The following is a 57,671-nucleotide window of genomic DNA, read 5'->3' as shown; positions in this document are numbered from 1 at the left end:
CCGCGATACCCTGGCGGCCTGCCAGAAAGAATACCCCGAACTGGCGGATATGAAGATGTCGGCGCTGTGGGCCGGGGCGATCGATACCACGCCGGATCTGATCCCGGTCATCTCGCCGGTCGACGCCCTGCCGGGCTTCATCATCGCCTCGGGCTTTTCCGGGCACGGGTTCGGTATCGGGCCGGGCGCCGGGCGTCTGATCGCCGATATGGCCGCCGGCGACGAGCCGTTGCTGGAGGCCTCACCCTACCGGCTCGATCGATTCTACGACGGCACGAAGCTCAAGCAGCCCGAGCTGATGTGACGCCTCGGCGACCCGGTCAGGCGCGCTGGAAAGCGTAGATCGGGCCCAGCCCGAGCAGGCTGGTGAGTTCATCCAGGGCGGTGCGGTTTTCGTCGAGCAGGGCGGGGTCGGCGAGGTCGTCCGGGGCCAGCCGGTCGCGATAGTGGCGCTCGACCCATTCGGTCAGCTGTGTGTGGCGCGTCGCATCGAGCATGACCGCGGGCGCCATCGCCGCCCGCTCGGCCGCCGACAACACCACCCGCAGGCGCAGGCAGGCCGGGCCGCCGCCGTTGTCCATGCTCTGCTTGACGTCGTAGGCGCGGTATTCGGCGATCGGGTTGGCCTCATCCGCCACGATGCGATCCAGCTCGGCGGCCACCGCCCGGTTGCGTTGGCATTCGGCCGGCACGATCACGACCATCGCGCCGTCGGCGCGGGTCAGTAGTTGGGAATTGAACAAATAGGTCGCCACCGCATCGGCAAGCGACACGGCCTGCCGGCTGACGCGCACCGGGCAGAGCGTCGCGCCGAGTCGGCCCATCTTCTCGCGCAGTTCGGCCAGCACGCCGGCTTCATCGGCGAAGGCGGTTTCGTGGTAGAGCAGCACGGGCCCGTTGCCGACCGCGATCACGTCGTTATGGAACACGCCGGCATCAATCGCCTCGGCACTTTGCCGGGCGAATACGCACTGCCCAGCACCCAGCCCGTGCTGGCGCGCCACGGCCTGGCTGGCTTCCCACGTCTGGCGCGCCGTGAAGCGCTTCGCGCCAGGCTGAGTGGTCTCGCCGCGATCCAGCCCGTCGCGGCCATAGACGAACAGATGCACGCCGGGCGCGTCGTAGGTGGTGCACAGGCGGCTGTGGTTGGCCGCGCCTTCGTCGGCAAAGGCCGGCGTGGCGGGCAAGGCCGGGTGATGGGCGAAGTGCGAGTTGTCGGCGAAGATGGCGGCCAGTGCTGCGGCGGTGGTCGGCGCCTCGATCGCGCGATGAAAGCTGGATTGCAGATTGGCGGCGGTGAAATGCACGCGGCCATCCGGCGCATCGAACGACGGCGTAATCGTGGCCGCATTGGCGGTCCACATCGCCGCCGCCGAGGAAATCGCGCGCACAATGGCCGGATCGGCCGCCTGAGCCGCGGCCAGCATTTGCGACGGGCTGCCGGTGAAACCGAGCCGCGCCAGCATGTCGATCGCCGGGCGCGGCTGCGGCGGCAGCACACCCTGGGCAAAGCCCGCATCGTGCAGCGCTTTCATCTTGGCCAGGCCCTGCAGCGCGGCCTCGCGCGGGTTGGACACCAGCCCGCGGTGGCTGGCCGAGGCGATATTGCCGTGGGCCAGGCCGCTGTAGTTGTGGGTGGGGCCAACCAGGCCGTCGAAATTGACTTCGCGGGTCGCGTCCGGGGCGAATGTGTTCATTGCGGCGTGTCCATCAATATGGATTGAGTGCCTGCAGCGCCGTCTCGACGGCCTGTCGATCGGCGCCGCTCAGGCTCTGGAGCGGAAGCGGCAGGCTGTCTGGTGCAACGCGACCGAGCACTTCCGCAGCGGTGGCGATCACACGCAGGCTGCCGCCATGGCGCGCGTACAGTGTCCACAGCGGGGCGAGTGCCTCGGAGAGACGGCTTGCCTCGGCCGCGTTGCCGTCCAGGGCCGCGCGCGTAATCGCTTGTGCGGTGGCCGGGAACAGGCCGCCGATGACCGAATACCAGGCATCGCAGCCGCCGTTCAGACCGGCGGCGGCCGAGGCGTCGCCGCTTATTCCGAGGGTCACATCGGGCGGCAGAGCGGAGCGCAGATTCGCGATTCGAGCCCGCACCTGCTCGGCGCGGCCCGGCACGGCCGGAATCTTGATCGAGCGGACCCGCGGCAGCTCGGCGATCCGCGCGTAAAGCCGATCGCTGAACTCGAAACGCGTCGTGGTCGGGTTGTCGTAGACACACAGCGGTATCGATATCGATGCCGCGACCGTTCGGTAAAGATCGAACACCTCCGACTCGCGCAGCGGCTGATACGACATCGGCGGCAACAGCAGACCGTGCGCGCCGGCGGTCTGTGCGTCCTCGGCGCAAGCGAGTACGTCGGCGGTTCGCAGGGCGCCGATGCCGATGATCACGGGAACATCGCCGCTGTGTTCGCAGGCCAGCCGTGCGATCCGCGCGCGCTGGCTGCGCGTCAGGTAGGCATAGTTGCCGGTCGACCCCAGGGCGCCGATGGAGTCGACGCCGGCCTGCGCCAGCCGCTTGACCAAGCCGACAAAGGCGCGTTCGTCCAGTTGCTCCGCGCGCATCGGCGTCAGCGGAAAAGCGCTCAGACCGGTGAACATGCAAGCCTCCTTCGGGAATGGATGGGCGAATCTCCGCTCTGAGAGTGGCGCTCAACGCGGCGCCAAGCGCCGCCCGCGCGTGGCCGATAGCCGAGTCCTCGTGGCGGCAAGGGGGCCATATCGGCTATTGCGCGGCGATACGCGACAGGTTCACGCCGTTCGGCAGCTTCTCCGGCAGCGCGACGGTCTCGGATTCCATCGAGGCCATCGGCCAGGCGCAGTAGTCGGCGGCGTAGTAGGCGCTCGGGCGATGGTTGCCGGAGTCGCCGATGCCGCCGAAGGGCGCATCGGAGGCCGCGCCGGTGGTCTGGCGGTTCCAGTTGACGATGCCGGCACGGATGCGCAGACGGAAATCCTCCCACAGTGCCGCGTCGCCGCCGATCAGGCCGGCGGCCAGGCCATAGGCCGTGTGGTTGGCCTCGGCCACGGCGTCGTCCCAATCTTTGGTGCGGCGAATCGTCAACAGCGGGCCGAAGTGTTCGACGTCGGCGGTCTCGACGCCGGTGACATCGATCAGTCCGGGCGACAGCAGGCTGGTGCCGGGCTTGAGGATCTTCGTACGCGCCCGCACGACGGCGCCGCGCGCTTCGAGAGCGTCCTGGGTGGCCACCAGTTTCTCGGCCGCGGCCGGGGTCGCGAGCCCGCCGTAGAAGGGCGGATGGGTCTCGTCCATCGGGTCGCCCACGTGCAGATCGCCGAGTGCGGTCGTGAGGGCTTCGATCAGCGCATCGCCGGCCTGGCCCTCGGGCACGAGCAGGCGGCGCGCGCAGGTGCAGCGCTGGCCGCCGGAAATATAGGCCGACTGGATGATGGTCAGCACGGCCGCAGGAATGTCGTAGCCATCCTCGGCTACCACCAGTGGATTGTTGCCACCCAGCTCCAGCGCCAGGATCTTGTCCACCCGGCCGCCGAACTGCTTGTGCAGCGATTGGCCGGTGGCCGCCGAGCCGGTGAACAACAGGCCGTCGATGCCGTCATGCCCCGCAAGCGCCTGGCCCACGGCCTTCTCGCCCTGGACCAGATTGATCACGCCTTGCGGCAGGCCGGCGGCCTCCCAGCACTGCAGCGTGAGATCGGCGGTGGCCGGGGTGAGTTCGCTCGGTTTGAACACGACCGTATTGCCGGCCAGCAGCGCCGGCACGATGTGGCCGTTGGGCAGGTGGCCCGGGAAGTTGTAGGGCCCGAATACGGCCAGCACACCGTGCGGACGATGGCGCAGCACCGCCCGGCCGCCCGGGATCGTCTTGGCGCGTTCGCCGGTGCGTTCGTGATACGCGGTCTGCGAGATGCCGATCTTGCCGATCATGGCGCCGACTTCGGTGCGGGCCTCCCACAGCGGCTTGCCGGTTTCGCGGGCGATGGAGGCCGCCAGGTCTTCCTTGTGGGCTTCGAGCTGTCGGCCGAAGGCTTCGACGACGGCCACGCGTTCCTCGAACGGACGGCGCGCCCAGGCCGGAAAGGCGCCACGCGCGGCGGCGATGGCCGCGCCGACCTGATCGGCGTCGGCGGCGTTGGCCTGCCAGAGCGTGGCGTGCGCGATCGGGTCGGTCTTGTTCAGGGGCATGCCGTTGCCGGGCTGCCAGGCGCCGTTGATGAATAGTTGTTGTTTGGCTTGGAGTGGCATGGTGGCTCCGGTCGGGTCAGAAGATCATTCGGGTGTACGGCACGACGAGCATTCCGAGTCGGGCGTATTGTGTCGAGCCACGGGGGTGGCACGGCTTGAGTTTCGCACTGCAGTGCGAGTTCCTTCTTTTGCGTGCCCAAAAGAAGGAACCAAGAAAAGGGCACCCGACACGGCGCCGGCTTGCGCCGGTGCACGCCGATGCTCGCGGCGACGGGATGCGGCCAGAACTCGGGCCGCTTTGGCGGCCCTCAGACAGGCTGGCCGCACCGGCGCAGTGCGCCGGACACCCGTCGCCGCTGCGCGCCTGCGTCGCCGTGTAACGGGACGGAATACAGGCAAACCCACCCGAAACCGGGAGTAACGGGTTTGTATTCCGCCCTTGGGCGCAGCGCCGAGCAGTGGAGGCCGAAAGCGAAAAAGACCGCCGGATGTTTGAGTCGCGCGCAGCGCGGCGAGTTTCCGGCGGTCCGCTTTCGGCCGGAGCCGCGCAGGGGACCGATGCGAAGCATCGGCGCAAGACAGGGTGTCCTTTCCTTTGGTCACTTTCGTTTGGACAAGCAAACGAAAGTGACTCGCGCATCAGCGCGAAACCCCAGCGCGATCGAAGAGCAGCAGGTTCAAGGTTTGTTGCTTTGGCTATTGGCTGGCCGCGCATGCCCGACAATGCGATCAATCGCCCAACACACGCAACCGCGCGCCCTCATCAACGCAAAGCCGGGCCGCTTCCTCGGGATGCACGGCGATGCCGTCTTCTTCCGGCGGCCGGCCGATCCAGCCGGCCCGGAAATCCGCGCAGGCGCCGGTGGTGGCGGCCAGCGTAACCGGCGAGCCCGGCGTGCCGGCCCGGGCATCGATGCGCACCTCGACTTCGCGCGAATGCCGTACCGCACGCACGTCGTCGAGATAGGCCTCGACCGTCGGCCCGGCATCGAAGATGTCGATATAGCCCTCGAAGCGCAGCCCTTGCGCATTGAGCATCGCCAGCGCCGGTTTGGTGTGTTCGTGGACCGCGCCGATGCAGTCGCGGGCGGCTTCGGGCAGCATGGCGGTACAGATCGGGTAGCGCGGCATCAGCTCGCCGATGAACGATTTCTGGCCGAGACCGGTCAGCCGGTCGGCGTCGCGGAAATTGATCGGGAAGAAATGCTGACCGAGCGCCTGCCAGAATGGGTTGACGTCGGCATCGTCGAAGCGCCCGCGCATTTCGGCCAGAACGCGCTCCGGAAAACGCGCGCGATAGGCGGCCATGAACAACCAGCGCACGCGGGACAATAACGTGCCGTTGCGCTGGCCCTTGGTGCGCCAGGCCGGGCGCAGATAGAGCGAGCAGACCTCGGCGTCGCCGGTGTGATCGGACGACAGGAACAGCGTATCGATCACGCGGTTCAGATCGAGTTGCCTGGAGGCCTGGGCCAGCCGGCCGACACGATAGTTGTAGAACGGTGCGTCCAGTCCGACGCGGGCCTCGATCGCGCAGCAGCCGGCGATCCGGTCGGCGACCGGCGTATCGCCAAGGCTGTCGTCTTCGAGGACGAAAAAATACAGATCGGGGTCCGTGGCCAGGCTGGGATCGTCGGCCGGTTTGTCGAAGGCGGCGCGGGTTTCCGCGATGTGCCGGGCCAGAAAATCGCGATTGTCGGGCAGGGAGGTGAAGCCGGCGCCGGTTTCGATGGCGATGGCATGCAGGGCGTCGAGATCGCCGGTTTCGATCGGGCGAATCAACATGAGCCGGCCTCCGCGTCCAGCGTGGGCAGGGTGACGGCGAGCACGGCGCGCCCGGTGTCGAGGTGCAGCCGGTCGGCGCGCTCGGGCGCGAGCCGCAGCTGGCCGGTGGCGGTCAATGCGCGCGGGGCGGCGATACAGCGGAACGCCGATGTTTCCTGATTCGCCAGCAGTGCCACGCCGTGCTCGCCGCACTCCACACGGTTGTCGACCAGGATCGGATGCCAGCGGTTGCCGCGCACCGAATGCAGGCGTTCGAAGGGGGCTTCGAACAACAGGCCGCCATCGAACAGGTCGATATGGCGCGACGGCGTGAAGCCTTCGTCGCGCAGATCGACCGCCGCCGGACCATGCGCGGCATGGATCGACCCGATGGCGGCGCGCCCGGTTTCGGTCAGCAGCGGTTCGTAGAGCGGAAACGGCGGCATGACCTCGGCGATGAAGCTCTTGGAATGAATGCCGGCGATTTCGTTGATTTCGCCGAAATCGCGCACGAAGAAATGCCGGCCGACCGATTCCCAGAACGGCGAGGCGCCGTTGGCGTCGAGGTGCCCGGGCATGGCCACGGCCAGATTGACCATGAACCGCTCCGGGTGCTGGGCCACGAACAACAGCCGTGCGCGTCGCAACAGGCGCTCGCCCGGCCCGCCGCGATAGGCCGGGTCGATCGAAAAGGCGCAGAGCAGGCTGGATTCCGACAGTTCGTGCGAGAGCGACAGAATCGAGACCTCGCGGCGCACGTCGAGCTGCTGCGAGGCGTGAATCAGCGTCTCGCGACGCCAGGTGTAATAAGCCTCGCGCGCGCCGGCGCGGGCCCGGATGCTGGCCGTGCCGACCACGCGCGGCGACTCGCCGGCGTGGTCTTCCAGCACGAAGGTGTAAACCTCGCTGCCCGGCGAGGCGATCGATTCCTCGAGGGCATGGCGCGAGGCCGCGAGCCGTTCGCCCAGCCGTTCGCGATGGGCCGGAAAGTTGGTGAGCGCGGGCACGGCGTTGGCGGCCAGCGCCATCAACGCTTCGAGATCATCCGGGTGGCCGGGACGAACAATGAGCATGGCCGCCTACGAGATCGCCTCGAGCGTGCCGATGGCCCTGTCCAGCTTGGCCATGCCTTCGCGGATGTCGGCCTCGGGAATGATCAGCGAAGGCGCGAAACGCAGCACGTTCGGCCCGGCGACCAGAAGCATCAGGCCCTCCTTGATCGCGGCGGCCAGCGTCGCCCGACCCTGCTCATGATAGCGCGCGTTGAATTCGGCACCGATCAACAGTCCCTTGCCGCGAATGTCGGCGAAGCAGTCGTATTTCGCGTTGATGCGGTCGAGTTCTTCGCGAAAGATCGCCGCGCGATCCTCGACGCCGGCCAGCACGTCCGGCCGGCCGATGGTTTCGACCGCCGCCAGCGCCACCGCGCAGGCCAGCGGATTGCCGCCGTAGGTGGAGCCATGCGTGCCGACCACGAACACCTCGGCCACCTTGTCGATGGTGAGCATGGCGCCGATCGGGAAACCGCCGCCCAACGCCTTGGCGCTGGTGAGGATGTCGGGCGTCACGCCGTAACCCATGTAGGCGTACAGCTGCCCGGTACGGCCGACGCCGCACTGGACTTCGTCGAAGATCAGCAGGGCGTCGTGCTCGTCAGCCAGCTGGCGCAGCCCGGCCAGGAAATCCGGATCGCCTGGCGTCACGCCGCCTTCGCCCTGCACCGGTTCGACCATGATCGCGCAGGTGTTGTCGTCGACCAGCTCGCGCGCCGATTCCAGGTTGTTGTACTCGCCGTGGACGATGCCGCCCGGCACCGGGCCGAAGCCCTGGGTGTATTTCTCCTGGCCGCCCACCGAGACCGTGAACCAGGTTCGGCCGTGGAACGAACTGCGAAACGAAACGATCTTGTCCTTGTGTTCGCCCGTTGTGTCGTGGGCATAGCGGCGCGCCAGCTTGAGCGCGGCCTCGTTGGCCTCGCCGCCGGAGTTGGCAAAGAACACCTTGTCGGCAAAGGTGGCCTCGACCAGCGTCTTCGCCAGCCGCAACGCCGGCTCATTGGTATAGACATTGGACAGATGCCAGAGCTGCTGGCCCTGCATGGTCAGCGCCTCGACCAGCGCGGGATGGCAATGGCCGAGCCCGTTGACCGCGATGCCACCGGCGAAATCGATGTATTCATCGCCGTTCTGGTCCCACAGCCGGCTGCCTTCGCCGCGCACCGGAATAACGGCCTGCGGATTGTAGTTGGGCAGCATGTAGCGGTCGAAGTCTTCGCGGGAGGGCGTCCAGTCCATGGCTTGATGTCCGGGTGTTCGGGCCAGTGCGTAAGCGCCGTATTGTCGCGCTTTGTCGGTTCCGGGTCACGTCGGTGGTACGAGTTGTCGTATCCCGGGCGTGGTTGCGCGTCGACCGGGCTGTTTGTTTGTCACGTGTTGCGGCCGCAGTCGCCTGAAGTGCGTGCATCATGGGCACGCGGTTTGGGCGCGCAGCCAGCCGTGGCTTCGGCAGGCTGCGCGGTGGTGCGGCCGGCGTCATGCTGGGTCAGCGCTCGCCGACGATTGGCCCGTTGGGGTCGGCCCGTCGACCAGACGTTTCAGCCAGGGCACGAAGCAGGAGACGACGAGCGCGGCGACCAGGGCGGCGATGCCGAGTTTTACGAACAGATGGATATACAGTGGCAGGGATTGCACGGGATCGGTCACACCCTCGGGCACGGAGGCGATACCGGCGACCACGCCGCCCAGATACTGGGCCACGGCCGTGGCCAGGAAATAGGCCCCCATCATGAAACCGCGCAGGCGCTTGGGCACCAGGCGCGCCACCATCGCCAGCCCGAGACCGCTGATGATCAGTTCGGCCAGAGACTGCAGGCCATAGCCGGCAACCATCCACCATGCCGATACCGTGCCGTGGGCGGCATTCAGCCCGCTGGCGGCGAACACGAAGAACGCGCCGCTGGACAGGAACAGGCCGAATGCATACTTCGTCGCGATATTGAAATCGCCCCGGTTCTTGCCCATATGGTTGTAGAACCAGGCCACCAGTGGGCTGAGGATCACGATCCATATCGGGTTGAGGTCCTGGAACTGGGCGGGCAGTACCGGGATGCCCAGCAAGTGATGGGCCACGTTGCGTTTAGCGAACAGGGTCAGCGACGTGCTCATCTGCTGGTAGTAGACGAAGAACACGATGACCACCGCGAACAGAACCAGGCAGGCCGCCAGATGATTGCGTTCCTCGGGCACGCGGATCATCAGATAAGCGAACACGCCGAGCGCGGCTACGCCGAACACGGCCATTATCGCCTGCGCGAGCGCCGTGTACTGAACCACCAGCGATAGCAGGTAGGCGATGACGATCGTGCCGGCGATCACCAGCGCCAGCCGCCCGAACCTGAGCTTCTCGAAGTCTGGTGCCGAACCGTAAGGCTGGAGCTTGCGGCGCATGAATGCGTAGTTGATCAGTCCCGCCGCCAGGCCGATCGCGCTGATGCCGAAGGCCAGATGCCAGCCGTACACATGCGCCACGAGCGGTGTGATCGCGATAGAGATCATCGAGCCGATGTTGATCGACATGTAATAGGTGGTAAACGCTGAATCGAGTTTCGCCTCGTCGCCCTCGTACAGCCTAGAGAGGAGGTTGTTGGGATTGACCTTGAACAGACCGTTGCCGATGGCGATGACCCCCATCGAGATATAGAAGGTCCGGGTCGACGGGATGGCCAGCAGGATGTATCCGAGCATCAGTACGATGGCGCCGTAGGTCATGGTGCGCCGCGTGCCCAGTATCTGGTCGCCGACATAGCCGCCGATCATCGGCATGGCGTAGATCATGGCGACGAACGCGCCCCAGATCAGCTCGGCGCGCTGGTCCGCGAAACCGAGTTGCGTGGTCATGAACAGCACCATCAAGGCGCCCATGCCGTAATAGCCGAAGCGTTCCCACATCTCGATCAGGAACAATACGGCGAATGCCTGTTTCGGGCTGCCTGCGGCTGGCTTCGGCTCATTCGACTGCATGGGGTTCGGTCTCCTTTGGGCGTGAGGGATAGCGGGCTTTGGGCGCGCGATGCGTTGGGCGGGCATAGGAGTCAGCCGCATACGCGTGCCTCATCGGCCAGTGGGTCAGAAGTTGTATCGGGCGAGTACCGACGTGTTGTTGTGCCCCACGGCATGGCCGTCGACGTTTTTTGAGTCATCGAAGTCCTGCTCCACCGCGAGGATCAGGTTCTCGTTAAAGAGTAGCCAGGCCGCGCCAGCGATGTAGCTGACGTTGCGGGCGTCGCTGTTCGCGTCGTCCAGTCGATTCAATCCGCCGTACAGCTGAATCGTGCCAGGCGCCAGATGCTTGAAGTTGTACTGCGCAATGCATTCGTAGCCGCGCGCCTTTTTGGCGGGGCCGGCGCCGCTGTAGCCGGCGAACTCGCTCTTGCTAACCAGGTTGCGGTATTCGCCGGCATCCGCGCCGAAGTACCAGTTGCCGGGCTGCCAGCTCACGCCGACAAGACCGGCGTTGATGTTGGCATCGTGGGCGGTGTTGTTCCGGTAGCGCTCGATGTTGCTGTGGCTGTAGACGGCGCCGAACGTCAGGTCATCGCTGGCATGCCACTGGATGCCGCCCTGGATCGTGTTCTTTCGCCATGCGCCAAATGTCTCGTGGTCGAAGCCGGTTACCACGCGCTGACCGTCGACCGTGCCGTAATGCAGGATGCGCGTCTGATAACGCTGGTCGCGGCTGGTCTGATACAGCAGGCCGATCGACCAGTTGCCGAGGCGGTCGCGGTAGGACACCGAGCGCGCCGGCCGCCCAGTGCCATCGAAACTGCTGTCGCCTTCGCCGTTGAAACTGCCCTGGGCGGCCGTGCCGTTGATCCAGAAGTAATCGGTGAAGATACCGACCATGGAATAGAACAGCGAATATTGTTTGCCGAGCAATAGCGTGCCGTAACGGTCGTTGGTCAGTCCGACATATTGCTGGCGCTTGAAATGATGGTCGTCGCCATCCTTGAAGAAAGGGTCGAAGCCCCAGCTGCTCATGCCGACGGCAGTCCAGCCGTCTACGAGATTGTGTTCCACAATCACGCGAGCGCGGCTGCCGGCATTGTGCGGTATGTGGTCGTCGTGATCCGTGTCTTTGCCGAAACGACTGTAGGCGCTCAGCCGGCCGCTGAAGATCAGCCGGTTTTCCGGCGAGCTGTAGAGTGTGAACGCACTTGCCGACTGTGCCAGCAGTATTAAATTAAAAGTGCTAAGGAAAGTAAACTTTACGATAATCTTCATTATTGTCATATCCCCCATGTTACTCGGGGCCTCCGAGCCCGTTGCCACCGGTCTCTCGTGTGACCGGATACCGGGCTTACGGACCCGGCGATACCGAAGCCGCTGACTCGCTTTTAGGCGAATTGGGCCGGCCCGCTTCTTTCCCGTTACCATATGTTTTTGAAGACTTAGACTGCGATTTGCGTGCCTGTGTAAATCCTCCGGGGCCGAACAGCGGTGAGGTCTGCTTGCCGATCTCCAGATAGAGAGGCGGATTGACCGGCGGCGCCGTCACGGCATCGTATTTTTCACAACCAAAAAAAGTAATCGGTATACAGAAAAAAATGGCGATTGTAAGAATTTTTAGTATCTTTTTTTGCATGAAATATACCCCAAAGTCATCGTGGAATATGGATTATACAATCGGATTGAGATAGGCAATATTTTTATCTACTGCTTTAGTAGAAATAAGTGATATCTATCTGGTCATATTTGAAAAATGCATAATGCATGGATGTGGGCGTGATGCGAATCCGAGCCGCGTCGGGGCGGTTGGCTGGCTTGCTGCGTGGAGGAATGCATTGAGATCGGCGATGCCGCGGCGTCTGTAGCGATCACATACGGGCCCGCGCCGACCGTTGGTCCGGGGCAAGACAGCGTTTGTCTATTCGGGCCGCGGCAAACCCGCCCATGCGACAACAGGCCCTGGCGGGCCCGTCGATTGGCGCTGCATGGCGTCTATCGGCTTGTCTTTCCGGCGTCCTCTACAATCCAGAATAAGACCAATTGGTATTTTACTGGTATTCGATAGGGCTTATATTGGTGTGTAACCGTTGCCTGGAATACGCGCCATGGATCCTCGCCTTTCCCGAATCATGCTCGATGCCGGTATCGCGACGCCGCTGTATCACCAGCTCGCGCGGCAACTCGGCGACGCGATCGAGGCGGGCCGCTGGCAGGCGGGCGAGGCGCTGCCATCCGAGCGGGCGCTGGCCGATGTGCTCCATATTTCGCGCATCACCGCGCGCAAGGCGCTCGAACAGTTGGCGCAGCGCGGCTTGATCCGACGCACGCACGGCTCGGGCACATTCATCGCCCCGCGGTTCAACGAGCCGCTGACCCGGCTCGCCAGTTTCACGGAACTGCTGACCCAGCGCGGCTTCACGCCGAGCTCGCGCTGGTTGTCGCGGCGGATCGATTCGCCGACCAGCGAAGAAGCGTTTCGCCTGGGATTGCACAGCAACGCGCGTGTCGCGCGGCTGAAACGTCTCCGCCTGGCTGACGATGTGGTCATGGCGGTGGAGGAAAGTTGTCTGCCCGAGGCGGTTTTGCCCGAACCGGAAGCGGTCGAGACGTCGCTGTACAAGACGCTCGAGGATCTGGGCCGGCCGATCATGCGGGCGTTGCAGCACATCACGGCGGTCAACGCCGACGCCGAAACCGCGGCACTGGTGTCGGTGCCCGAAGGCGAGGCGCTGCTTGAGGTCACCCGGTCGAGCTATCTGGCCGATGGCTCGCCGGCCGAACTGAGCGTGAGCTACTGCCGTACCCATTACTACGACTTCATGGTCGAGCTGCATCGGCGCCCGGCATCCGGTTGAACGGACGGACGCACTCGCGGCGGGCGGCGGATTGTCATCGGCGTCGGGCGTTGCGGCCCGGCGGCTGCGAACACCGCGTCACAACAGAACGCGGACACCAACCGAAGCGGCGACGCTTCGTTCTCGGAGGAGAGCCACATGACGGTAACGACACAGGAATCATTCTCGCCGGCACGCCTGCCGGCCATGGCCTGGCTGGCGATCGCCATCGCCGCGCTCGGCGGCATTTTGTACGGCTACGACATCGGCATCATCGCCGGCGCGCTGGTGTTCATGAAGGGCGCGCTGTCGCTGTCGGGCTCGGAAATGTCATTGATCGTGGCGGCGGTGCTCGGCGGCGGTTCGCTGGCCACCCTCATCGGCGGGCCGATCGCCGACGCGATCGGGCGCAAGGCCACGCTGCTGATCTCGGGCGTGGTATTCGCGATCGGCGTGATCGTGACCGCCATGGCGGCCGGCTATGCCGGCGCGCTCGGCGGCCGGTTGATCCAGGGCATCGGCGTGGGTCTGGTAACCATCGTGGTGCCGCTGTATCTGGTCGAGGTCATGCCGCCGGCGGTGCGCGGGCGCAGCGTGACGCTGTTCCAGCTGTTTCTGACCTTCGGCATTCTGGCCGGTTATCTGGTCGGTTATTTCTTCAATGCCAGTGGCGACTGGCGGGCCATGTTCATCACCGCGCTGGCGCCGGCCGTGGCCTTCGTGTTGCTCGGCCTCGCGCTGCCGAAATCGCCGCGCTGGCTGATCAAGAAAGGCCGGCCGAGCGAAGCGCGCGCCGCGCTCGCCCGCACGCACAGTGCCGACGAGACCGAATCCACATTCAACGAACTGGCCGCGCAGACCGATGAAGAAGGCGTGGCCGCGCGCTGGTCCCTGTTGTTGGCGCCGGGCTATCGTCGCGCTTTCTTTCTGGCCCTGGCGATCGGTCTGCTCAACCAGCTCACGGGTATCAACACCCTGCTGCAGTTCAATACCGTGATCCTCGATCAGTCGGGCCTGTCCGGCGGCGCGACCGCGGTGCTCGGCAGCGTGACGGTCGGGCTGACCAATTTCGTGGTCACCATCATCGGCCTGATGCTGATCGATCGTGTCGGCCGGCGCCCGCTGCTCATCCTGGGCACGGCCGGGGCGACCGTGGCGCTGGCGTTCATGGCGCTCATCCATTTGCTGACTACGGCCTCCGCGTTCCAGGGCTATGCCACACTGGCCGGGCTGATCGGTTTCGTCATCTTCTTTGCCATCGGCCCGGGTATCGTGGTTTGGCTGGCGATTTCCGAAGTGCTGCCGCTGGCGATCCGCGCCAAGGGCATGGCGGTGGCGCTGTTCGCCAATTCGCTGATGTCGGCGATCCTGGCCGCGGTGTTCATGGATATCGTCTCGGTGGCCGGCTATGCCGGGGCCTTCGGACTGCTCGCAATCGCGGTATTCGTCTACATGCTGGTGGCGATCTTCCCCTTGCCGGAGACCAAGGGGCGCAAACTGGAAGAGATCGAAACCCATTTCCTGGGAGAAGCGCATGGCTGATCGCGAGCTGCGCGTGTTCATCGGCGTCGACGGTGGCGCGAGCAAGACGCGGGTCGTCGCGCTCGACGCCGCGGGGCAGGTACTGGGCACCGCCAACGGCGCCGCTGCCACCCTCAACGGGCGCGCCGATACGAGCTGGGCGACCATTGTCGAGACGATCCGCGCCATCGATGCGCTGGCCGGCCTCGATCTGCTTGCGGCGAGCGTGGTCGTCGGCATCGCCGGCACCGAGATCGCGCCGGCGTATCGCGCCTTCGTGGCCGCAGCACCCGCCTGCGGCGCACTCGAGGTGGTCTCGGATGCGCATATCGCCTGTGCCGGCGCGCACGACGGTGGCAACGGCGCGATCGTGTCGGTCGGTACCGGGGTGGTCGGTTTCTGTCGCGACGGCGAGGCCACGGCGCGCGCCGGGGGCTGGGGATTTCCGCACGACGATCGTGGTTCCGGCGCCTGGCTTGGCATGGAGGCGGTCGGCCATGCGCTGGCCGCCGCCGACAAGCGTCGCCCACGCGACGCGTTGGCCGATCGGCTGCTGGCCGATTTTGACCACGATCCCGGCGCGCTCGCCGGCTGGGCATGTAGCGCGCAGGCAGGCGATTTCGCCGGCTACGCACGCGCCGTGGTGGAGCTGGCGGACCGGGGCGAGGCCAGCGCGGAGGCATTGCTCGAGGCGGCCGGGCGGCATGTGTCGGCGGTGGCGCGCGCGCTCATCGGTGAGCGTCGCGATCTCCTGCTGGCACTCACCGGCGGCCTGGCCGCGATCATCGCGCCGCGGCTCGATGCCGATCTGCAGGCGCGATCCACGCGGCCCGTTCACGACGGCGCGCACGGGGCCGCGCTGATGGCCCGTCATGCTTTCACCCCTTCACCGGAGACCGGTTCATGAGCTCGACCACTCTCATGCGGCGCGAGATGCGCGAAACCCCCGAGCGTCTGGCCGATCAATGGGCCGCCAATCGCGACGCGATCATGGCGATCGCCGCCGATCTGGCCGCGCGCCCGAATGCGCCCTGGTGGGTCACGGCCCGCGGCAGTTCTTCGCACGCCGGGGCGTTCTTCGCCGCGGCCGCCGGGCTGGGTGCCGGCCGCGTGGTCGGCGAGATCACGCCCAGCCTGTTCACCGTCTACGGCCGGAAACCCATGCTGGCCGGCGCGGTGGTAATGGCGATCTCGCAGTCCGGCGCGGGCTCGGACATCAACGCCGTGATGGATGCCGCCAACACGACCGGCGCGCTCACGCTCGCGCTGACCAACGACCCGGAATCCCGGCTTGCCGCCACGGCGGCCCATACCCTCGATCTGGCCATGGGGCCCGAGAAGGCCGTGGCCGCGACCAAGACCTATCTCGGCACACTGGCCGCCGCCGCGCGGCTGGTGGCCACGGTCGCCGACGATCAGGAACTGGAGGCCGCGCTCGAGCGCCTGCCGGCCACACTCGCCCACCGGCGCGACAAGCAGGCCCCGCTGGATGCATCGGCGCTCGCCGCCTTCGATTCGGCCGGCTTCGTGCTCGGGCGCGGGGTGAGCCTCGGCATCGCGCGCGAGGTCGCGCTCAAGTTCAAGGAAGTGTGCGTGACGCCGGCCGAGGCGTTTTCGGCCGCCGAGTTCATTCACGGCCCGCTGACGCTGGTCGGGCGCAGCACGCCGGTGCTCATCATCTGCCTGGACGACGCCACGCGACCCGGGCTGATCGACACCGCGCATCGGCTGGCCGAGCTGGCGGCCAACGTCACGCTGGTCGGCCCGGATCTGGATGGCGTGCCCGCGGCCGAGCATCTGTCGGTCGTGAGCCGTCCGGCCACCGGTAATGTGTATACCGATGCCATCGCGATGGCGTTCGACTGCTACGGCGCGTTGGAGGCCCGGGCGGTGGCGCTCGGTTACGACCCCGATCAGCCGCCCAATGTCCGCAAGGTCACGAGTACGTATTGATGCGTTCATCCGATAACGAGGATCAGCGCGTGTGGCAGTTGCGCGGGGCTCGGGTCCATGGCGGGGCAACGGAGCCGCAGGCGATCACCATCGCCGGCACGCGCATCTCTGCGCCTGACTCGGACGCGCCCGCGATCGATCTGCCGGCCGACTGGCATGTCGTGCCCGGCTTTATCGACGCCCATATCCACGGCGCGATGGGTGCCGATGTGATGGACGGCGATGCCGACGGGCTGGCCCGTATCGCGGACTATCTGCCGGCCGAGGGCACGACCGCGTTTCTGGCCACCACCATGACCGGGCCGGCGGCCGCGATCGAAGCCGCACTTGGCGTGACGGCGCATTTCGAAGCAGCGCCCGGCGCCGCCGAGATGCTCGGCGTGCATCTGGAAGGCCCGTTCGTGGATCGCAACAAGGCCGGTGCCCAGCCGGTCGATCACATTATCGCCCCGGATATCAGCCTGTTCGATCGTTGGCAGGCGGCCGCGGGCGGGTGTATCCGCGTGGTCACGCTGGCGCCGGAACAACCTGGCGGCGAAGCGCTCGTCGCGCATCTGGGCCGCCACGGCGTGCGCGCCTCGATCGGCCATTCCAGTTGCAGCGCGGCGCAGGCCGAGGCCGCGATCGCGGCCGGGGCGAACCGCGGCACGCATTTGTTCAATGCGATGAACGGGTTGCACCACCGCGAACCGGGTGCGGCGTGCGCACTGCTGACGGATCCGGCCGCGCGCAGCGAGATCATCGCCGACGGGCTGCATGTGACGCCGGCCATGGTGAAGCTCGCCTATCGCGCCGCCGGCCGCGACCGGCTCATGGCGATCACCGATGCCATGCGCGCCAAGGGCCTCGGCGACGGCGAATATGAGCTGGGCGGGCAGGCAGTGACGGTCGCCAATGGCCAGGCGCGGCTCGCGAATGGAACACTGGCCGGCAGCGTGCTCACCTTTGATGCCGCGTTCCGCAATCTGCTCGATTTCACCGGTTGCGAGCTGGCCGACGCCATCGCGATGAGCAGTACGAACGCCGCCCACGATCTGGATGTTGCCGATCGCAAGGGATCACTGGCCGAAGGCTTCGATGCCGATCTGGTGGTGCTGGATGCCGAGCTTCGTGTCCGGCTGACCGTATGCCGGGGTCAGGTGGCGCATGATCCGGAGCGGCGCATCATCGGATAGCCGCAGGGCGGCTTTCGGCTGCCGGAATCTTGGACGATCAGGCATGGATGAGATCGAATCGAGCGGCCATCAATCGCGTGATGGCTGCATACTGAAGTGATCGCTGTGCCATTTCTCTCAAGAGGTTCGCAATGCGTTACAACAAACTGGGCAACACCGGCCTGTTCGTCTCCGAGCTTTGTCTCGGCACCATGACCTTCGGCGGCCAGGGCGAGCTGTGGAGCCAGATCGGCGATCTGCAGCAGTCGGATGCCGAAAAACTGGTCGGCCGGGCGCTGGATGCCGGCATCAACTTCATCGATACCGCCGATGTTTATTCCGAGGGCCAGTCGGAGATCATCACCGGCCAGGCGCTGAAGAATCTCGGCGTGCAGCGTGACGAGGTGGTGGTCGCCACCAAGGTGTTCGGCCCGACCCAGAGCAGCGGGCGGGCCGCCAGCCGGGCCAATACGCAGGGGGCATCGCGCTATCACATCATGGAAGGCGTCAAGGCCAGCCTGAAGCGGCTGCAGCTCGATCATATCGATCTGTATCAGATCCATGGTTTCGATCCGGCCACGCCGATCGAGGAAACCGTGCGCGCGCTGCATACGCTGGTCGAGCAAGGCCATGTGCGCTATGTCGGCGTATCCAACTGGGCCGCCTGGCAGATCGTCAAGGCACTCGGCATCGCCGAACGCCAGGGCTGGAACCGCTTCGAATCGCTGCAGGCGTACTACACGCTGGCCGGGCGCGATCTGGAGCGCGAGCTGGCGCCGATGCTGGAAAGCGAGAATCTGGGGCTGATGGTGTGGAGCCCGCTGGCCGGCGGTCTGCTCAGCGGCAAGTACGATCGCGAGTCCGACGGCGAAGCCGGCAGCCGCCGCACGACCTTCGATTTTCCGCCGGTCGATCGCGAGCGCGGCTTCGATTGCATCGATGTCATGCGCGACATCGCCGACGCCAAGGGTGTCTCGGTGGCCCGCATCGCGCTGGCCTGGTTGCTGCATCAGCCGGTGGTGAGCAGCGTGATCATCGGCGCCAAGCGGCCCGACCAGCTCGACGACAATATCGGCGCCACGGAAGTCGAGTTGTCCGATGCCGAACTCGCGCGCCTGGACGAAGTCAGTGCGCTGCCGGCCGAATATCCGGGCTGGATGCTCGAGCGTCAGGGCACGATACGCCGCCAGCAACGGGCCGAGTCGAACAACCGCTGATCGACTCGCCCGGAGCCGCGCCTTGTTCGTGGTCTGCGGCCCGGCTAATGTTGGCTAAAGTCCGCTGGACGTCGACTATGGCTTTCATTCCGGAACTCATCACACTTGGCACCGTCCTGCTCCTGGGCTGCATCAGCCCGGGGCCGGATTTCGTGGCGGTCACGTCGCATTCTCTGGCCGATCGGCGTTCCGGGCTGCGCATCGCCTGCGGGATCGCGGCGGCGATTACGTTATGGGCCGCGTTGAGCGTGGCCGGGCTGGCCTTTGTGTTGTCGCGCGTTGCCGTGCTGTACGAGGGCGTGCGGCTGGCCGGTGCGGCATTCCTGGTGTATCTGGGTATCCGCATCCTGGTTTCGACCTGGCGCGGTGGGCCGGCAGCGACGGCGCCGATGCGTGTCGCCACCAAGTACGGGTCGTTCAAGCGCGGTTTTCTGATCGGTATTACCAATCCGAAGTCGGCGGTTTTCTTCAGTAGTTTGTTCGCCACCATTCTGCCGGCTCACGCACCGGACTGGGTGTACGGCGCCACCATCGCGCTGGCGGCCGGCACGGCCTTCGGTTGGTTCATCGTGCTTGCATTGGCATTTTCTATGGGGCGTATACAGCGGCTCTACGTCAAGGCCCGGCGCGGCATCGATACGGTCATGGGCGCGTTGCTCACGGCGCTGGGTCTGCGGTTGGCGCTGGTGCGCTAGCGAGACCTCCTCGTGCGGGGCCGCGCCAAGCGCTGTTTTGCGTAGAGCGACCACGCCACGTTCGCCGCGCCCCCGGCCCGGCCTGGCCTATCAGGCCATCACCTGTGCTACTTTGCAGCGGCTCCGGGACAGGTCCATGGTGCGATGCATCGGGATCTATGCGTCATGGTCTGAGCCGCCGGGGTTCGCGCCGGCTCCGGCTACAAGGCGCGGCCTGTCGGCGAGCGCACGAGCGGCGCGATAAGCGATGGTGTCCGTGTTCTCGCCTGGGCGGCGCCCGGATTCGGCGCCGTCTGCTGGCGTCGCGCTGATGCGGCGATCCGGCCCGGTCAGGCGCCCTGGGTCGTGTCGGCACCGGCGATCACATCCCGCTCCACCAGGTCGGTCAGTGTCGCGTCGTCCAGTGCCAGGCGTTCGCGCAGGATCGTGAAGGTGTCCTGGCCGAGGATCGGCGGCGCACGGTCGGCGTTGAGTCGCTGATCATCGAACCGGATCGGATTACCGACCAGCGACACGTCGCGACCGCTGGCATGGCGCCGCTGGATCTGCATCTCCCGGGCTTGAGTCTGCGGGTCGTCAAAGACCTGCGCGAGCGTGTTGATCGGCCCTGACGGCACGCCCGCGGTTTCCAGTCGCTTCAGCCATTCGCCGCGTGGCGCGGTGCGCAAGTGCCCGGACAGAATCGGCACGAGTGTATCGCGACAGGCCACGCGCTCGGCGTTGGTTGCAAAGCGCGGGTCTTCTGCCAGTTCCTCCGCGCCGAGCACAGCGCACAGGCGCGCGAACTGATCATCGTTGCCCACCGCAATCACCATCGGTTCGTCGGCGGTGGGAAAGACCTGGTACGGCACGATGCTGGGGTGGGCATTGCCGAGCCGCGGCGGGTTTGCCCCCGTGGTGAGATAGGCCAGCGCCTGATTGGCCATGACGCCGATCTGGACATCAAACAGCGCCATATCGATATGCGTGCCCGTGCCCGTCGTGCGTCGCTGGTGCAGGGCCGCGAGAATGGCGTTGGCACTGTACAGGCCGGTGAAGACGTCGGCGAAGGCCACGCCGGCCTTCATGGGCTCGCCATCGGGTTCGCCGGTCACACTCATCAGCCCGCCCATCGCCTGGATCAGGAAGTCGTAGCCGGCACGCGATGCGTACGGTCCGGTCTGGCCGAAGCCGGAAACCGAGCAGTAGATCAACGACGGATTGATCTCGCGCAATGATTGATAATCGAGCCCATATCCGGCCAGCCTGCCGACCTTGAAATTCTCGACCAGTACGTCGCTATCGGCGGCCAGCCGGCGCACCAGATCCCGGCCTTCGGGCCGCGAGAAATCCACGCAGACGGAATGCTTGCCCCGGTTGGCCGACAGGAAATAAGACGATTCATCGGTGCCGTACAGCCAGGGTGGCGCCCAGTGGCGGGTGTCGTCGCCGCGGCCCGGGCGTTCGATCTTGACCACGTCGGCGCCCATGTCGGCCAGTTGCTGCGTGCACCAGGGCCCGGCCAGCACGCGCGATAGATCGAGCACGCGAATCCCTGCGAGCGGGCGGTGGGATGATTGATCGGTCATGGTTTAGTGGACTGCCTGGATGTCGGTCTGGGCCCGGCCGAGAATCAGCGCATGCACGTCGTGGGTGCCGTGATGAGTGTTCCGCTTTCGGGATTGTGCATAGGATGCATCATGATGCCGTACTCGATCAGGGTACCGTTTCCGCCGTGCATGCCGCGGGCGCTGCGGGCGATATCCAACGCCTTTGCGCAATCACCGCGCGGCCGGCCATACCGTCGGGGTTGGAGCCGGCCTCGGGCTCGGCCAACCCGAAACCACCGACGAACTCGCCGCGGGCGCGCCTGGGCAGAGAGCGCTGTTTCCGCGCTTCGCTGCCAAAGACCCTGATCGGAGACAGCGCCAACAATGCCCTCATGCACGCTATAGCGCGGCGCTTTAAGAACACGAAATCCGCGGGTGTTTGCCCGGCCCAGCGCGCGAAGGTCTCGGGTTTCGGGGGCGGCAGAAAGTGCCCTTGATCTCGATCGCGCGCAAGCGGCGAGCGGCATGGGCGAGTTCGTTTTCCTGTGTCGGTTCGTTTGGATAAACGGCGCCGCGCCGAGGGTTATAGGTCCGGCCGCCGATGCCGCGGCGGATACGGTCGCATCGCGTTGCGATCGGGGATCGAGATGAGAACGGCGGATCGGCGAACGGGCATCGGATATTAGCCGTTCGGATCGAGGCGGCGTTTGTCCCGAAACGTTCCCAGCCGCGTGAAACCCGTCCGGCACGCTGTTCGCGCCTTGACCGCGGGCCCCGCCACGCCAAGCGGCGCCTGTCGCTGGCACGTCACGACCGGCGGCGCGCGCCTTGTCTCAACGGATTTGCGGTCTCCAACGCGGCACATGTACGAAACGGCAATCGCCCCTAAAGACCGGCCGCAAGTCGCCGTTAATCCGATCGCTGTCCGACGCTTTCACCGAGGTTCTGATGCGACATTCTCTACGCGCCCGTATTCTGGCGATCTGCATCGCGATCATTGTGTTGTCGCTGGTCGTGATCGGCGCGGCCACCTGGCGCGTGATGAACGCCTACAACAACCAGAGCATTGCCGCTAATCTCAAGTCGATCGCCACCGGCCACGTCATGGCGATTGCGCAATGGAGTGCGACCGAGAAGCGGCTGGTGTCATCGATCGGCCAGCGCGCGCTCCAGCCGGACGCGGCCTCGTCGATGGCTCTGATCGAAAAAGCCAGCCAGTTCTCCATGGTGTACGCGGGATATCCGGACGAGCGGTTCGTCTCGGGCAGCAACTGGACCCCGCCGCCGGGTTTTCAGCCCACGCAGCGGATCTGGTACGAACAGGCGGCCAAGGCCGGGCATACCGTGGCGACCAAGCCGTACATGGATGCGGCCACCCATAAACTGGCCGTGCCATTCGCCACGCCGGTAATGAAAGATGGGCAGCTGGCGGCGGTGGTGGCGGGTGATATGCCGCTCGATCGGGTGGTCGCCAACGTCAAGGCGATCAAGCCGACGCAGCATAGCTATGCCTTCCTGGTCGATGGCCACGGCACCGTGATCGCTCACCCCGATACTGCGCTCGCGTTGAAGCCCGCGACCAAGATCGATCCCAGACTGACCCCGCAGTGGCTCCATCAGGCGGCGTCCAGCGGGCAAGTGCGCCGGGTCAGTCTCGACGGTGTGAAGGAGCGGGTGCTCGCAGAGGCCATCCCGAATACGGACTGGACGCTGGTGATCGCGATGAATCAGCGCGAGGCGCTGGCTGGCTTGCACAGCGCGGGCCAGACGATGCTGATCGCGCTGCTGATCACGGCCGTGCTGGCCGCCGCCATTCTCTGGCTGGCTCTAAAGCCGAGCTTCCGGCGGCTGGCGGGTGTCCGCGACGCGCTCGACGACATCGCCTCCGGAGAGGGCGATCTGTCGCGCCGCCTGCCGGTGCGGGGCCGCGATGAGATCGCCGGTATTGCCGGCGCATTCAACGCCTTCGTCGAACGCATCAACGATGTCCTGCTGCATGTCCGCGGCACCAGCGAATCGGTGCGTACGGCCTCGGATGAAATAAGCCAGGGCAGCCAGGATCTGTCGCAGCGAACCGAAGAAACCGCCGCCCAGCTGGAACAGTCGGCCGCGGCGGTCGAGCAGCTCACGGGGACGGTGGAACATTCCGCCGCCTCGTCGCGCCAGGCCAGCGAGGTCGCCAGCGAAGCCGCCGAAACGGCACGCCAGGGCGGGCAGCGCATGCAGGCGGTCAACGGCGCGATGCAGCGCATGCAGGATTCGAGCAAGAAGATCGAGGGCATTCTGGAGATGATCGACACGATCGCCTTCCAGACCAACCTGCTTGCCCTGAATGCCTCGGTCGAGGCCGCCCGCGCCGGCGAACATGGCCGTGGATTCGCCGTGGTCGCCGAAGAAGTGCGTGGTCTGGCGAACCGCAGCACGGAAGCCGCCAGCGAGATCAAGACGCTGATCGCCGACGCCAGCCAGCAGACCGACATCGGGGTGGTCGAGGTGGAGGCCGCCGATAGCGCCATGCAGGGCATCGTGCAACGAATCGAGCAGGTCAGCACCATGCTCGTCGAGCTCACGAGCGCTGCCGCCGAGCAGGCAACCGGCATCGGGCAGGTGAGCCAGTCGGTTTCGCAGCTCGAGGGCATGACGCAGCAGAACGCCGCCCTGGTGGAACAGTCGGCGGCCGCGAGTGAGGCGCTGCACCAGCAGGCCAGGGAGCTGGCGGATACGGTCGCAGCCTTCCGCCTGCGCGAAGCCGACGCCGGGCACGCGAGGTTGGACGCCGGTGCCCTGCCGGCGCGCGGCGAGGTCTCGGGGTGGGGTGAATCCGAGGCCGCGGTGTCGTCATAGCCGGGCGGCCCTCCGGGGCCGTGACGATGCGATCGAAGTGGCCGCCAGGCGCTGCAGGCATGCGTTGCGGGCGCATCCGGCGCGGCCTGGCCGGTTGCGCGTCGGCCGGGCGCCGTCTGCCGCCATTGCGCAACCGCTCGCCTTGGCGGCGCGCGTGCTGCAGGCTGGGGGCCCAGTTCCCCGGAGAAGACCGATCATGGATATTCAGCGCAATGGTTCAAAGCCGTCGGCGGCCGGCCCTGCCGATTATTTCACCGGCCGCGTGCGTATCGACGCGCCGTTTTCCGGCCGCGAGCCGGCTCGCGTGAGCGGGGCGATCGTGACCTTCGAGCCCGGGGCGCGAACCGCCTGGCATACCCATCCGCTGGGCCAGACGCTGCTGGTCACCGGGGGCCAGGGCCGGGTCCAGCGCGACGGCGGCCGGATCGAGAAGATCCATCCGGGGGACGTGATCTGGTTCGAGCCGGACGAAAAACACTGGCATGGCGCGGCGCCGGATGTCGCCATGACCCATGTGGCGATCGCCGAGGCCGAGGACGGTCGGGTGGTTGACTGGATGGAAAAGGTCACGGACGCCCAGTACCGCGGCGAGGTGTGATCTTTTCAGTTCGCGTCCTGCGCGCCGTGGCTTGGCGGTGCCGGCTGGCTGATCATGGGCCGCCGGGCGAGACCGCGCGGCGGGCGAGCGGTCGCTGGGGCGTTATGGCGTCATCCGCCATGCGCCGGTCAGTAACGCGATCCAGCCGACGATGAGCAGTACGCCGCCGATCGGCGTGATCGCGCCCAGAATCTTCACGCCGGAGCCGGCCAGTAGATAGAGGCTGCCGGAGAAGATCAGCGTGCCCGCGATGAAGCACCAGGCCGCGATGGTGATCGCGGCGCCCGTCAGCCCGGTGCGCATCAGCAGGGCGAGCGCCAGCAGGGCGAGGGCGTGATAGAACTGGTATTGCTCGGCGGTATGCCAGACGGCCTGCATGCGCTCGGACAGATGCGAAGACAGGGCGTGCGCGCCGAACGCGCCGAGGCAGACGGCGAGCCCGCCGTAAAGCGCGGCGAAAACAAGCGTGAGCCGAATCATGAGTGGCCGTCCTCGGGCAGGTATGTGGTGCCGGAACAGAATGTCACCGCCTGGCCGCCGACATGCACGCGATCGCCGTCGACGCGACACAGCAATTCGCCGCCGCGAGCCGAGATCTGGCGTGCCGCCAGTTCCGTCCGGCCCAGGCGTTGGGCCCAGTAAGGCGCCAGCGTGCAGTGGGCCGAGCCGGTGACGGGATCTTCGTCGACGCCGTGGCCCGGCGCGAAAAAGCGCGAAACGAAATCGTGCACGCCATCGTCGGCCGCGGCGGTGGCGATGAAGCCGAGATGGGTCCGGGCCGAATGCCGGGCCAGGGCGCGCATGTCCGGGGCCAGTGCCGCGACTTCGGCGGCGGTTTCGAACACCGCCAGGTAGTTGGTGGCCGCCTGCCATTCGATCGGCCGGCCGCCGAGCGCGGTCGCGACGTCGGCGATGTCGCGCTCGACCGGGGTTGCGATGCGGGCCGGCAGATCCAGCCACAGCCGGCCGTCGCGGGCGTCGACGCCGAGTTCGCCCGCGAAGCGGGTGACGAACGTCAGCGGCGCGTCGTGGCCGGTCCGTTCGTTGAGCAGCACGTGGGCGCTGGCGAGCGTGGCATGGCCGCAGAGCTCGACTTCCACCGTGGGCGTGAACCAGCGCAGCTCGTGGCGCGCGTGCGCCCCGGGAACCACGAAAGCCGTCTCCGATAGATTGTGCTCGGCGGCCAGTGCGGCGAGTGTTGCGTCGTCCGGCCAGGCATCGAGCACGTAGACCGCCGCCGGGTTGCCGGCGAATACGCGATCAGTGAAGGCATCCACCTGATGAAAAGCCAGGGGTTGTCGTCCGATTGTCATAGAGGTGTCATGTAATGTGGCGTGTGTGGTGGCTCGGGCCACTGTATCGATTCCAGCTGCCGTGTCCGTTCCAGGAGAGTTTCGCATGACCCAACCCGCCGATGCTTCCACCGTACCCACGCCGGACGCGTTCGCCGCCCCCGAGTTGTTCATCAACCGGGAGCTGTCGTTGCTCGAATTCAACGACCGCGTGCTGGCGCAGGCGCAGGATGAGTCGGTGCCGCTGCTGGAGCGGCTGAAGTTTCTGTGTATCTCGTCCACCAATCTGGACGAGTTCTTCGAAGTCCGGGTGGCGGGTCTCAAGCAGAAGGCGGAACTGCTGGATACGCCCAGCGAGGCCGACAACCGCACGCCCAGCGAGGTGTTACGCGCGATCAGTGAACGGGCCCATACGCTGGTGGACAAGCAGTACGCCACGCTCAACGACGAGATCATTCCGGCGCTGGAAGCCGAGGGTATTCGATTCCTGCGACGGTCGGAGTGGAATGCCGACCAACGCGCCTGGCTGGCGGAATATTTCGAGGAGGAGCTGTTGCCCGTGATCAGTCCGATCGGGCTCGATCCGGCGCATCCGTTTCCGCGGATTCTCAACAAATCCCTGAATTTCATCGTGGCGCTCGACGGCACCGATGCGTTCGGCCGCAAGATCCGCCATGCCGTGGTCCAGGCGCCGCGCGCGCTGCCGCGCATCATCGCGCTGCCGCCGGAGGCTACCGGCAGCGGGACCCACGATTTCGTATTCCTGTCGTCGATCATCCACGAGCACGTCGGCGATCTGTTCCCCAGCATGCGCGCCGATGGCTGCTACCAGTTCCGCGTGACCCGTAACTCCGATCTGTATGTGGATGAGGAAGAGGTCGACGATCTGCTGCGCGCGGTGGAGGGCGAGTTGCCGGGGCGGCGCTACGGCGACTGCGTGCGCCTGGAAGTGGCGCACAACTGCCCGCAGGAACTGTCGGATTATCTGCTCGCACGGTTCCTGCTCACGCGCGAGGATTTGTATCAGGTCAATGGCCCGGTCAACGTCAATCGCCTGCTGTCGTTGCAGGGCACGGTCGACCGGCCCGACCTGAAGTATCCCGCCTTCACGCCGCGGCTGCCCAACGCGCTCGCGCCGTCGGGCGATCTGTTCGCCGAGATCCGGGCGGGCGATGTGCTGCTGCACCACCCGTTCGACTCCTTCCTGCCGGTGATCGATTTCGTGCGCCGGGCCGGCTCCGACCCCAAGGTGCTGGCGATCAAGCAGACGCTGTATCGCACCGGGCCGGACTCGGCGGTGGTGGATGCGCTGGTCGAGGCCGCGCGGGCGGGCAAGGAAGTCACCGTCGTGGTTGAGCTCAGGGCCCGCTTCGACGAGGCCGACAATATCGAGCTCGCCAACCGGCTGCAGGCGGCCGGCGCGCATGTCGTGTATGGCGTGGTCGGTTACAAGACCCACGCCAAGATGACGCTGATCGTGCGCCGGGAGCCCGATGGCCTGCACAACTACGTGCACGTGGGCACCGGCAACTACCATCCCAAGACCGCGCGGTTGTACACCGACTACGGTCTGATGTCCTGCGATCATGCGCTCGGTAACGACGTACACGAGATCTTTCTGCAGCTCACCAGCCTGGGCAAGGTCAGCGGGCTGGAGCGGCTCGTCGACGCGCCCTTCCGCATGCACGATGCCATCGTCGCCAAGATCGGTCGCGAAGCCGAGGCCGCGGCGGCCGGCCGGCCCGCCTGGATCGTGGCCAAGATGAATTCGCTGGTCGAGCCGGCGGTGATCCGGGCGCTGTATGCGGCATCGGTGGCCGGCGTGCAGATCGATCTGATCGTGCGCGGCATCTGCTGCCTGCGTCCGGGCGTCGAGGGGGTGTCGGACAACATCCGCGTGCGCTCGATCGTGGGGCGGTTCCTGGAGCACACGCGTGTGTTCCATTTCGCCGGCGACGGCGATCCCGAGTTGTACATGTCCAGCGCCGACTGGATGGATCGCAATTTCTTTCGTCGGGTCGAGATCTGCTTTCCCGTGACCTCGCGCCCGTTATATGATCGTGTCGTGCGCGAGTTGGGGCTTTACCTCGCCGATAACAGCGGTGCTTGGCAGCTGGGCGAGAACGGACGCTATACACCGGTGCGGCCAGCGGCCGACGAGCCCGTGGTGTCCGTGCAGAAGCGTCTCATGGAGGGACCGGGGTAGCGGACCATCGCCCGGCAGGTCATGAACCCTTGTCGTCGGCCGTGGTCCCAGGCAATAGACTGTGGTACGGCGCAACCGGCCACCCGATCCAGCGAACCGCACGGCGGTTCGCGCCTTACAAGGGAATGACCCACATGAAACGATGGATGACCGTACTGGCCAGCCTGATGCTCATTATCGTCGGTGGTCTGACGACCAGCAGCGCGGCGATCGCCAGCAGCAAGCAGGCCCAGAAGATGGACGACGCGACCAGCGTGCTCCAGCAGTTCGTCAACATCCCGGAGAACAAGATCCCGTCGGCGCTGCTGCGTCAGGCCTACGGCATCGCCGTGATCCCGAGTGTGCTCAAGATCGGCTTCATCGGCGCCGGTGAACACGGCGATGGCGTGCTTTCGGTGCGCACCGCGGACGGCAAGTGGTCCGATCCGACCTTCATCAGCCTGTCCGGCGGCTCGGTCGGTTTTCAGGCCGGCGTGTCCTCGACCGACATCATCCTGGTGTTCAAGACGCAGCGCAGCATCAGCCGGCTCGCCGATGGCCAGTTCAGCCTCGGCGCGGATGCCTCGGTGGCCGCCGGCCCGGTCGGTCGCAAGGTAGGCGCAGCCACCAACGGCGATTTCAACGCCGAAGTGTATTCCTACTCGCGTTCGCGCGGCCTGTTCGGCGGCGTATCGCTCAGCGGCGCACACATCGGCATCAAGAAGGACTGGAACTGGTTGTACTACAACCAGAGCGGCATCTCCGCCCGCACGCTGCTCACGCGCGATAGCGGCAATCTTCCGAAGTCCGGTCGGCGCTTCGTTTATACGCTCAACCAGTACATGCCGCCGTCGAACGACCACTTTCACTACGACGCCCATGTCGGCGGCGCCAACAACAGCAACAACCAGGGCGGCGGCGATACCGGCGATAATGGCGCGGCAAGCAACCATGCGGCCGGCGCCCAGTCGAATCAGGGCACGCAGGGCTACGGCCAGACCCAACCGTACAATGGCGGCTCGAACAGCGGCGTCACCGTGCAGCAGAATGGCAGCGGCGGTAACAATGCCGACGGCACATCGGATTACAGCAGCGGCACCTACGGTGGCTCCGGCAATAACGGTAGTGCGGCCAACAACAACGGCCAGCAGACTGGCGGTGCGGGCAGCCAGGGCTATTGAGGTTTCTGCTTAAACGCCCGTTTCGCGATATCGCGATCATCGTCGTCGTCGTCGCGCTGGCGCCGGCGGCGGTGCTGCTGGTGTTCCGGGTGATCCATCCGCCTGCGAGTGCCTTCATGACGCGCAAGGCGGCCGGGCTTCACGACCGCCACCCCGGCCGGACGATCAGGCACCAGTGGGTCGGTCTCGATCGGATCGCGGCCTGCATGCCGCTGGCCGCGGTGGCCGGCGAGGACCAGACCTTTCCCACGAATCACGGGTTCGTCTGGTCGTCGATTGCGCGTGCCCTCAAGCACAACGCCAACGGCGGTGTGGTGCGCGGCGCCAGCACGATCACCCAGCAGACGGCCAAGAATCTGTTCCTGTGGCCGGCCAAGAGCTATATCCGCAAGGCCATCGAAGCCTATATCACCGTCTGGATGGATCTGCTCTGGTCCAAGCGTCGCGTGCTGGCCGTCTATCTGAACATCGCCCAGTTCAGCGATACGGCCTTCGGCGTGCAGGCGGCCGCCCAACAACTGTTTCACATCCCGGCAGCAAAGCTGTCGCATGGTGAATGCGCGGCGTTGGCGGCCGTGCTCCCGGCGCCGGACAAGTACGATGCGGCCCACCCCGGGCGCTACCTGACCCGGCGAAAGGCATGGATTCTGCGTCAGATGCGGCATTTGGGGCCGCATTATCTGGACTCGGCCCTGCAGCGCAATTAAGTGTAAAATGCACCATATTGTCGGGTCGCACTGCGCGATGACACCGTGGTGCGGGCCGCCGTAACCGGCGGGCCCCGTTTTCGTTTCAATACCGGCCGGCACCGACCGGCCCAGTGCTCATGCTGACAACGAGTGAGTTCAAACCGGCGTTCTGGCTGCGCAATCCCCACGCGCAGACGCTGTTCGCCTCGCAGATTCGGGCCCGGCCGCCGGTGACGGTGGTGCCCGAACGACTCGAGCTGGAGGACGGCGACTTCATCGATCTGTCCTGGCTGCCCGAGACCGATCTGGCCGCGGATGCGCCGCTGGTCGTGGTGTTGCACGGGCTGAATGGGTCGATCGAATCCAAATATGCCCGTGGCCTGCTGCGCCAGGTAGCGGCGCACGGCGCGCGGGGTGTGCTCATGCATTTTCGCGGCGCGGCGCAGCCCAACCGGTTGTCGCGTTCCTATCATTCGGGCGAAACCGGGGATCTGACCACCGTACTGGCGCGGCTGCGCGAACGCTACCCGCGTGCCCCGTTGGGCGCGGCGGGGTATTCCCTCGGTGGCAACGTATTACTGAAGTATCTGGGCGAGCAGGGAGGCGATGCGCCGTTGTCGTGCGCGGTCGCGGTATCGGTGCCCTACGATCTCGAAATCTGTGCCCACGCGGTACAGCACGGGTTCTCCCGACTGTATCAGGCGCATCTGATCAACGGCATGCGCGAAATCGTGGAAGCCAAGGTACGGGCCGGCATCATCGATCGGCCGTTGCCGCATCTGCGCGAGCTGCGCGATTTTCCGAGTTTCGATAACGCCATCACCGCGCCGTTGAACGGCTTCGCCGACGCGCAGGATTACTATGCGCGTGCCAGTAGCCGGGGGTTTCTCAAACGCATTCGCACGCCGACCCTGGTGCTGCATGCGCGCGACGACCCTTTCATGACGCCCGACGTCGTACCGCGGGCCGACGAGCTGTCCGACGCGATCCGGCTCGAACTCTCGGCACACGGCGGGCATGTCGGCTTTGTCTCGGGTGGCCGTCTCGGCGCGCCGGTCTACTGGCTCGAGGAACGGATTCCGAGCTATTTTCGCGGCCGCTTGCCCGGCTTCGAGCCGGTCGCCGAGGATAGCCCGGTCGGCGAAACCGGGTGACAGGGGCGGCGCGGGGCGAGCCTGTCTTCATCCGGCTCGAGACCACGCCCGTCGCCGGTTATGCGCCGGGGCGCGCCATGCCGGCCGCGCGCCCGGCACAGCAGTCCGTCAACTCACCGCGCCGCAAGGCGACCGCGTGAAGCGGCGGCACCGGGCCTAAATCGCGTCGCTGTCGGTTTCGCCGGTACGGATGCGCACGACCTGATCGAGATCGTGCACGAAGATCTTGCCGTCGCCGATCTGGCCGGTCTTGGCCGCACCGATGATGGCATCGACCACCGCGTCGAGCCGGTCTTCGTCGACTGCGACCTCGAGCTTGACCTTGGGCAGGAAGTCGACCGCATATTCCGCGCCGCGATACAACTCGGTATGGCCTTTCTGCCGGCCGAAGCCGCGCACTTCGCTCATCGTCGTACCGTGAACGCCGACTTCGGCGAGCGCCTCACGGACGTCGTCCATGCGAAACGGCTTGATGACCGCGGTGACCATTTTCATCTCGTGTTCTCCTCAATGTCTTGTGAGCGAGTCTACATGCCGCTGCTCTGCAGATCATAGCCGCGTTCTTCATGTTCGATGATATCCAGGCCGATATCCTCCTCGTCGTGCCCGATACGCAGGCCAACCATTCTGTCGACCAGCTTGAGCAGCCCCCAGGTCAGTGCGGCGGTGTAAATCAATACCGTCACCACGCCGAGCAACTGCACGCCGAACTGGGCGGCGATGCCCGGCATGCCGTCGGCCAGCCCGTAGCCGGACAACGGCCCGAGGCCGGTCGCGGCGAACACGCCGGCCGCGAGTGTGCCGAGCATGCCGCCAACGCCGTGGACCGGAAACACGTCCAGCGAATCATCGATATGCAGCACGCGTTCGACGAACATCGTGGCGGCGAAGCAGACGATGCCGCCGGCCAGGCCGATCAGGATCGCCGCGGCCGGGCCGACGTAACCGGCGGCCGGGGTGATCGTGCCGAGCCCGGCCACCATGCCGGTGACGATGCCGAGTACGCTCGGCTTGCCGAAACGAATCCATTCCGCGGAAATCCACGCGATGCAGCCGGCGGCGGCCGCCAGGTGAGTGGCCAGCATGGCGCTGACCGCCTGGCCATCCACTGCAAGCGCGCTGCCGCCGTTGAAGCCGAACCAGCCGACCCACAGCATGCCGGCGCCGGAGACGGTCATGGTGAGGTTGTGCGGCGCCATGGGGCGCTTCTGGAAACCATTGCGCGGGCCGAGTACGAGCGCGGCCATGAGCGCGGCCACGCCGGCCGTGATATGCACCACGGTACCGCCGGCGAAATCGAGCATGCCGAGCCGGCCGAGCCAGCCCCCGCCCCAGATCCAGTGCACCACCGGGACATAGACCAGCAGCAACCACAGACCCGAAAACCAGAGCAGCGCCGAAAACCGCAGCCGTTCCGCGAAACCGCCGATGATGAGCGCCGGGGTGATCACCGCGAACGTCATCTGATAGAGCACGAACAGCAGGCTCGGAATCGTGCCGGTCACGTCGTTCGGTGTGATGCCGGCCAGGCCGATCCGGTCCAGGTTGCCGATGAACAGGCCATGGCCCGAAAACGCCAGGCTATAGCCGACAAAGAACCAGAGCAGGGACGCCAGGGCACAGATCGCGAAGCACTGCATGAGCACGGACAGCACGTTGCGCACCCGCACCAGCCCACCATAGAACAGCGCCAGCCCGGGCAGCGTCATGAACAGCACCAGCGCCGTGGCCATCATCATCCAGGCGGTGTCGGCCTTGTCGAACGTGGCGGACGCAGGCGCCGCCCAGACGGCAGGGCTGGCGATCAGCCCGGCGCACAATAAAAGGGCCGAGGCACGGCGACGTATCGAAATGGCGCTCATCTTCGGTGCGATTGCAGGCGGTGCACCGGAGTATAGCCGTGCCCGGCCGCCGTCCTCCAATCGTCGGCACGAAAAAAGGGCGCCCGAAGGCGCCCCGGATCGACGGCGGCGGTGCACGCTACAGGTCGTAGGCCCGTTCGTCGTGCAGCGACAGATCCAGACCCGCTTCTTCGGACTCGGCGTCCACCCGCAGGCCGATGACCGCCTTGATCACCGTCAGGATGATCGCGGTCATGATGGCGCAGTAGATGATGGTCACCGACACGCCGGCCGCCTGGATGCCGAACTGGGTTAGGATGCTGCCGCCGGCGTTGGCCGACAGGCCGGCGCCGCCCAGGCTCTTGGCCGAGAAGATACCGGTGAGCAGGGCGCCGACCATGCCGGCCACGCCGTGTACGCCGAAGGCGTCGAGCGAATCGTCGTAGCCGAGCTTGCCCTTGAGCAGGGTCACGGCGTAGAAGGCGAAGAAGCCGCCACCCACACCGACCGCGATCGAGCCCATCGGGCCGACGAAGCCCGAGGCCGGGGTGATCGCCACCAGGCCGGCGACCGCGCCCGAGCAAATGCCCAGAACGCTCGGCTTGCCGTGGCTGCCCCACTCCAGGAACATCCAGGTGAGCGCCGCGACCGCGGTCGCCAGTTGGGTCACGAACATCGCCATGCCGGCGGTGCCGTCAGCGGCCAGCTCACTGCCGGCGTTGAAGCCGAACCAGCCGACCCACAGCATGGAGGCGCCCATCAGCGTGTAACCCAGGTTATGCGGGCGCATCATGGTCTTGGGGTAGCCGCTGCGCTTGCCCAGCATCAGGGCCGCGACCAGGCCGGCTACGCCGGCGTTGATGTGCACCACGGTGCCGCCGGCGAAGTCCTGCACGCCGAGACCGCCCAGAAAGCCGCCGCCCCAGACCCAGTGGGCGATCGGGGTATAGACCAGGGTCACCCACAGGCCGATGAACCACAGCATCGCCGAGAATTTCATGCGCTCGACGAAGGCGCCGACGATCAGGGCCGGCGTGATGATGGCGAAGGTCAACTGAAAGGTGGAGAACACCGTCTCGGGAATCGTGCCGGAGAGACTGCTCACGCCGACGCCCGACATGAAGGCCTTGGACAGACCGCCCCAGATCGTGCCGCTGCCGCCGAAGGCGATGCTGTAGCCCCACAATGCCCAGATCAGGGTGACCAGGCAGCAGATGGCGAAGCACTGCATGAGCACGGACAGCGAATTCTTGGCGCGCACCATGCCGCCATAGAACAGCGCCAGCCCCGGAATGGTCATGAACAGCACCAGCGCCGTGGCCGTGAGCATCCAGGCGGTGTCGCCCGCGTTGAGGGTGGGCGTGCTCGCCTGAGCCATGGCCGCGCCCGGCAGCGCGAGCGCGGCGAGACCGAAACCGGTGGATTTCAATAAGAGACGTGTTGACATGAGGCTACCTTTTTGACGTCTGCGCATGGGCGGTGAACGACGAGGCAAAACGGTTGGTCGTCCGATCGTGCCCCCTGTGGCCATCGGCCTGGCGATGGCCGTTGCACGGTTTGGGTTCAAGCACGGTTTGTGCCAGATGCCGTGACGGGCCGTGCCCGTTCGCGCGGTGTGATGTATGAAAAGCCCCCGTAAACGGAAGCCCTCCCCGGATGAGTCGAATAATCCCGAATGCACGGTGACCCCGGTGGCCCGCCCATGACGCCCGGTCTCGGCCGGTCGCATTGCCGGTTCGCGATCGGTGTCGTGCAGGCGGCGCATGCCCCGACCCGCGTCGGTGGGAGCGCTTCGAAGGCACGCGGGCTTGAAGATCGCCGCCTGCCCCAGGCATTCCCCGGCCGGTGTCAGCCGCTGCGTTCGCTTGTCTAGAGCGCATCCTGGCCGGTTTCGCCGGTACGGATACGGATCGCCTGTTCCAGTGCGGAGACGAAGATCTTGCCGTCGCCGATCTTGCCGGTGTGGGCCGCCCTGGAGATCGCCTCGACGGCGGCATCCAGATTCGGCTCCTCGATTGCCACCTCGATCTTTACCTTGGGCAGGAAATCGACGACGTACTCGGCGCCGCGGTACAGCTCCGTATGCCCCTTCTGACGGCCGAAGCCCTTGACCTCGGTGACCGTGATGCCCTGTACGCCCACTTCGGACAGCGCTTCACGGACCTCGTCGAGCTTGAATGGTTTGATGATGGCGGTGATCAATTTCATAACTGGCTCCTGTCGCGCATGAACACACAATCCGGCAGGCTTTTATCGACGTATGACCCGGGCCCCGGACGATTGCCGGATATGTCTAGCACTCACCGTGCCAAGCTTCACCGCGCAGGCGCGCCGGAGCGTCATCGCGCCCGAATCCCGGCCTGAAATCCGGCGAGTGCTTTGCGCCCGTGCGCGCACCGATGCATCCTTGCGCGTATTCATCTCCACGGAATCGGATATGCGTTCGATCGAAGATATGGCCGCCCGTCTGGCCAATGCGTTACCGCCCCAGGTCGCACCGCTGCGCGAGGAATTGAAGGCCAATTTCCGGGCCGTGCTGCAGAGCCAGCTCGCCGAGCTGGATCTGGTTGCGCGCGAGGAGTTCGAGGCCACGCGCGAAATGCTCGTGCAGGCCCGCAAGCGTCTGGGGGAGCTGGAACAACGCGTGGCGCAACTGGAATCGCATGACGGCGACAGTTAGGGCGCGCCGCGCGCGCTGGAATCACGGGCGGCGCCGGGCGATCTGACCCATGGCGCTGGCGACTGTCCACAGCCGGGCCCAGACCGGCCTGCACGCGCCGCCGGTGGCGGTCGAGGTGGATCTGGCCGGGGGCCTGCCGGCGCTGGCCATCGTCGGTCTGCCGGAAACCGAGGTAAAGGAGAGCAAGGATCGCGTGCGTGCCGCGATCAGCAACAGTGGCTACCAGTTTCCCACGCGGCGAATCACGGTCAATCTGGCGCCGGCCGATCTACCCAAAGAGGGCGGGCGTTTCGATCTGGCGATCGCGCTGGGCATTCTCGCGGCGTCCGGCCAGATTCCGTCCGACGCGTTGAACGGGCACGAGTTTCTGGGTGAACTGTCGCTCTCGGGGGCCTTGCGCGGCGTACGTGGTGCTCTGCCGGCCACGCTGGCGGCCGCCGGGGTGCAGCGCCGGCTGGTCCTGCCGGCGGACAATGGCGGCGAGGCGGCACTGGCCGGCGATGACGCCGCCCGTACCGCCACGCATCTGGCCGATGTCGCCACCACCCTGGCTGGCGGCGAGACGCTTTGGGCGAGGCCGGTGGCCGAGCCGGGGGATGGCGAACAGCAGGCTGTGCCCGACCTGGCCGACGTGCGTGGCCAGGCCCAGGCCAAGCGCGCGCTGGAAATCGCCGCGGCCGGCGGCCATTCCCTGTTGATGATCGGCCCGCCGGGCGCGGGCAAGACCATGCTGGCCTCGCGCCTGGTGGGGTTGCTGCCGCCGCTGGAGCGCGAGCAGGCGCTGGAAGTGGCTGCGATCGCCTCGATATCGGGCGGGGGGTTCGACCCCGCGCTATGGGGGCGGCGCCCGTTCCGCGCGCCGCATCACACCGCTTCGGGCGTGGCCCTGGTCGGCGGCGGTTCCACGCCGCGCCCGGGCGAGATCACGCTCGCCCACCGCGGCGTGTTGTTTCTCGACGAGTTGCCCGAGTTCGATCGGCGGGTGCTGGAAGTCCTGCGCGAGCCGCTGGAATCCGGCCATATCGTGATCTCCCGCGCGGCGCGGCAATCGGAGTTTCCCGCCGCGTTCCAGCTGGTCGCCGCGATGAATCCCTGCCCCTGCGGCTATCAGGGCGACGCATCGGGCCGTTGTCACTGCACGCCCGAGCGGATCGAGCGCTATCGCGCCCGAATTTCCGGCCCGCTGCTCGATCGCATCGACATGCATCTTAATGTGGCGCCGATCACCAAAAAAGTGCTGACGGCCGAAGCGCCGGAGGTCGAGTGCTCCGCGATGGTGCAGGCGCGCGTTCATGGTGCAAGACAGCGCGCGCAGGCACGCAGTGGTGCACCCAACGCCGCCCTGACCCCGCGCCAGGTCGATGCGCACTGCGCGCCAAGCGCCGAGGCCGCCCGCTTGATCGACCAGGCCATCGACCGGCTGGGCTTGTCGGCCCGGGGCTATCATCGGATTCTGCGCGTGGCGCGCACGATCGCCGATCTGGCGGGTCATGAGCAGATACAGGCCCCCGATATCGCCGAAGCGATCGGCTATCGCCAGCTGGATCGGGATTGACGCCGGCCGGCCCATCCGGGCCGGACCGGCGCCGGATGAATGCCACATGGCACACGCCGGCGCGGTATCGACTGGTAGAATCGCGCGATCATGGCGCTACCCAAGCTCAACCCCCAACAGGATGCCGCGATGCGGTATCTCGACGGTCCGCTGCTCGTTCTGGCCGGTGCCGGCTCGGGCAAGACGGGTGTCATCACGCGCAAGATCGCGCATCTGATCGCGCGCGGCTACGACGCCCGTCGCGTGGTCGCGCTGACCTTCACCAACAAGGCCGCGCGCGAGATGAAACAGCGCGCCGCCAAGCTCATCTCGGCCGACGATGCGCGCGGTCTGACGGTCAGCACGTTCCATAGCCTCGGCCTGCAGATGATCCGCGAAGAGCATGCCGCGCTGGGCTACAAGCCGCGCTTTTCCATCTTCGATTCCGAGGATGCCGACAAGGTGCTGGCCGATCTGGTCGGCCGCGACGGCGACCAGCGCAAGGCGACCAAGGCGGCCATCAGCAATTGGAAATCCGCGCTGGTCGACCCCGAAACCGCCCAGGCCCAGGCCTCGGGCAGCGACGTGCCGCTGGCTCGCGCCTACAGCGAATACCAGCGTCGGCTGAAAGCTTATAACGCGGTCGATTTCGATGACCTGCTGGCGTTGCCCGTGCATCTGCTCGCGACCGATCACGAAGCGCGCGAGCGCTGGCAGAACCGGTTCCGCTATCTGCTGGTGGACGAATATCAGGACACCAACGCCGCCCAGTACGAAATGATGCGGCTGCTGGCCGGGGCGCGCGCGGCCTTCACCGTGGTCGGCGACGACGACCAGTCGATCTATGCCTGGCGCGGTGCGCGCCCCGGCAATATCGCCGATCTGTCGCGCGATTTCCCGCATCTGAAGGTGATCAAGCTCGAACAGAATTACCGTTCGGTGGGCAACGTGCTGTCGGCGGCCAACCGCCTGATCGGCGCCTCGAACCAGCGCGCCTATGAAAAGACGTTATGGAGCGCGATGGGGCCGGGCGATCGCGTGCGCGTGCTGGCCGCCGCCGACGAAGCCGGCGAGGCCGAGCGCGTGGCCAGCGAGATTTCCTCGCACAAGCTGCGTCTCGGCACGGCCTACGGCGACTACGCCGTGCTGTATCGCGGCAATTTCCAGTCGCGCGCCTTCGAAAAAGCCCTGCGTGAGCGCGATATCCCGTATCGCGTCTCCGGTGGGCGCTCGTTCTTCGAGCGCAGCGAGATCCGTGACCTGGTCACCTATCTCAAACTGATGGTCAATCCGGACGACGACGCCGCCTTCCTGCGCATCGTCAACCTCCCGCGCCGCGAGATCGGCCCGGCCACGCTGGAAGCGCTGGGCCGCTATGCCGGCTCGCGCCATATCAGCCTGTTCGATGCCGCCCGGGGTATCGGCCTGGCCGGCGGCGTGGGCGAGCGCTCCGGCCGACGGCTGGCCGATTTCGTCGACTGGCTGCGCAACCTGACCCAGGACAGCGAAGGCATGACGCCGAAAGAGCTGGTGAGCCAGCTCATCGTCGACATCGATTATCGCAACTGGCTGCGCGACACCTCCGCCAATACCAAGGCGGCGCGCAAGCGCATCGAGAATCTGGATGAATTCATCGCCTGGCTCGGCCGCATGAGCGATCCCGAGGACGGCAAGCCGGCGACGCTCGAGGACGTGGTCCGGCGCCTGTCGCTGATGGATTTCGCCAACCAGTCGGAAAAGGACGTCGAAAACCAGGTGCATCTGCTCACGTTGCACGCCGCCAAGGGCCTGGAATTCGATCATGTGTTCCTCGCGGGCCTGGAAGAAGGCATGCTGCCGCACCACGCCTGCCTCGAGGACGACAAGATCGAGGAAGAACGCCGCCTGCTCTATGTCGGCATCACCCGGGCGCGCAAGACCCTGGCGCTGACCTACGCCCGCAAGCGCCGGCGCGGCGGCGAGGAAACCGACAGCGTGCCCAGCCGTTTCTTCGACGAACTGCCGGCCGACGAACTCGAATGGCCGAGCGCGACCGGCACACGCAGCAAGGCGACCAACGCCGAGCAGGGCCGTGACCAGGTCGCGGCCCTGCGGGCGATGCTCGGCGCGTCGGCCGACAGTTGACGCACGGGGCCCCGCTACCGCAGCCGCGACGCCCCGGAATAAACCCGCCGGCCATGAATTCGTGTCGCGCGGCGATGGACGATGCCCGGCGTACCGCGTATCCTCCCCAACTTGCAAGCGCCCGTAGCTCAGCTGGATAGAGTGTCGGCCTCCGAAGCCGAAGGTCGCAGGTTCGAATCCTGCCGGGCGCACCATTTTTCGCAGCGCTCTTGCGCTCTTAATCGTCCCAAAAAACGACCTGTAAACAAGACGTTACAGGTTGTCACGCTTGCCGTATACCCATCTTTCGTTAAGATATTGCGTCGCCTGTAGCCATCGGCCAAGTTGGTCTGTGACGTATATGTGACGTATGTGTGACGCGCTTTTCGGCGGCCCCGTCCGGTTTGACAGGCGGGCATCATATGTCACAAGCGCCTCGATGAATCGCCCTGAGTCTTCTGGAGGCTCTGGGGTTTGAGTCATGCCGGCACGGCTCACTCGTTTGTTTCATGCATATTTTCGGCGTCGGCCGCTGAAAATGGTTCTGGCCGGAGTTAATGAGAAGTGGCGCTGCGCGTTGCTTGTCAGCCGACTGCGATTTCCGGTAGCGTCACCGCTAACGGGGGTGGCGCAATGGAAGATCTCGCGCCGAGCGATCTAAAGACGATACTGCATTCGAAGCGCGCCAACCTTTATTACCTCCAGCACTGTCGGATCCTGGTGAAGGGCGGGCGTGTCGAGTACGTGACCGACGAGGGCCGCGAATCGAAGTATTGGAACATTCCGATCGCCAATACCACGTCGATCCTGCTCGGGACCGGCACCTCCATCACCCAGGCGGCGATGCGCGAATTGGCCAAAGCCGGTGTGCTGGTCGGATTCTGTGGTGGCGGCGGCACGCCACTGTTTTCGGCGACCGAAGTCGATGTCGATGTCGCCTGGCTGACACCGCAAAGCGAATACCGCCCCACCGAATATCTACAGCAGTGGGTCCGCTTCTGGTTCGACGACGATCTGCGACTGGCAGCGGCCAAGGCATTCCAGCAGTCCCGCCTGCAGACAATCGAAACCCTTTGGCAGGACGAACGCGGTCTTCGCGATGCTAGCTTTCGATGCGACGCGCGACGACTTGTCGATGCCATAAGCCGACACGCCGAAGCGATCGAAACCGCCCAGAACACCACCGAGCTCCTCACCCTCGAGGCTCGGCTGACGCGCATGCTGTTCAAGCTGGCCAGCACTGCGACTGACTACGGCGCCTTCACGCGGGCCAAGCGTGGCAGTGGCACCGACCCGGCGAATCGTTTTCTCGATCACGGCAACTATCTGGCCTACGGTCTGGCCGCCACGGCCTGCTGGGTTCTGGGCTTGCCGCACGGCTTGGCGGTGTTGCACGGCAAGACGCGCCGTGGCGGCCTGGTATTCGATGTAGCCGATCTGATCAAGGACGGCGTTATTCTTCCGCAGGCGTTTATATCGGCCACGCGCGGCGACGAGGAACAGGAGTTCCGCCAGGCTTGTATCGAGCGACTGACGCAAGTGGAAGCGCTCGACGGCATGATCGATACCGTCAAGCGCGTGGCGGACGAGCTTGCTCGAAAAGCCGCCGCATGAACATATTGCTGGTTTCCCAGTGCCGGAAGAACGCACTCAAGGAAACCCGGCGCGTTCTTGATCAATTCGCCGAGCGGCGCGGAGAGCGTACCTGGCAAACACCCATCACCAAGGCCGGCCTCGACACCTTGCGGCGCATGCTACGCAAGACGGCGCGCAAGAATACGGCCGTGGCCTGCCATTGGATACGGGGGCGCGACCACAGTGAACTGCTGTGGGTTGTCGGCGATGGCTCGCGTTTCAACTTCCGGGGTGCCGTCCCCACGAACACGACCCGACGAGATATTCTGCGTCGTGCTGACGAGAACGATTGGCACACCCTCACCGATATTCACCTGCTCGCTTCGCTGGCCGCGCTCTTTCACGACTTCGGCAAGGCCTGCCAGGCGTTTCAGGACAAGCTAGCCGGCCGGAATGCCGAACGCAATCGCTATCGCCACGAATGGATCTCGTTGCGGCTTTTGCAGGCTTTCGTCGGCGACAACGATGACGCCAGCTGGCTGGCGCGGCTTCAAGACGTCGATTCGATCGATGAAGCGGCCTGGCTGGAGGCATTGCGCCGCGACGGCCTCGACGAACGCGACCCGTTACCGCTGGCCGCGCTGCCGCCGCTGGCCCGAGCGGTCGGCTGGTTAATCATTTCGCACCATCGCCTGCCTGTGCACCCAGCGTATCGCGATGGCGGGCAGCGACCTGTCGGCGCCAAGGCCGGCGTCAATGCGGCCACTCTGCCGACGCTGCCGGATCGAATCGATGCGGCATGGAACGAGATCGTGCCAACGGCCGATGCCAAGCTCGATAAACCGTTCTGGCGCTTTCCCGAAGGCCTACCGCTGCGCAGCAAGGCGTGGCGACGACGTGCCCAGCGCACCGCTCGTCAGGCGCTCGACCGGTGGCCGGATGCGCATCAGAACTGGATGAGCGAAACCTACGTCATGCACATGGCGAGATTTTGTCTGATGCTGGCTGATCATCATTATTCCAGCCTCAGCGATCGCGCAGCGTCCATGCCTACGCTGGGTGACAAGGGGTGTGCGCTCTACGCCAACACCGACATGCACGGCAAGCTGGCGCAGGCGCTCGACGATCATCTATTGGGCGTAACGCGTGCGGCCGGCGAGATCACGCATCGACTGTCCGACATGGTCGCCGCTCTGCCACGCATCGCGCGTCACAAGGGCTTTCGCCGCCGCAGCAAGAATAGTCGTTTCCGCTGGCAAGATCGTGCCTTCGATCTCGCCGCCTCACTTCGGGAGCGCAGCGCGCCGCAGGGGTTTTTTGGCGTCAACATGGCTTCGACCGGCTGCGGCAAGACGCTGGCCAACGGCCGCATCCTTTATGCCCTGGCCGATCCGGATCGCGGTGCCCGCTTTACGGTGGCGTTAGGACTTCGCACGCTGACACTGCAGACCGGCGACGCCTACGCACAGCACATGAGCCTCGGCGCGGACGATCTGGCGGTATGCGTCGGAGGCGCGGCTAGCCGCGAGCTGCACAACGAACGACAGGCCGCACTGGACGCCGCCGGCTCGGCCTCGGTCGCCAACCTCCTCGACGACGACAGCTATGTCCGCTTCGAGGGCGCTATCGACGAGCATCCGCTGCTGTCGAAAGTCGTGGTCAATCCGCAGGCACGCAAGCTCATCGCCGCGCCGGTGGTCGTCTGCACCATCGATCACCTCATGCCCGCCACGGAAAGCCTGCGCGGTGGTAGCCAGATCGCGCCGATGCTGCGACTCATGGGTGCAGATCTGGTACTCGACGAGCCCGACGACTTTGACATGGCTGACCTGCCGGCGCTCGCGCGTCTGGTCTACTGGGCCGGAATGCTCGGCTCCCGGGTGTTGCTGTCCTCGGCCACGCTTGCCCCGGCGCTGCTGGAAGGGCTGTTCGATGCTTATCGCTCCGGACGCGCCGAATATCAGAAAAATCGCGGTACGCCAGGCCAGCCTGTCGATATCTGCTGTGCCTGGTTCGATGAGTTCGCCCATGCTCAGCACGACTGTGCAGAGCGCCGTGTATTCGCCGAGCACCATCAGCACTTCGCCCGCCGGCGTGCTGAAAAACTTGAGGACGCCGAGATTCGGCGCCGCGGCGAAATCGTGCCCGTCGATATCCGTACAACCCAGAAGATCGACGTACTGCGCGCAGACTTTGCCGCGATCATCCATCGGCACGCGCTTGCGTTGCACGCGCGCCACGGCGAAACCGATCCACATAGCGATAAACGCGTGAGTTTCGGGCTGATCCGCATGGCTAATATCGGGGCGCTGGTCGATGTGGCGCGCACGCTTTATGCGCTCGATGCGCCGGCGGACACGCGCATTCATCTGTGTGTCTATCACTCGCAGTTTCCACTGCTGGTGCGCTCGCGGCTCGAACAGGTGCTGGACACGGTGCTCGACCGCCGCGATGAAAGCGCGGTTTTCGCTCATCCGGCAGTGCGCGCCGCGCTCGACGACTACGATGAAGCCGATCAGCTATTCGTCGTGCTCGGCTCGCCGGTAACCGAAGTTGGCCGCGACCACGATTATGACTGGGCGATCGTCGAACCGTCGTCCATGCGCTCGATCATCCAGCTCGCCGGTCGCGTACGCCGTCATCGAAGCGGCACCATCGAAACGCCCAACGTCGGCCTACTCGACACCAACCTCAAGGCACTGGAAAACCCCAACCGCGCGGCCTTTTGTCGCCCAGGGTTCGAAACTGACAACAATTACCACTTGGAGGCGCACCACCTGAGCGAACTGCTCGGCGCACACGAATACGACCCCATAGACGCCCGGCCGCGCCTGCAGGCCCGCGACCCGCTCGACGGCGCCCGCCGGCTAGCCGATCTGGAGCATCGGCGCATTCGCGATGCGCTGATCCATACGCCGGTGTCCCGCCGTCGCCAGCGCGGCGGCTCCGGCGTCCCGACATTGGCTGCCTACAGCGTGTATGTCTCACCCGTGCTGCTGACAACCGGCATCCTGGCCCAGGAGCAGCGCTTTCGCGAGCAAACCCGGATCCAAATCGACCTGGTACTGCTGCCCGACGAAGACGAGACCGACTACGTGCTCACCCAGCGCGAGATCGGCCGGCGCGGCGACGTCACCGAGGCAGTGATCGAAGCCCGCAACCACCGAATGCCCGATGCTGCGCTGGCCGCCGAGCGCATTTCACCATGGGCAACGCCCGACTACATGGCACTGCTTGCCGAATATGCGGAAGAGCACGACGAACCGTTGGAACAAAGCGCGCGACGCGTTGGCACGCTGAGATTGAATGAGGCGAAACACGATTGGGCATCGCACCCCGCACTCGGATTCCGAGAAAGATGAGTGCTTGCTTTCAAACGGACTGCCTACTCGGCAGCGAAGCTCTATCGCGCTATGAACACAATATTTTTCTGAGCTGCCTTGCGGCATGCACGCATTCTAGATAGTGTTTATTATCTGATCAGGTGCTAACGCGCTTTCAACACTATATTGGATTTAAAGATAACCATAAAATGACTCAAGAAACGAAAGAAGCGTTACGCTACGTTCTGGAGACCTTCCTCGCCGAACGCCGCGACAACAAGCTCCAGGCCGCCGGGGACGACGAAGCCAAACAGACCGCGATCCGCGCACAGTTTCAGCGCGAAAGCTGGCTGGAAGACGCAGCTCGGCGCGCCGGTCAGCTTCAAGTCGTCACGCATTCACTGAAGCCAATTCACCCGGACGCGAAAGGCACAAACCTGTACGCCCCGCTGGAGGCTGAGCGAGCGGAAGCATTGCTCGGCAGCCATGTGCTGGGCAAAGACTTTGACGTCGACGTGGTCGGTAACGCCGCCGCACTTGATGTCTTCAAAATGCTGCAACTCACCTACGATGGCAGCACTTTTCTTGAACGCGTCAAGGCGGGGGATACAGCACTGCAAGGCGCGTTCAGCGACAACGCTGACGATGGTAAGCGCTGGATGGATTCGTTCACGGCCATTACCGAAGGTAGCGGCGTCTACGCCTCACATACGCGGGGCAAACAGCTCTACTGGCTCACCGGTGAGCAGCCGACCGACGACGCCGAGTTCCGCCTGCTCGCCCCACTCTACGCCACGTCACTGGCCCATCGCGTGTTCGAAACGATCAACGACGATCGTTTCTCGGACACTGCAAAGGCCGCGCGCAAGGCGCGCTATGACGACAAGCCGTTCGAGACCGGCTACTGCGACTATCCGGGGTTGGCAGTGCAGCATCTTGGCGGAAGCAATACTCAGAACGTCTCCATGCTCAACGCTGCACGGCGCGGCACCAATTATCTATTGTCTTCGCAGCCGCCTACTTGGCGCTCGCAGAACGTCCGTCCGCCGCTGCACATGCGTTCGGCGTTTCGTCTGTTCGGTTTCCGCAGCGAAGTCCGCCGCGTTGTGCGCGAGCTGCGCCGCCTGTTTGGAGCCGATCCCAGACCGCTCATGGATGTGCGCGACCGACGCGACGAACTCACCGAAGCATTGATCGACGAGCTGCTGGTTTTCTCGGTCGAGATCCAGAATCTTGCCCCCGGTTGGAGCGTTGAACCCGAATGCCGGCTCGACCCCGAGCAGCAGTACTGGCTCGACCCGGGGCGCGCGCGTACCGATACCGATTTTCGCGCTGCCCGCACGGTCAGTGACTGGCCCGCAGTCGTGCGTCACGAATTCGCCGCTTGGCTCAATCGCCGGTTGTCTCGTCCACTTATGATGAGCGATACCGAGCACCGCGCATGGGCTGAAGGTGCGCGCACGGACATGAATTTGCAGCGCTTCATCGAGATTGATCGCGCCTGGATGGACAAGCTCGCCGACGAGCTCGATCAGTTCGAGGCCGATCTGCCCGGACAGGAGACACCGGAATGAGCGATATCGATAGTCTACTCGTGCTGCCCCATCTGCGCGTACAGAACGCCAACGCCATTTCCGCACCGCTCACGTGGGGCTTTCCTGCCATGAGCGCCTTCGTTGGCCTTATGCATGCGCTGGAACGTCGCCTCCACGGCGAACTCGACCTGCTGTTTCACGGCGTCGGCGTGATTTGCCACGCTCACGACGTACAGATTTCGCGCTCGGGTTATACGCGCCGTTTTCATTTGACGCGGAATCCAGTTCAGGATCGGAAATATGTAAAAAAGGATGGTAGCACCGACGTTCCGGCTATCGCCGAAGAAGGTCGCATGCACATGGAAATCACCGTGGTCTTCGACGTTACTGGCGAAGCCTGCTCGGGCGATGATGCCGAGCGTGCCGAACGCGCCCACCGGGTAGACGAAATCGTCCACGGTATGCGTATCGCCGGAGGAAGCGTGCTGCCACGTCGACCCAATCAAGACCGCAATCACGAACCCATTCTCGCAACGCTGCCAGATGACGAAAAAGAACGCGGCCAACACTTTCGCGATCTACGACGACGCTGGCTGCCCGGCTTCGCGCTAGTGCTGCGCGAGGACCGGCTCGAACAGCGTCACGTCGACCTGCGCGCAACCAACGAGACGGCTACGCGTCTAGATGCGTGGCTGGATTTTTCGCGCCTGCACCACCAAAGCGTGCAGCCCGTTGACGACGCCGGCGAACCGGTCGGCAAGCCGGCCTGGGAAATTCGCCGCTCGCCCGGCTGGACCGTGCCGATACCCGTGGGCTATGGCGCGCTCGGTGACGAATACGAGCCCGGCCAAGTGGCCCGTGCGCGCGACGATCACACGCCTTTCCGCTTTGTCGAGAGTCTTTATTCTATTGGCGAATGGGTAGGTCCGCACCGACTACGCCGGCCCGAATCATTGCTCTGGTACATCGACAACGACCTAGACCAGGGCATCTACCGTCTGAACAACGACTACGCCCAAAGCGCCACTTCCTGAGGGGGAATCACCATGGCTAAGAAAGACGACGCTCCGAAGACCGCTTCCGTTCTCGCCTTCGAACGCAAGCTCGATCCATCAGACGCCTTGTTCTACGCCGGCGACTGGACGACTCGCGGCGACAGTGAAAACTGGCCAGCCGTTGAAGTGCGCGAGAAATCGGTTCGCGGCACGATCTCCAATCGGCTCAAGGCCAAGGACCAGGATCCCGCCAAACTCGATGCAGCGATCGAAAATCCGAATCTGCAGACGGTCGATGTGGCTGCTTTGCCGCATGAGGCCGACACACTCATGGCGCGCTTTACGCTGCGCGTACTCGGCGGCGCCGGCAAACCTTCGGCCTGTAACAGCGCGGACTACGAGGCGCGCCTGAAAAATGCCGTTTCGGCGTACGTCACCGAACATGGCTTCGAAACGCTAGCCGCTCGCTACGCACAGAACATTGCCAACGGCCGTTTCCTGTGGCGTAACCGGCTGGTAGCCGAAGAACTCGAAGTTCGCGTACGCCAGCGGGTCAAGGGTACCGTCGAAAACGAATGGACGTTCGACGGGCTGGCATTCGATCTCCGCGATTTCGAGGCCGAGCCACAAGCTAAAACAGCGTTGAACGAATTGACCGCGCAGATCGCCGCCGGCTTGGCGGGCGATCATTACGTTCTGCTGGAAATCGTTGCGTTTGCACGCGTCGGTGCCGGCCAGGAAGTGTTTCCCTCCCAGGAACTCATTCTGGACCGCGGTCGCGGCGATAAATCCAAAACGCTCTATGCCGTCGATAACGTGGCCGGCATGCACTCGCAAAAAATTGGTAATGCGCTACGCACCGTCGATACCTGGTATCCGAATGCAGAGGGCAACGACCTCGGCCCGATCGCCGTCGAACCGTACGGCTCGGTGACGACGCAAGGCACAGCCTACCGGCAGCCCAAGGAGAAAGCGGACTTCTATACCCTGCTCGACAACTGGATGCTCAAGGACCAGAAACCCGACCCCGCGCAGCAGCATTTCGTCATGGCCACGCTGATCCGCGGCGGGGTCTTCGGGGAGGCTGGTTGATGACCTCCCACTACATCGATATCCATCTTCGGCCCGACCCGGACTTTCCGGCGGGCCAATTGATGGGTGCCTTATTCTCGAAACTACATCGCCGCCTTGTCGAACTCGATATGAGTACGGTCGGTGTGAGCTTTCCGGCTCATCGCATCAAGCCGCGCGATATCGGTGATCATCTGCGTCTGCATGGATCGCCGACCGATTTGGCAACGCTCATGGCCTCATCATGGCTTGGGGGCATGCGCGAACACGCCGACATACGAGAATTGATGCCGGCGCCCGAACAAGCCTCGCACCGCACGGTTTCGCGCCGACAGTTCAAAACCAACGCGGAGCGCCTGCGTCGTCGTCGAATGCGTCGCCATGACGAATCCGCGCAAACCGCGCTGGAACGTATTCCCGATCACATCGAGCAACGAGTTTCGCTCCCCTTCGTTCAAGTTCGCAGCTCGAGTACCGGGCAACGATTCAGCCTGTTTGTCGAACACGGTACGGAACAGCCACAGCCGACATGTGGCAGCTTCAACAGCTACGGCCTGAGCCGCACGACGACTGTGCCCTGGTTCTGACCCTTTTTCTTAATCGTTTTTAGTCGCTTAGAAAATCAAAAGCTTACGTGCGACAGATTGAAAAGGGTTCCACAAGGCCGTGACGTTTATTTTCTTTAACAACCAGATAGTTACCTCGTATTTTGTCTAGTTCGCTGCCGCGTAGGCAGCTCAGAAATGTAATCGCCGTCGTATCGAAATTCGTGCCGTGTTCGCTGCCGCGTAGGCAGCTCAGAAAGCCCCGCGGGTGACAACCGACCGCCTGGAGGAGTTCGCTGCCGCGTAGGCAGCTCAGAAAATTTCAATACCCATTATTGATCGGCGCGCGAAGTTCGCTGCCGCGTAGGCAGCTCAGAAAAGGACGGCGCCTCGCGATCCGTAAACAGGAAAGTTCGCTGCCGCGTAGGCAGCTCAGAAATGTGCCATTTCCCAAGATCAGACCGTGATTGTGTTCGCTGCCGCGTAGGCAGCTCAGAAATTCACCTAGCGGCATGTCCCATACTCTCGGATGTTCGCTGCCGCGTAGGCAGCTCAGAAATACAGCTAGACCCTTCGGACCACGCTATCAGCGTTCGCTGCCGCGTAGGCAGCTCAGAAAACATTCGCGTCTGAAGGCTATCGAGCGCCGCCGTTCGCTGCCGCGTAGGCAGCTCAGAAATCGATCACCTGGAAATAGTCGCCTGAGGTCGCGTTCGCTGCCGCGTAGGCAGCTCAGAAACGGATATCGGCACGCTCGGCCTCCAGCTCGGTGTTCGCTGCCGCGTAGGCAGCTCAGAAAAGATGGGTTTAATCCAAAACCGTTACCGTTCGTGTTCGCTGCCGCGTAGGCAGCTCAGAAAAATAGCCAGTGGGCGGCCGCGTTCGCCGCGGAGTTCGCTGCCGCGTAGGCAGCTCAGAAATGTACGGTCGCATTTGCCTGGACCTACATCGGGTTCGCTGCCGCGTAGGCAGCTCAGAAAGGTGTCGCGGTAGAGCGCGGCGAGGTATTGCGGTTCGCTGCCGCGTAGGCAGCTCAGAAAAAGATTCAACCGGGCGATTACGGCTCACCTGAGTTCGCTGCCGCGTAGGCAGCTCAGAAATCGCATCCGTGCGGGGACGGCGCGCGGTGTCACGTTCGCTGCCGCGTAGGCAGCTCAGAAAAACGAGCCCGGTGCCATTAGCATCATAACCAAGTTCGCTGCCGCGTAGGCAGCTCAGAAAAGCCCGTTGCTGGGTTGTTTCGTGGTGCTCAAGTTCGCTGCCGCGTAGGCAGCTCAGAAAGTGAGCGTCACGTCACGACCCCAGTTGATGTGTGTTCGCTGCCGCGTAGGCAGCTCAGAAAGGATCAGCGGTAACGCTCACGACGACGTATCAGTTCGCTGCCGCGTAGGCAGCTCAGAAAGATCAGATCGTGTCGGCCCTAAATACGCCGGCGTTCGCTGCCGCGTAGGCAGCTCAGAAAAGCCGGGTGATGATGCGCGGCGCCGGCGGGGGGTTCGCTGCCGCGTAGGCAGCTCAGAAAAGACCCGAGTAGCCGCGGACGCCACCGAGAAAGTTCGCTGCCGCGTAGGCAGCTCAGAAATCGCGATCTTTCGCGCGTTCCGCGTGGCAATGGTTCGCTGCCGCGTAGGCAGCTCAGAAAAAACAGCTGACCGCCGAGCTGGCGTCGGTGTAGTTCGCTGCCGCGTAGGCAGCTCAGAAAGGTACCGATTACAGCGTCGGTAAGCTGTTGAATGTTCGCTGCCGCGTAGGCAGCTCAGAAAATGAACAACGAGACGATGTATCCGTTTCACGAGTTCGCTGCCGCGTAGGCAGCTCAGAAAACGAACTTGCCGTGCTTATCAAAGAAGTGCAGGTTCGCTGCCGCGTAGGCAGCTCAGAAAGATATCGAGCCCGGCCTGCACCTGCACCGGGAGTTCGCTGCCGCGTAGGCAGCTCAGAAATGGGGGCGGTCGTGCCGCTGTTGATCGACGCCGTTCGCTGCCGCGTAGGCAGCTCAGAAACGGTATGAGCTGCAGCAGAATATCATCGGGTTGTTCGCTGCCGCGTAGGCAGCTCAGAAATCTGCGCTCATGGGGGAATGCCGTACTCGAGTGTTCGCTGCCGCGTAGGCAGCTCAGAAAAATCGGAAAAGGATAGCACCCGAGCGGGAGCGGTTCGCTGCCGCGTAGGCAGCTCAGAAATTAAGCAATACATGGGCTATTAGCCGTGAATGGTTCGCTGCCGCGTAGGCAGCTCAGAAAGTGATCTATCGCATGGTGTTGTCGCAGGCGAAGTTCGCTGCCGCGTAGGCAGCTCAGAAAACATCCAGCCGTTCCACCTGAGGCCCGATCTGGTTCGCTGCCGCGTAGGCAGCTCAGAAAATCTTAAGGGGCGAGTCAAGCGAACTTAAGGAGTTCGCTGCCGCGTAGGCAGCTCAGAAAAGTATTGGCACCGCATGCGAGCGACACAGCCGGTTCGCTGCCGCGTAGGCAGCTCAGAAAGCGATGGTGACCGCGATACGTTGCACGGCTTAGTTCGCTGCCGCGTAGGCAGCTCAGAAATGACTCGGCGGCCAGCTCGGCGACCATCCCCTGTTCGCTGCCGCGTAGGCAGCTCAGAAAATGACCTGCGCCGTAATCGAAGCGCTTGTGATGTTCGCTGCCGCGTAGGCAGCTCAGAAATGTTGGAGTCTCCTGTTTTCTACGGAGTACTCGTTCGCTGCCGCGTAGGCAGCTCAGAAAGGAATTCGGTGATCGTCACGTCGTAGCCGCGGGTTTGCTGCCGCGTAGGCAGCTCAGAAACACGGCGCGGAGCTGGGCGAGGAGGGTGCATGGTTCGCTGCCGCGTAGGCAGCTCAGAAAGAAATCGTCGGGCCCCGGCCCAAGACCACCAAGTTCGCTGCCGCGTAGGCAGCTCAGAAAAGCGGCAGGACGCATACCAAGGCCACGCCGAGGTTCGCTGCCGCGTAGGCAGCTCAGAAATTTGCCGGGCAAGTCCACGTCATGCCATCAAAGTCCCGCGTTGCGTGAGACTGCTCAACTCTACGACATGATTCTGCCTTTCATGTAATCGGACACAAACCACATAACAGCGAAAGGCTCGAGCCCGCTTTTGCTATGATCGCAGCGTAGCGATAGACAGCAAAAGGCCCTCTCGTTCATGGATCGCGTACTAGATTTCAGCCCAAGGCCAGAGGCTGATGCTTATCCGCATGGCAAAGTTGTGGAGTCGGTTTTAGAAGATCTCGTGTCTCGTTTCAACGGCGCGCTTTCCGAGAATCTACTGTCAACTATTGAGGGCCATATCTCGCGTTTGAAGGAAGCCGCCAACCGATTGTCGACTTCGAATCCCTCAAACAAGTATCCGCTTAAAGATCTAAAGCAATCAGCCCCCATTTACGCGGCATTTACCCGACAATCTAAAGATGAAGCATCGGAAACGACACTAGCGCCTGCACGTATCGCTCTTATCTACTATTTATTCGATTCGTCCGAAGCTACATCAGATCTGCCAATCGATTTGCTTTCCGACCTATGTCTGAATTGGAAAACCATCATCGTCCGGGAGATTCGCGATGATATTGCCGCGACGCTTGCAGGCCCCATCCGATCATTGGATTGGGTGAATGCGAGAGAGGAACGCGATCTAAAATACAGGCATTTTTTCTCGGAAACACGTGTTAGACGCCAACGCTTCGGAGCTCTCGGGGTCGCGCTCGATTATCTGCAAATGCGTACCGAGTGCGCACAGTTCGGGAAAACGGTAACCGTATCCGACATACGCGCGGATCGAGAATCGAGAAGACGCGCCGAGAAGGTTGGCGACGATGATCGGACGCCTTCCGAGAGTTGGAAAACGACGACCGATCCGTTGGCTGACCCCGGTTCAGTGGACGAACAACATGCGTTTTTTACTGGTCTAGCCGCAGATAGGAGAAATAAGAACAAAGACTTACGACGCGCACTCGAAGACGCTACTCCGGAACAGCAGCGCGCCGTGGCGCTACAAGGCTATCGCATCCGACTACGGCGCCGATTTGGCCTTTGTTCCGATGAAGCACTCTATCCGGCGCAAGCGCAGCTGGTAATGGACGAATTGCTAAAGTGGATGGATAAGTCGGACGGATATGCCTACATTGCGGCCGCGCAGTGGCTATTATGCGCGGTGACAGGGCAACGCTTGGACGCCCTGCGCCATGCCTTTTTAGATGAGCAGCCAGCAGGACAGCCCGTTCGGCCAGTGCTTCGACTCAATGTAGGACAAGAAACCAGCACGATTACAGTTCCGTGGCTCAACGTCGAGTACCTGCCCAAAACTTCTCCACACAACGATGTTGCCGCCGAATATGAACTCGCACTGCCGATCACTGGCACGCTTATCCGATCTCTTCAAATCTATCGCTCGCTAAAGAAGAGAGAAAGCCAGCGTAATCTGATGCTTCGTATCACACGCTATGAAGGCGAGATTCGCGATAAATTACGGAAAAAAATAGACGTATTCACCGAGACCCGTCTTCGAGGGAGTCTGTTTCAGGCGTTTTTTGCTCATAGATTCGATTTACCGCTTACACAGGCGTTCGCGCATGAACGCCTCGAGCAAAATCCAGCGTCGCTGCATTATATCGCTGTCGATCAACATCAAATCCAAGATACCTACGATGCCGCTCTGCGTGAACTGTACGGCACGCGTTTCGCGCCCCCTGCCAGGTTAGAGCGCAATCCATGGAGTGGTGCCCCGCTGGCGCGACTAGCACTGGAAAAAATCCCGCAACTGGGTGCAGCGCTTGCTCACGTGGTGCCGCGACCACCGCCGCCACGGGTTGATAATGCCGAGCGCCTGGCGGCGCACCACAATCAGTTGTGTGATTTGACCGCGCTGATGCTTTTTGTCGCGACCGGTCACCGAGGAACGCGTGATTTCGAGAAGTTCAGGGCTGTTGATCTAACGACGTCAGCAGGTGCGGTGGTATATAGCGATAAACCAAACGACCCTGCCGTATTCCGCCGGCTCGCGGTCTTTCCACCCGCTGTCTGTGATCAGTTGCATCGCTATCGCCAACACCTTAAGCGCCTTTCTGCGAAAAGCATCGAGGGCTTCTCGACAAGTTTGTATACATCGATCAATCGCGCGCACGATGGCGAGAATCCATTGTTTTTCCGTATCCAAGTACGCGGCGCCGAATGGATTCCTCGACAATGGTCACTTAAAACGGCTTGGCGCCACTATGCACCGGACGGGCTAGATGAAAACGCTTGTCGCCACGCGATGAGCACCTACCTGCGTCGGCAAGGGGTCCAAGGACTGTGGATTGAAAGTCAACTAGGCCACGCAACGGAGGCCTCGTTATTCGGCAGGCAGGGCCTGGTTTCATGTCTGGAATTTTCAAGCTTGATGGCCGAGCCGCTTGAGCAGTTTCTCGAGTACTGCGGCTTCTCTGTCAGCGCCACCTCCAAACGGGACGCACTCTGGTGTGGCCGAGACGCTCCGGTGCGAATCTCCGGGGATCTTGCGCGCGAAGAAAAAGACATCCTGTCTCAGGATACGGCACGCATTCGTGCGCTGTATAAGTTCGATGGGCCGCCGTCGGAAAAGCGATCCATTCAGCAAGTAATTGACAATACCCTCCGAGCACAGCTCGGTGAGTATCACCGCCATGCCCCGCCGCATGGCGTTTTTTTGACCAAAGCCCAAATCGATACCTTGGCAAGAGAGGTCGTGAAACAAATCGCCAATCCGTCTGACAGCCCGTCGGCGATCAACCAATTCAAAGGTCGACTGGCCTTCCATAGAGCACGACATGACTGGCGTTTGCATCTGCCCGAACAATTGCACCGATATGCCGGCGAGCCGCTCGCATTGACATGGGCATCACTATCCGCTTACGAGCGAGTCTTAGGCTTGAGGCATGGCTGCAAGCAGGCGATGAACGCCCCAGCTGATGATCGGCAAGCACTGACCGCGCTCATTTTGGTGTTGTGGGGTGCGGTCAACCCTGAGCAGGTTATCAAGGTTCTAGATGCGCTTCCTAAGGCTAGGTACTGCAACAATCCGCCGATCCTGATGGTGCCGATAGGCTTAGCCAAAGATAAAGATAAAGATAAAGATAAAGAAAACGATAACGGTAACGATGGTCGCGATATTGCGCTTTCGTTGACAGGCGTGGCCGCGGCCGCAGCAATCGGCTATCTGCACGCGTTCCGTGACTCGCTGCCTGAGACTCCCACCGTCGACGTACTCAGCCACAACGTATGCCGGATCATGCCAAAAGAATATCGGGCTGAACATCCCGAGCGGCTATTGAATGAGCTTTACAGTCTCGTACGCTTAGGACGCAAGGTCGAAGCTCCCGGGCTCTTGGCTAGCATCGAATCCGGCGTAGTCAGCTCACGTCAACTGCCGGTCGATCGGCTCTACAAATGGCATGAAAATGTCGCCACGCCGATCGCAATATCCGAGACGCGGCCCGAAAGAGCGTTTCAGCCCTCGATTGATCAGGCTCATGTTGATATAAAAAAAGAGGAAGCCAAAGCGTATAACCAGCTATGTCAAGCGCTTAGGAACCCGCGCGCATTTCATGAAACAGTAAAACTGGACGGAGCGAAACCGCATCATGGTCCGGCGACACCCCGTCGGATTCAGCGCCCGATCACGCGGTGGCTGAGCGAGTGTTCGCCACCGCCGCTAAGCGCTCTGCTCGCAACCTGGGCCTGGCACCTGGCCAATCCCGGCACCAATCGCCGCACTGGCAAGTATCTTTCAATAAATACAATCCGGACCTACGTCAGCATTGTTAAAAGGCCGCTTTTTGAAGGTCTTCAAGGTATCGATCTAGCTGACATCGACGTCGAGCTGCTACACGAATGTTTAAGTAATGCGCTGACCACGCAAGATGAGGCCGATAGCCTTAACCGGATGTTCACGGACCTGCGCGAATACACTGACTTGCCACCGTTGGCACTAAACTCAGCGGGTCACGGCTCTAGCATAGCGGCCATCGATGCGAATGTGATTACGCCGGCCGAATTATCCGTCGCACTGCAAACACTCGAACAGGGCGCTGCGAATACCTGGCGCAGCGTTGAGCAGCGCCAAACGCTAGCCGAACTCCATAGTGCGATCGACTGGATCCATGCCAGCGGCATGCGCCGCTCTGAGGCGGCCTATCTCCAAAACCGCGATCTCAGATTATCGGGGTCACTGGCCCATGTCACTATTCGCGCGACTCGAGACCGGCCATTGAAATCGGCCGCGGCAAAACGAACGATCGAGCTCCATGGGTGCTTGGCGCCACTACCGGATCAAGCTGCAGAACCCAGACAGCGCGTATGGCCGCGATTGCTTGACAATCAGGCACTCCCAGATGCGCTCGCATTTGGCACTAGCGTATTACGCGCTGCAACCGGCGATCATCATTTTCGTTTACACCACCTGCGCCACACCCGCGCTACCCGCAGCCTGGAATGCGCCTTCGGGAAACCTCCGCTGGCGCGTTTGGTCGACATGCATCGCTTGACTGGCGATCTCGGTCACTCTGTAATTTCGACGACGGCACAGCACTATGGTCACACGCTGCAGGAGCAGGCTGCAGTGAGATATCAACCAACGGTTGATGCGATAAGCCAGACTTCGTTAGCTCGGTTGCTCGATTGCAGTTACGGAGCTCTCCGTCAACGCCTATCGCGAGCAGGCAAGGACCCGGCGGCCCGGGCGCTTGCTGTATTGAGGTCCCATCCGGGCGCGAATTTTTCGCCACCTTCATCCGAGCCAGGGGCACTCAGTCTTCCCGATAATGTGCTGCCGGCATGGCAACCACTCACAGCGAACGATGCAATCAAGCTCTTATACCGGTTGGCGCGCGGAGATCCTTTAAACGAAATACTTATAGACATCCCGATCGCGCAACCGACCCTGATCGAAGTGCTGACGGCCGCGTACAATCTTGCTCAAGAAATTGGCTGGTCACCGATTTCTGTGGCACAACTCACATCTGAGCTGGATCGCTGCAACGTACCATTCAATCAGCCGCCAATGGGACAGAAAAATTTTCCCCTCAATCGTCATAATTTGCTTCGAACGCCGATTGAGCGTTGGTGCAAGGCTATTCGAACGCACGCGTGTGATCTATCGTCTGATCTAGCCTCGGGGAACTTTTCAGCGTATCTATCGGGGTTTCGATGGCAAACTACTCCGCCGTGCTGCATTTTTTCGAACGAGTCTAGGGCCCAGCAGTTCGAAAAACTAATCAGTGCTGCGCTTACCCCCCTCGAAATCGCGAAAACTGTCGAGCCCGGTGGTGTTACCACCCTTCATCTCGGGACCACCGGTCGCGGCTATCCGACTCTGAAGTCGATGACCGCCCGATTCATCATCTTTTGCTTGCTGCTATTAGAGCGCAAGACATTCCAAGACCGATCTGACACGCTATGACGCAAATTGTTCATGAGTCTGAGTTCGATAGCTTGGTTGCCTGGTTTTTCGCCAGCTACGGCAGAAGTTCTTGAGCTAATCCACGCCGGGTTTGGGCTTTGTGTCCGTTGGGTCGAAGAAATTCACTAGCAATGCGGTAGATGGGCGAGCGAGCAGATCGCTCCATGGCTTAGGTCCTTCGTCAGCGCATGACGCATCAATGGGGTAATGTTCATTGAAGCTTTCTGGTCATGTAATCACCGTCACCGGCGTGTCGGGTAGCCAGTGGATGGCTGGGCGAATGGCGCAGCTACGCCGTATCTGGGCGAGTGCCCTCGGCGGCTGCTCTAGAATACGGCGCCAAAAAATCCAGCAGATCGTCGAGCACGCCGAAAGGAGGGTAATCCACAAGCCCCATCATTCACAGGCCCCAAGGTCATGGCTAAATCCTGTGCATGCAGACACGACGGTAACAAAGTTTTCAAGTCCACCGATGGCCGGTCAAAGTAGTTGACGTCGGATAGTCCGAGACGGGAAAAATTGCGATTTGTGGATTTGTTTGCTTCGGATCGTTGCACGAGAGGTCGTAAACGGAGTCCCGGCAATGTTCGGTCACCTGTCTGGTGATGCCCCGGAACATCCCGCCCGTCGCGAGCGACGGGCGGGAGCGGGGCGGTTATCTTGCCGACCAATCTTCTGGCAGCAGCACGCGCGCCAGCACCTGCCCGTCTGACGTACGGATGATGTGCTGCGACCGAGCGAGATCCTCCGCAGTCGTCAGGCCATCCAGGACGTGGACAAAGTCAGCAGTCAGTGAGGGCGAGGCACGGGTCGCCAGCGCGACTGTCTCCGGCGCCAGGATCCGGCACAGTTGCACCAGCCAGTCGGCCTCGTCCGACCGCGCCGCCGACAGTGGTGCCTCCAGTGCCTGGACCGTATGTGCCCGAGCCCGTTGCGGGATGCCCGAAATATCGGGCCCCGGGCATTCGCTCTGGCCGAACCGGCGCAGCAACGCCCCGACAACGGCCAGCGCCACCTCGTCGCTCGACAGCAACAGCCGCGGGGCGATCTGTTCGGCTTTTTCCGCGCGGGCGATGCTTTCGAGCAGCAGACTGCCGGGCGCGGAATGACGATCACCGGTGATCGCCGGAGCGGTGAGAAACCGCTTCGCCCGAGCCGGATCGTAAACGGTCCACTAACCCCATCCTTCCGGCGGCATAATCGATAAGCCAATCTCTCCGCTGTCGCTATTGACGGAGAGATTGAGATGTCGGAGACAAGGAAATACTGGTCGCAGCA

Annotated in this window: 41 protein-coding genes, 1 tRNA gene, 1 pseudogene and 1 CRISPR repeat array (1 of these 44 running past the window's edge); of the genes and pseudogenes, 25 read left to right on the top strand and 18 right to left on the bottom strand. The window is 63.8% G+C overall.

Annotated elements, in window-relative coordinates; genetic code table 11:
• Window positions 1-304: the final stretch of an NAD(P)/FAD-dependent oxidoreductase gene (locus ACS8YF_RS02300; protein WP_440848604.1), read on the top strand. The gene continues 1,028 nt to the left of window position 1, outside the view; the window shows 304 of its 1,332 coding nt (coding positions 1,029-1,332); its start codon lies off the left edge, out of view; its stop codon occupies window positions 302-304.
• Between the two features lie 16 nt (window positions 305-320).
• Here the strand turns inward: ACS8YF_RS02300 and astB are convergent, their stop codons facing one another.
• From astB to ACS8YF_RS02255, 9 genes are all read right to left on the bottom strand, one after another.
• On the bottom strand, window positions 321-1,697 hold the full coding sequence (gene astB, locus ACS8YF_RS02295; protein ID WP_440848603.1) for an N-succinylarginine dihydrolase: 1,377 nt from the start codon (window positions 1,695-1,697) through the stop codon (window positions 321-323).
• A gap of 13 nt (window positions 1,698-1,710) precedes the next feature.
• Window positions 1,711-2,604 (bottom strand): dihydrodipicolinate synthase family protein, encoded by an 894-nt coding sequence (locus ACS8YF_RS02290; RefSeq protein ID WP_440848602.1) that lies wholly within the window; start codon window positions 2,602-2,604, stop codon window positions 1,711-1,713.
• Between the two features lie 124 nt (window positions 2,605-2,728).
• A complete protein-coding gene (gene astD / locus ACS8YF_RS02285) occupies window positions 2,729-4,228 on the bottom strand; it encodes a succinylglutamate-semialdehyde dehydrogenase (RefSeq protein ID WP_440848601.1) in 1,500 nt (499 codons plus the stop codon).
• A gap of 669 nt (window positions 4,229-4,897) precedes the next feature.
• Window positions 4,898-5,953, bottom strand: a complete 1,056-nt coding sequence (locus ACS8YF_RS02280; protein ID WP_440848600.1) for an arginine N-succinyltransferase — start codon at window positions 5,951-5,953, stop codon at window positions 4,898-4,900.
• Window positions 5,947-7,005 (bottom strand): arginine N-succinyltransferase, encoded by a 1,059-nt coding sequence (locus tag ACS8YF_RS02275; RefSeq protein ID WP_440848599.1) that lies wholly within the window; start codon window positions 7,003-7,005, stop codon window positions 5,947-5,949. Before ACS8YF_RS02275 ends, ACS8YF_RS02280 begins: the two co-directional genes overlap by 7 nt.
• A 6-nt stretch (window positions 7,006-7,011) precedes the next feature.
• The gene (locus ACS8YF_RS02270; protein WP_440848598.1) at window positions 7,012-8,226 is read right to left on the bottom strand and encodes an acetylornithine/succinyldiaminopimelate transaminase; all 1,215 of its coding nucleotides are present in this window, start codon (window positions 8,224-8,226) and stop codon (window positions 7,012-7,014) included.
• A gap of 237 nt (window positions 8,227-8,463) precedes the next feature.
• The gene (locus ACS8YF_RS02265) at window positions 8,464-9,951 is read right to left on the bottom strand and encodes a peptide MFS transporter (protein ID WP_440848597.1); all 1,488 of its coding nucleotides are present in this window, start codon (window positions 9,949-9,951) and stop codon (window positions 8,464-8,466) included.
• 105 nt (window positions 9,952-10,056) lie between these two features.
• Window positions 10,057-11,211, bottom strand: a complete 1,155-nt coding sequence (locus ACS8YF_RS02260; protein WP_440848596.1) for a porin — start codon at window positions 11,209-11,211, stop codon at window positions 10,057-10,059.
• A 76-nt stretch (window positions 11,212-11,287) separates the two neighbouring features.
• The gene (locus tag ACS8YF_RS02255; protein ID WP_440848595.1) at window positions 11,288-11,572 is read right to left on the bottom strand and encodes a hypothetical protein; all 285 of its coding nucleotides are present in this window, start codon (window positions 11,570-11,572) and stop codon (window positions 11,288-11,290) included.
• A gap of 469 nt (window positions 11,573-12,041) precedes the next feature.
• Here ACS8YF_RS02255 and ACS8YF_RS02250 point away from each other — a divergent pair, with 469 nt between their 5' ends.
• The 7 genes from ACS8YF_RS02250 to ACS8YF_RS02220 all read left to right on the top strand — a co-directional run bounded on the left by ACS8YF_RS02250 (window position 12,042) and on the right by ACS8YF_RS02220 (window position 19,310).
• Entirely contained in the window at window positions 12,042-12,791 is a 750-nt protein-coding gene (locus tag ACS8YF_RS02250; protein WP_440848594.1) for a GntR family transcriptional regulator, read from the top strand.
• A 30-nt stretch (window positions 12,792-12,821) separates the two neighbouring features.
• Window positions 12,822-14,312, top strand: coding sequence for a sugar porter family MFS transporter (locus ACS8YF_RS02245; RefSeq protein ID WP_440848694.1), 1,491 nt, complete (start codon window positions 12,822-12,824; stop codon window positions 14,310-14,312).
• Entirely contained in the window at window positions 14,305-15,198 is an 894-nt protein-coding gene (locus tag ACS8YF_RS02240; protein WP_440848593.1) for a BadF/BadG/BcrA/BcrD ATPase family protein, read from the top strand. The genes ACS8YF_RS02245 and ACS8YF_RS02240 overlap by 8 nt, the downstream gene beginning before the upstream one ends.
• A complete protein-coding gene (locus ACS8YF_RS02235; RefSeq protein ID WP_440848592.1) occupies window positions 15,195-16,244 on the top strand; it encodes an SIS domain-containing protein in 1,050 nt (349 codons plus the stop codon). Before ACS8YF_RS02240 ends, ACS8YF_RS02235 begins: the two co-directional genes overlap by 4 nt.
• Window positions 16,244-17,419, top strand: a complete 1,176-nt coding sequence (gene nagA, locus ACS8YF_RS02230; protein WP_440848591.1) for an N-acetylglucosamine-6-phosphate deacetylase — start codon at window positions 16,244-16,246, stop codon at window positions 17,417-17,419. Before ACS8YF_RS02235 ends, nagA begins: the two co-directional genes overlap by 1 nt.
• Before the next feature lie 131 nt (window positions 17,420-17,550).
• On the top strand, window positions 17,551-18,615 hold the full coding sequence (locus ACS8YF_RS02225) for an aldo/keto reductase (RefSeq protein ID WP_440848590.1): 1,065 nt from the start codon (window positions 17,551-17,553) through the stop codon (window positions 18,613-18,615).
• A gap of 77 nt (window positions 18,616-18,692) precedes the next feature.
• A complete protein-coding gene (locus ACS8YF_RS02220) occupies window positions 18,693-19,310 on the top strand; it encodes a LysE family translocator (RefSeq protein ID WP_440848589.1) in 618 nt (205 codons plus the stop codon).
• 329 nt (window positions 19,311-19,639) lie between these two features.
• On the opposite strand, the gene ACS8YF_RS02215 is transcribed toward ACS8YF_RS02220, so the two are convergent.
• Together ACS8YF_RS02215 and ACS8YF_RS02210 are read right to left on the bottom strand one after the other, a co-directional pair.
• A complete protein-coding gene (locus ACS8YF_RS02215) occupies window positions 19,640-20,878 on the bottom strand; it encodes a CaiB/BaiF CoA transferase family protein (RefSeq protein ID WP_440848588.1) in 1,239 nt (412 codons plus the stop codon).
• Window positions 20,879-20,881: 3 nt separating this feature from the next.
• Window positions 20,882-21,078, bottom strand: a pseudogene (locus tag ACS8YF_RS02210) (acyl-CoA dehydrogenase); the annotation flags it as partial.
• Window positions 21,079-21,787: 709 nt separating this feature from the next.
• On the opposite strand from ACS8YF_RS02210, the gene ACS8YF_RS02205 reads away from it, so the two are divergent.
• The gene (locus ACS8YF_RS02205) at window positions 21,788-23,683 is read left to right on the top strand and encodes a methyl-accepting chemotaxis protein (protein ID WP_440848587.1); all 1,896 of its coding nucleotides are present in this window, start codon (window positions 21,788-21,790) and stop codon (window positions 23,681-23,683) included.
• Window positions 23,684-23,879: 196 nt separating this feature from the next.
• Window positions 23,880-24,281, top strand: coding sequence for a (R)-mandelonitrile lyase (locus tag ACS8YF_RS02200; RefSeq protein WP_440848586.1), 402 nt, complete (start codon window positions 23,880-23,882; stop codon window positions 24,279-24,281).
• Window positions 24,282-24,383: 102 nt separating this feature from the next.
• On the opposite strand, the gene ACS8YF_RS02195 is transcribed toward ACS8YF_RS02200, so the two are convergent.
• Window positions 24,384-24,761: a DUF423 domain-containing protein gene (locus tag ACS8YF_RS02195; protein ID WP_440848585.1), complete on the bottom strand. Its 378-nt coding sequence runs from the start codon at window positions 24,759-24,761 to the stop codon at window positions 24,384-24,386.
• Window positions 24,758-25,594 (bottom strand): PhzF family phenazine biosynthesis protein, encoded by an 837-nt coding sequence (locus ACS8YF_RS02190; RefSeq protein ID WP_440848584.1) that lies wholly within the window; start codon window positions 25,592-25,594, stop codon window positions 24,758-24,760. The genes ACS8YF_RS02195 and ACS8YF_RS02190 overlap by 4 nt, the downstream gene beginning before the upstream one ends.
• Window positions 25,595-25,679: 85 nt before the next feature.
• Between ACS8YF_RS02190 and ppk1 the strand changes: the two genes are divergently transcribed.
• The 4 genes from ppk1 to ACS8YF_RS02170 all read left to right on the top strand — a co-directional run bounded on the left by ppk1 (window position 25,680) and on the right by ACS8YF_RS02170 (window position 30,782).
• Window positions 25,680-27,779 carry a polyphosphate kinase 1 gene (gene ppk1 / locus ACS8YF_RS02185; RefSeq protein WP_440848583.1) on the top strand — a complete coding sequence of 700 codons (2,100 nt, stop codon included), beginning with the start codon at window positions 25,680-25,682 and terminating at the stop codon, window positions 27,777-27,779.
• A gap of 134 nt (window positions 27,780-27,913) precedes the next feature.
• A complete protein-coding gene (locus tag ACS8YF_RS02180; RefSeq protein WP_440848582.1) occupies window positions 27,914-28,939 on the top strand; it encodes a lipid-binding SYLF domain-containing protein in 1,026 nt (341 codons plus the stop codon).
• Window positions 28,936-29,646 carry a monofunctional biosynthetic peptidoglycan transglycosylase gene (gene mtgA / locus ACS8YF_RS02175; protein WP_440848581.1) on the top strand — a complete coding sequence of 237 codons (711 nt, stop codon included), beginning with the start codon at window positions 28,936-28,938 and terminating at the stop codon, window positions 29,644-29,646. Before ACS8YF_RS02180 ends, mtgA begins: the two co-directional genes overlap by 4 nt.
• A gap of 119 nt (window positions 29,647-29,765) precedes the next feature.
• Entirely contained in the window at window positions 29,766-30,782 is a 1,017-nt protein-coding gene (locus ACS8YF_RS02170) for a hydrolase (RefSeq protein ID WP_440848580.1), read from the top strand.
• A gap of 156 nt (window positions 30,783-30,938) precedes the next feature.
• Here ACS8YF_RS02170 and ACS8YF_RS02165 read toward each other — a convergent pair whose 3' ends face one another.
• The 4 genes from ACS8YF_RS02165 to glnK all read right to left on the bottom strand — a co-directional run bounded on the left by ACS8YF_RS02165 (window position 30,939) and on the right by glnK (window position 34,831).
• Entirely contained in the window at window positions 30,939-31,277 is a 339-nt protein-coding gene (locus ACS8YF_RS02165) for a P-II family nitrogen regulator (RefSeq protein ID WP_440848579.1), read from the bottom strand.
• A 32-nt stretch (window positions 31,278-31,309) separates the two neighbouring features.
• The gene (locus ACS8YF_RS02160; RefSeq protein WP_440848693.1) at window positions 31,310-32,635 is read right to left on the bottom strand and encodes an ammonium transporter; all 1,326 of its coding nucleotides are present in this window, start codon (window positions 32,633-32,635) and stop codon (window positions 31,310-31,312) included.
• A gap of 127 nt (window positions 32,636-32,762) precedes the next feature.
• Window positions 32,763-34,070, bottom strand: coding sequence for an ammonium transporter (locus tag ACS8YF_RS02155; RefSeq protein ID WP_440848578.1), 1,308 nt, complete (start codon window positions 34,068-34,070; stop codon window positions 32,763-32,765).
• Between the two features lie 422 nt (window positions 34,071-34,492).
• On the bottom strand, window positions 34,493-34,831 hold the full coding sequence (gene glnK / locus ACS8YF_RS02150) for a P-II family nitrogen regulator (protein WP_440848577.1): 339 nt from the start codon (window positions 34,829-34,831) through the stop codon (window positions 34,493-34,495).
• 229 nt (window positions 34,832-35,060) lie between these two features.
• Between glnK and ACS8YF_RS02145 the strand changes: the two genes are divergently transcribed.
• The 11 genes from ACS8YF_RS02145 (at window position 35,061) to ACS8YF_RS02095 (ending at window position 56,393) form a co-directional block, all read left to right on the top strand.
• Complete coding sequence (locus ACS8YF_RS02145; RefSeq protein WP_440848576.1) at window positions 35,061-35,303, top strand: accessory factor UbiK family protein; 243 nt, start codon at window positions 35,061-35,063, stop codon at window positions 35,301-35,303.
• A gap of 49 nt (window positions 35,304-35,352) precedes the next feature.
• Window positions 35,353-36,858, top strand: a complete 1,506-nt coding sequence (locus ACS8YF_RS02140) for a YifB family Mg chelatase-like AAA ATPase (protein WP_440848575.1) — start codon at window positions 35,353-35,355, stop codon at window positions 36,856-36,858.
• Between the two features lie 90 nt (window positions 36,859-36,948).
• Entirely contained in the window at window positions 36,949-38,961 is a 2,013-nt protein-coding gene (locus tag ACS8YF_RS02135) for a UvrD-helicase domain-containing protein (protein ID WP_440848574.1), read from the top strand.
• A gap of 117 nt (window positions 38,962-39,078) precedes the next feature.
• Window positions 39,079-39,155: transfer RNA gene (locus tag ACS8YF_RS02130), tRNA-Arg, on the top strand.
• A gap of 418 nt (window positions 39,156-39,573) precedes the next feature.
• Entirely contained in the window at window positions 39,574-40,554 is a 981-nt protein-coding gene (gene cas1f / locus ACS8YF_RS02125) for a type I-F CRISPR-associated endonuclease Cas1f (RefSeq protein ID WP_440848573.1), read from the top strand.
• Entirely contained in the window at window positions 40,551-43,877 is a 3,327-nt protein-coding gene (gene cas3f, locus ACS8YF_RS02120; protein WP_440848572.1) for a type I-F CRISPR-associated helicase Cas3f, read from the top strand. Before cas1f ends, cas3f begins: the two co-directional genes overlap by 4 nt.
• Before the next feature lie 170 nt (window positions 43,878-44,047).
• Window positions 44,048-45,412 (top strand): type I-F CRISPR-associated protein Csy1, encoded by a 1,365-nt coding sequence (gene csy1, locus ACS8YF_RS02115; protein ID WP_440848571.1) that lies wholly within the window; start codon window positions 44,048-44,050, stop codon window positions 45,410-45,412.
• Window positions 45,409-46,407 (top strand): type I-F CRISPR-associated protein Csy2, encoded by a 999-nt coding sequence (gene csy2, locus ACS8YF_RS02110; protein ID WP_440848570.1) that lies wholly within the window; start codon window positions 45,409-45,411, stop codon window positions 46,405-46,407. The genes csy1 and csy2 overlap by 4 nt, the downstream gene beginning before the upstream one ends.
• A 12-nt stretch (window positions 46,408-46,419) precedes the next feature.
• Window positions 46,420-47,460 (top strand): type I-F CRISPR-associated protein Csy3, encoded by a 1,041-nt coding sequence (gene csy3 / locus ACS8YF_RS02105; protein ID WP_440848569.1) that lies wholly within the window; start codon window positions 46,420-46,422, stop codon window positions 47,458-47,460.
• A complete protein-coding gene (gene cas6f, locus ACS8YF_RS02100) occupies window positions 47,460-48,026 on the top strand; it encodes a type I-F CRISPR-associated endoribonuclease Cas6/Csy4 (RefSeq protein ID WP_440848568.1) in 567 nt (188 codons plus the stop codon). The genes csy3 and cas6f overlap by 1 nt, the downstream gene beginning before the upstream one ends.
• 129 nt (window positions 48,027-48,155) lie before the next feature.
• Window positions 48,156-50,947: direct repeats of the CRISPR family, unit length 28 nt; unit sequence GTTCGCTGCCGCGTAGGCAGCTCAGAAA.
• 178 nt (window positions 50,948-51,125) lie between these two features.
• Window positions 51,126-56,393, top strand: a complete 5,268-nt coding sequence (locus ACS8YF_RS02095; protein ID WP_440848567.1) for a hypothetical protein — start codon at window positions 51,126-51,128, stop codon at window positions 56,391-56,393.
• 655 nt (window positions 56,394-57,048) lie between these two features.
• Here the strand turns inward: ACS8YF_RS02095 and ACS8YF_RS02090 are convergent.
• Window positions 57,049-57,408, bottom strand: a complete 360-nt coding sequence (locus ACS8YF_RS02090; protein ID WP_440848566.1) for a hypothetical protein — start codon at window positions 57,406-57,408, stop codon at window positions 57,049-57,051.
• Between the last annotated feature and the right edge of the window lie 263 nt (window positions 57,409-57,671).

The sequence above is a fragment of the Salinisphaera sp. SWV1 genome, assembly GCF_052044155.1.
Lineage (GTDB): Bacteria > Pseudomonadota > Gammaproteobacteria > Nevskiales > Salinisphaeraceae > Salinisphaera.
Note: the sequence above shows the minus strand (reverse complement) of the source record. Positions and strands in the feature narration are given on the sequence as shown.

Coding starts and splice junctions, on each gene's coding strand:
- ACS8YF_RS02195 (WP_440848585.1), bottom strand. CDS start 24,761: ATGATTCGGCTCACGCTTGTTTTCGCCGCGCTTTACGGCGGGCTCGCC.
- ACS8YF_RS02280 (WP_440848600.1), bottom strand. CDS start 5,953: ATGTTGATTCGCCCGATCGAAACCGGCGATCTCGACGCCCTGCATGCC.
- csy3 (WP_440848569.1), top strand. CDS start 46,420: ATGGCTAAGAAAGACGACGCTCCGAAGACCGCTTCCGTTCTCGCCTTC.
- cas6f (WP_440848568.1), top strand. CDS start 47,460: ATGACCTCCCACTACATCGATATCCATCTTCGGCCCGACCCGGACTTT.
- ACS8YF_RS02135 (WP_440848574.1), top strand. CDS start 36,949: ATGGCGCTACCCAAGCTCAACCCCCAACAGGATGCCGCGATGCGGTAT.
- ACS8YF_RS02145 (WP_440848576.1), top strand. CDS start 35,061: ATGCGTTCGATCGAAGATATGGCCGCCCGTCTGGCCAATGCGTTACCG.
- ACS8YF_RS02155 (WP_440848578.1), bottom strand. CDS start 34,070: ATGTCAACACGTCTCTTATTGAAATCCACCGGTTTCGGTCTCGCCGCG.
- glnK (WP_440848577.1), bottom strand. CDS start 34,831: ATGAAATTGATCACCGCCATCATCAAACCATTCAAGCTCGACGAGGTC.
- ACS8YF_RS02265 (WP_440848597.1), bottom strand. CDS start 9,951: ATGCAGTCGAATGAGCCGAAGCCAGCCGCAGGCAGCCCGAAACAGGCA.
- nagA (WP_440848591.1), top strand. CDS start 16,244: ATGCGTTCATCCGATAACGAGGATCAGCGCGTGTGGCAGTTGCGCGGG.
- astD (WP_440848601.1), bottom strand. CDS start 4,228: ATGCCACTCCAAGCCAAACAACAACTATTCATCAACGGCGCCTGGCAG.
- csy2 (WP_440848570.1), top strand. CDS start 45,409: ATGAGCGATATCGATAGTCTACTCGTGCTGCCCCATCTGCGCGTACAG.
- ACS8YF_RS02240 (WP_440848593.1), top strand. CDS start 14,305: ATGGCTGATCGCGAGCTGCGCGTGTTCATCGGCGTCGACGGTGGCGCG.
- ACS8YF_RS02225 (WP_440848590.1), top strand. CDS start 17,551: ATGCGTTACAACAAACTGGGCAACACCGGCCTGTTCGTCTCCGAGCTT.
- cas1f (WP_440848573.1), top strand. CDS start 39,574: ATGGAAGATCTCGCGCCGAGCGATCTAAAGACGATACTGCATTCGAAG.
- csy1 (WP_440848571.1), top strand. CDS start 44,048: ATGACTCAAGAAACGAAAGAAGCGTTACGCTACGTTCTGGAGACCTTC.
- astB (WP_440848603.1), bottom strand. CDS start 1,697: ATGAACACATTCGCCCCGGACGCGACCCGCGAAGTCAATTTCGACGGC.
- ppk1 (WP_440848583.1), top strand. CDS start 25,680: ATGACCCAACCCGCCGATGCTTCCACCGTACCCACGCCGGACGCGTTC.
- ACS8YF_RS02255 (WP_440848595.1), bottom strand. CDS start 11,572: ATGCAAAAAAAGATACTAAAAATTCTTACAATCGCCATTTTTTTCTGT.
- cas3f (WP_440848572.1), top strand. CDS start 40,551: ATGAACATATTGCTGGTTTCCCAGTGCCGGAAGAACGCACTCAAGGAA.
- ACS8YF_RS02275 (WP_440848599.1), bottom strand. CDS start 7,005: ATGCTCATTGTTCGTCCCGGCCACCCGGATGATCTCGAAGCGTTGATG.
- ACS8YF_RS02140 (WP_440848575.1), top strand. CDS start 35,353: ATGGCGCTGGCGACTGTCCACAGCCGGGCCCAGACCGGCCTGCACGCG.
- ACS8YF_RS02215 (WP_440848588.1), bottom strand. CDS start 20,878: ATGACCGATCAATCATCCCACCGCCCGCTCGCAGGGATTCGCGTGCTC.
- ACS8YF_RS02170 (WP_440848580.1), top strand. CDS start 29,766: ATGCTGACAACGAGTGAGTTCAAACCGGCGTTCTGGCTGCGCAATCCC.
- ACS8YF_RS02220 (WP_440848589.1), top strand. CDS start 18,693: ATGGCTTTCATTCCGGAACTCATCACACTTGGCACCGTCCTGCTCCTG.
- ACS8YF_RS02260 (WP_440848596.1), bottom strand. CDS start 11,211: ATGAAGATTATCGTAAAGTTTACTTTCCTTAGCACTTTTAATTTAATA.
- ACS8YF_RS02205 (WP_440848587.1), top strand. CDS start 21,788: ATGCGACATTCTCTACGCGCCCGTATTCTGGCGATCTGCATCGCGATC.
- ACS8YF_RS02290 (WP_440848602.1), bottom strand. CDS start 2,604: ATGTTCACCGGTCTGAGCGCTTTTCCGCTGACGCCGATGCGCGCGGAG.
- ACS8YF_RS02200 (WP_440848586.1), top strand. CDS start 23,880: ATGGATATTCAGCGCAATGGTTCAAAGCCGTCGGCGGCCGGCCCTGCC.
- ACS8YF_RS02270 (WP_440848598.1), bottom strand. CDS start 8,226: ATGGACTGGACGCCCTCCCGCGAAGACTTCGACCGCTACATGCTGCCC.
- ACS8YF_RS02235 (WP_440848592.1), top strand. CDS start 15,195: ATGAGCTCGACCACTCTCATGCGGCGCGAGATGCGCGAAACCCCCGAG.
- ACS8YF_RS02095 (WP_440848567.1), top strand. CDS start 51,126: ATGGATCGCGTACTAGATTTCAGCCCAAGGCCAGAGGCTGATGCTTAT.
- ACS8YF_RS02190 (WP_440848584.1), bottom strand. CDS start 25,594: ATGACAATCGGACGACAACCCCTGGCTTTTCATCAGGTGGATGCCTTC.
- ACS8YF_RS02180 (WP_440848582.1), top strand. CDS start 27,914: ATGAAACGATGGATGACCGTACTGGCCAGCCTGATGCTCATTATCGTC.
- ACS8YF_RS02165 (WP_440848579.1), bottom strand. CDS start 31,277: ATGAAAATGGTCACCGCGGTCATCAAGCCGTTTCGCATGGACGACGTC.
- ACS8YF_RS02250 (WP_440848594.1), top strand. CDS start 12,042: ATGGATCCTCGCCTTTCCCGAATCATGCTCGATGCCGGTATCGCGACG.